At 58.0% G+C, this 57671-nt stretch carries 44 protein-coding genes and 1 pseudogene (2 of these 45 cut by a window edge); 23 read left to right on the forward strand and 22 right to left on the reverse strand.

Features of this window, described 5'->3' with window-relative positions; genetic code table 11:
• The 5 genes from LVY71_RS02745 to LVY71_RS23015 form a co-directional block, all read left to right on the forward strand.
• Nucleotides 1-509 carry the 3' portion of an iron reductase gene (locus tag LVY71_RS02745; RefSeq protein ID WP_235097962.1) on the forward strand. 193 nt of this gene lie to the left of the window's left edge, so 509 of the gene's 702 nt are visible here — the last part of the coding sequence; its start codon lies off the left edge, out of view; the stop codon is at nt 507-509.
• The gene (locus tag LVY71_RS02750; protein WP_235097964.1) at nt 506-1282 is read left to right on the forward strand and encodes a cytochrome c3 family protein; all 777 of its coding nucleotides are present in this window, start codon (nt 506-508) and stop codon (nt 1280-1282) included. Before LVY71_RS02745 ends, LVY71_RS02750 begins: the two co-directional genes overlap by 4 nt.
• Nucleotides 1283-1833: 551 nt before the next feature.
• The gene (locus tag LVY71_RS02755) at nt 1834-3834 is read left to right on the forward strand and encodes a copper resistance system multicopper oxidase (RefSeq protein WP_235097967.1); all 2001 of its coding nucleotides are present in this window, start codon (nt 1834-1836) and stop codon (nt 3832-3834) included.
• A gap of 9 nt (nt 3835-3843) precedes the next feature.
• Nucleotides 3844-4623: a copper resistance protein B gene (locus LVY71_RS02760; RefSeq protein ID WP_235097968.1), complete on the forward strand. Its 780-nt coding sequence runs from the start codon at nt 3844-3846 to the stop codon at nt 4621-4623.
• 255 nt (nt 4624-4878) lie between these two features.
• On the forward strand, nt 4879-5211 hold the full coding sequence (locus LVY71_RS23015) for a four-helix bundle copper-binding protein (RefSeq protein ID WP_492235681.1): 333 nt from the start codon (nt 4879-4881) through the stop codon (nt 5209-5211).
• An 83-nt stretch (nt 5212-5294) separates the two neighbouring features.
• Here LVY71_RS23015 and LVY71_RS02765 read toward each other — a convergent pair whose 3' ends face one another.
• Both LVY71_RS02765 and LVY71_RS02770 read right to left on the reverse strand, forming a co-directional pair.
• Entirely contained in the window at nt 5295-6626 is a 1332-nt protein-coding gene (locus LVY71_RS02765; protein WP_235097970.1) for a type II restriction enzyme NmeDI-related protein, read from the reverse strand.
• A 250-nt stretch (nt 6627-6876) separates the two neighbouring features.
• Nucleotides 6877-8436 (reverse strand): oleate hydratase, encoded by a 1560-nt coding sequence (locus tag LVY71_RS02770; RefSeq protein ID WP_235099995.1) that lies wholly within the window; start codon nt 8434-8436, stop codon nt 6877-6879.
• An 843-nt stretch (nt 8437-9279) separates the two neighbouring features.
• Here LVY71_RS02770 and LVY71_RS02775 point away from each other — a divergent pair.
• Both LVY71_RS02775 and LVY71_RS02780 read left to right on the forward strand, forming a co-directional pair.
• Complete coding sequence (locus tag LVY71_RS02775) at nt 9280-10467, forward strand: MFS transporter (RefSeq protein WP_235097972.1); 1188 nt, start codon at nt 9280-9282, stop codon at nt 10465-10467.
• A gap of 250 nt (nt 10468-10717) precedes the next feature.
• Nucleotides 10718-10909, forward strand: coding sequence for a DUF411 domain-containing protein (locus LVY71_RS02780; RefSeq protein WP_283842498.1), 192 nt, complete (start codon nt 10718-10720; stop codon nt 10907-10909).
• Nucleotides 10910-11036: 127 nt separating this feature from the next.
• Here the strand turns inward: LVY71_RS02780 and LVY71_RS02785 are convergent, their stop codons facing one another.
• Nucleotides 11037-11339, reverse strand: coding sequence for a hypothetical protein (locus LVY71_RS02785; protein ID WP_235097974.1), 303 nt, complete (start codon nt 11337-11339; stop codon nt 11037-11039).
• A 172-nt stretch (nt 11340-11511) separates the two neighbouring features.
• Here LVY71_RS02785 and LVY71_RS02790 point away from each other — a divergent pair, with 172 nt between their 5' ends.
• From LVY71_RS02790 to LVY71_RS02805, 4 genes are all read left to right on the forward strand, one after another.
• Nucleotides 11512-11922, forward strand: coding sequence for a FixH family protein (locus LVY71_RS02790; RefSeq protein WP_235097976.1), 411 nt, complete (start codon nt 11512-11514; stop codon nt 11920-11922).
• Nucleotides 11919-13319 (forward strand): efflux RND transporter periplasmic adaptor subunit, encoded by a 1401-nt coding sequence (locus LVY71_RS02795; protein ID WP_235097978.1) that lies wholly within the window; start codon nt 11919-11921, stop codon nt 13317-13319. Before LVY71_RS02790 ends, LVY71_RS02795 begins: the two co-directional genes overlap by 4 nt.
• Nucleotides 13316-16507, forward strand: a complete 3192-nt coding sequence (locus tag LVY71_RS02800; RefSeq protein WP_235097980.1) for an efflux RND transporter permease subunit — start codon at nt 13316-13318, stop codon at nt 16505-16507. Before LVY71_RS02795 ends, LVY71_RS02800 begins: the two co-directional genes overlap by 4 nt.
• A gap of 428 nt (nt 16508-16935) precedes the next feature.
• On the forward strand, nt 16936-17475 hold the full coding sequence (locus LVY71_RS02805; RefSeq protein ID WP_235097982.1) for a cytochrome b: 540 nt from the start codon (nt 16936-16938) through the stop codon (nt 17473-17475).
• Nucleotides 17476-17488: 13 nt separating this feature from the next.
• Here the strand turns inward: LVY71_RS02805 and LVY71_RS02810 are convergent.
• Nucleotides 17489-18184, reverse strand: a pseudogene (locus tag LVY71_RS02810) (VIT1/CCC1 transporter family protein).
• 201 nt (nt 18185-18385) lie between these two features.
• Here LVY71_RS02810 and LVY71_RS02815 point away from each other — a divergent pair.
• Nucleotides 18386-19576 (forward strand): MFS transporter, encoded by a 1191-nt coding sequence (locus LVY71_RS02815; protein WP_235097984.1) that lies wholly within the window; start codon nt 18386-18388, stop codon nt 19574-19576.
• Nucleotides 19577-19768: 192 nt separating this feature from the next.
• Here the strand turns inward: LVY71_RS02815 and LVY71_RS02820 are convergent, their stop codons facing one another.
• Both LVY71_RS02820 and LVY71_RS02825 read right to left on the reverse strand, forming a co-directional pair.
• Nucleotides 19769-21115 carry a sensor histidine kinase gene (locus LVY71_RS02820; RefSeq protein ID WP_235097985.1) on the reverse strand — a complete coding sequence of 449 codons (1347 nt, stop codon included), beginning with the start codon at nt 21113-21115 and terminating at the stop codon, nt 19769-19771.
• A complete protein-coding gene (locus LVY71_RS02825) occupies nt 21115-21768 on the reverse strand; it encodes a response regulator transcription factor (RefSeq protein WP_235099996.1) in 654 nt (217 codons plus the stop codon). The genes LVY71_RS02820 and LVY71_RS02825 overlap by 1 nt, the downstream gene beginning before the upstream one ends.
• 120 nt (nt 21769-21888) lie before the next feature.
• Between LVY71_RS02825 and LVY71_RS02830 the strand changes: the two genes are divergently transcribed.
• The 7 genes from LVY71_RS02830 to LVY71_RS02860 all read left to right on the forward strand — a co-directional run bounded on the left by LVY71_RS02830 (nt 21889) and on the right by LVY71_RS02860 (nt 32525).
• Entirely contained in the window at nt 21889-23187 is a 1299-nt protein-coding gene (locus tag LVY71_RS02830; RefSeq protein WP_235097988.1) for a TolC family protein, read from the forward strand.
• Entirely contained in the window at nt 23184-26360 is a 3177-nt protein-coding gene (locus LVY71_RS02835) for an efflux RND transporter permease subunit (protein WP_235097990.1), read from the forward strand. Before LVY71_RS02830 ends, LVY71_RS02835 begins: the two co-directional genes overlap by 4 nt.
• 873 nt (nt 26361-27233) lie before the next feature.
• A complete protein-coding gene (locus tag LVY71_RS02840; RefSeq protein WP_235097992.1) occupies nt 27234-27914 on the forward strand; it encodes an RNA polymerase sigma factor in 681 nt (226 codons plus the stop codon).
• A gap of 157 nt (nt 27915-28071) precedes the next feature.
• Entirely contained in the window at nt 28072-29259 is a 1188-nt protein-coding gene (locus tag LVY71_RS02845) for a thiolase family protein (RefSeq protein ID WP_235097994.1), read from the forward strand.
• 85 nt (nt 29260-29344) lie between these two features.
• Nucleotides 29345-29782 (forward strand): hypothetical protein, encoded by a 438-nt coding sequence (locus tag LVY71_RS02850; RefSeq protein ID WP_235097995.1) that lies wholly within the window; start codon nt 29345-29347, stop codon nt 29780-29782.
• Nucleotides 29783-30066: 284 nt separating this feature from the next.
• Nucleotides 30067-31758: a DUF3141 domain-containing protein gene (locus LVY71_RS02855; RefSeq protein WP_235099997.1), complete on the forward strand. Its 1692-nt coding sequence runs from the start codon at nt 30067-30069 to the stop codon at nt 31756-31758.
• A gap of 344 nt (nt 31759-32102) precedes the next feature.
• The gene (locus tag LVY71_RS02860; RefSeq protein ID WP_235097997.1) at nt 32103-32525 is read left to right on the forward strand and encodes a hypothetical protein; all 423 of its coding nucleotides are present in this window, start codon (nt 32103-32105) and stop codon (nt 32523-32525) included.
• Between the two features lie 169 nt (nt 32526-32694).
• On the opposite strand, the gene LVY71_RS02865 is transcribed toward LVY71_RS02860, so the two are convergent.
• The 12 genes from LVY71_RS02865 to LVY71_RS02920 all read right to left on the reverse strand — a co-directional run bounded on the left by LVY71_RS02865 (nt 32695) and on the right by LVY71_RS02920 (nt 50063).
• Nucleotides 32695-33978: an MgtC/SapB family protein gene (locus LVY71_RS02865; RefSeq protein ID WP_235097999.1), complete on the reverse strand. Its 1284-nt coding sequence runs from the start codon at nt 33976-33978 to the stop codon at nt 32695-32697.
• A gap of 312 nt (nt 33979-34290) precedes the next feature.
• Complete coding sequence (locus tag LVY71_RS02870) at nt 34291-35820, reverse strand: thymidine phosphorylase family protein (RefSeq protein ID WP_235098000.1); 1530 nt, start codon at nt 35818-35820, stop codon at nt 34291-34293.
• Nucleotides 35817-37175: an MBL fold metallo-hydrolase RNA specificity domain-containing protein gene (locus tag LVY71_RS02875; RefSeq protein ID WP_235098002.1), complete on the reverse strand. Its 1359-nt coding sequence runs from the start codon at nt 37173-37175 to the stop codon at nt 35817-35819. The genes LVY71_RS02870 and LVY71_RS02875 overlap by 4 nt, the downstream gene beginning before the upstream one ends.
• An 8-nt stretch (nt 37176-37183) precedes the next feature.
• Nucleotides 37184-39733: a phosphoketolase family protein gene (locus LVY71_RS02880; protein WP_502797529.1), complete on the reverse strand. Its 2550-nt coding sequence runs from the start codon at nt 39731-39733 to the stop codon at nt 37184-37186.
• Entirely contained in the window at nt 39684-39989 is a 306-nt protein-coding gene (locus LVY71_RS02885; protein WP_235098004.1) for a hypothetical protein, read from the reverse strand. Before LVY71_RS02885 ends, LVY71_RS02880 begins: the two co-directional genes overlap by 50 nt.
• Before the next feature lie 27 nt (nt 39990-40016).
• Nucleotides 40017-41012, reverse strand: coding sequence for a ribose-phosphate pyrophosphokinase (locus tag LVY71_RS02890; protein WP_235098006.1), 996 nt, complete (start codon nt 41010-41012; stop codon nt 40017-40019).
• Nucleotides 41013-41043: 31 nt separating this feature from the next.
• A complete protein-coding gene (locus LVY71_RS02895) occupies nt 41044-43143 on the reverse strand; it encodes a heavy metal translocating P-type ATPase (RefSeq protein WP_235098008.1) in 2100 nt (699 codons plus the stop codon).
• Nucleotides 43144-43495: 352 nt separating this feature from the next.
• Entirely contained in the window at nt 43496-43741 is a 246-nt protein-coding gene (locus LVY71_RS22935; RefSeq protein WP_349629874.1) for a DUF3141 domain-containing protein, read from the reverse strand.
• 45 nt (nt 43742-43786) lie between these two features.
• Nucleotides 43787-44842, reverse strand: coding sequence for a 2-oxoacid:ferredoxin oxidoreductase subunit beta (locus LVY71_RS02905; RefSeq protein WP_235098010.1), 1056 nt, complete (start codon nt 44840-44842; stop codon nt 43787-43789).
• On the reverse strand, nt 44839-46686 hold the full coding sequence (locus LVY71_RS02910) for a 2-oxoacid:acceptor oxidoreductase subunit alpha (RefSeq protein WP_235098012.1): 1848 nt from the start codon (nt 46684-46686) through the stop codon (nt 44839-44841). Before LVY71_RS02910 ends, LVY71_RS02905 begins: the two co-directional genes overlap by 4 nt.
• Nucleotides 46656-48455 (reverse strand): FAD-dependent oxidoreductase, encoded by a 1800-nt coding sequence (locus tag LVY71_RS02915; protein WP_235098014.1) that lies wholly within the window; start codon nt 48453-48455, stop codon nt 46656-46658. The genes LVY71_RS02910 and LVY71_RS02915 overlap by 31 nt, the downstream gene beginning before the upstream one ends.
• Before the next feature lie 90 nt (nt 48456-48545).
• Nucleotides 48546-50063, reverse strand: coding sequence for an SLC13 family permease (locus LVY71_RS02920; protein WP_235098016.1), 1518 nt, complete (start codon nt 50061-50063; stop codon nt 48546-48548).
• A 377-nt stretch (nt 50064-50440) separates the two neighbouring features.
• On the opposite strand from LVY71_RS02920, the gene ppk2 reads away from it, so the two are divergent.
• Nucleotides 50441-51229: a polyphosphate kinase 2 gene (ppk2, locus tag LVY71_RS02925; protein WP_235098018.1), complete on the forward strand. Its 789-nt coding sequence runs from the start codon at nt 50441-50443 to the stop codon at nt 51227-51229.
• 128 nt (nt 51230-51357) lie between these two features.
• Here the strand turns inward: ppk2 and LVY71_RS02930 are convergent, their stop codons facing one another.
• The 3 genes from LVY71_RS02930 to LVY71_RS23020 form a co-directional block, all read right to left on the reverse strand.
• A complete protein-coding gene (locus LVY71_RS02930; protein WP_235098019.1) occupies nt 51358-51867 on the reverse strand; it encodes a hypothetical protein in 510 nt (169 codons plus the stop codon).
• Nucleotides 51868-51946: 79 nt separating this feature from the next.
• Nucleotides 51947-52600 (reverse strand): methyltransferase family protein, encoded by a 654-nt coding sequence (locus LVY71_RS02935; RefSeq protein ID WP_235098021.1) that lies wholly within the window; start codon nt 52598-52600, stop codon nt 51947-51949.
• Nucleotides 52597-52731: a DUF2933 domain-containing protein gene (locus LVY71_RS23020; RefSeq protein ID WP_492235683.1), complete on the reverse strand. Its 135-nt coding sequence runs from the start codon at nt 52729-52731 to the stop codon at nt 52597-52599. Before LVY71_RS23020 ends, LVY71_RS02935 begins: the two co-directional genes overlap by 4 nt.
• Before the next feature lie 654 nt (nt 52732-53385).
• Between LVY71_RS23020 and LVY71_RS02945 the strand changes: the two genes are divergently transcribed.
• On the forward strand, nt 53386-54075 hold the full coding sequence (locus LVY71_RS02945; RefSeq protein ID WP_235098025.1) for a DUF6629 family protein: 690 nt from the start codon (nt 53386-53388) through the stop codon (nt 54073-54075).
• Between the two features lie 194 nt (nt 54076-54269).
• Here LVY71_RS02945 and LVY71_RS02950 read toward each other — a convergent pair whose 3' ends face one another.
• Nucleotides 54270-54611 carry a NifB/NifX family molybdenum-iron cluster-binding protein gene (locus LVY71_RS02950; protein ID WP_235098027.1) on the reverse strand — a complete coding sequence of 114 codons (342 nt, stop codon included), beginning with the start codon at nt 54609-54611 and terminating at the stop codon, nt 54270-54272.
• A gap of 794 nt (nt 54612-55405) precedes the next feature.
• On the opposite strand from LVY71_RS02950, the gene LVY71_RS02955 reads away from it, so the two are divergent.
• Both LVY71_RS02955 and LVY71_RS02960 read left to right on the forward strand, forming a co-directional pair.
• Complete coding sequence (locus tag LVY71_RS02955) at nt 55406-56206, forward strand: Crp/Fnr family transcriptional regulator (RefSeq protein ID WP_235098030.1); 801 nt, start codon at nt 55406-55408, stop codon at nt 56204-56206.
• 804 nt (nt 56207-57010) lie between these two features.
• A protein-coding gene (locus LVY71_RS02960; RefSeq protein ID WP_235098031.1) for a Crp/Fnr family transcriptional regulator crosses the window boundary here: on the forward strand, nt 57011-57671 show its 5' portion. Its footprint extends 107 nt past the window's final position; 661 of the gene's 768 nt are visible here — the first part of the coding sequence; its start codon is at nt 57011-57013; its stop codon lies beyond the right edge, outside the window.

The raw sequence follows: 57671 nt of genomic DNA on the forward strand, positions 1-57671 counted from the left end.
CACTGATCACCCGGCTGATATCGATGCGCGCTCTTCTCGCATTTCACGTCTATGCGGGCGTGTTCGGAGCTTTTCTTGCTATCTTGCACACTGGCCACAAGTACCAGAGTGCGCTTGGTGTCGCACTGGTGATCAGTATGCTGGTGGTGGTGGTAACAGGGCTCGTGGGCAGATACCACCTGCCTGAGACCGCAGCGGAGCTGCGCGAGGAGCAAGCGCGGTTGGCAACGCTAAGGTCCGCATACGACCGCACGGCAGCCGCTTTGGCAAACCGTAGCGCGGCGGGAAACGGCCCGCTCCCTAGCGCATCGACCTTGCTTGAAGTGCCGATTCTGCAACTCGTCGATGGCATAGCCGATCTGGAATATGCTATCGGATCGCGCGAAGGGGTGAAGCGCATCTTTACGCCGTGGATCGTCGCGCATGTTGTGGCGGCGATCGTGATGTATTTCCTATTGTCGCTTCACGTGGCGGGCGAGATCTATTATGGATTGCGGTGGCTATCGTGAAGAAGCTTGGCGCATTCTATACAGCGCTGATCACGCTGGCGCTGGTAAGTAGCGTAGCGGCTATTGGAACTCTCTACAAAAAGGGATCGATATCGTTTCCAGGCTGGCAGGCCTCGTTCCAGCCTGGGCCGCTTTCCGCAAAGCACTCGTTTCTTGCTGAGAAATGCGAATCCTGTCACACGCCGACCCGCGGTGTTGAGGCAACTGCCTGTATCAACTGTCATACCACGGCTGCTACCGACCTGGCCAAGCAGTCGACCGCATTTCACGCAAACGCCCAGAACTGCACTGGTTGCCATGTAGAGCACACCGGTGCAGCGCGGCCGATAAAAATGGCTCACACCTCTCTCGTTCGGATCGGTTCACATGCTGCCTATGGCGACACAGGACATCCGAACGTTCCGCGCCAGATGGTGGACGATTTGAAAGAGCTCTTGGGGCTACCCGCCTCGGAGCCGGTTGAGAAGTCGCAACTCGACTGCGCAGGCTGCCACAGCAACCGTGATCCGCATCGGGAGCTGTTTGGGCGGGACTGCGCGAACTGTCATGCGACCGCGACTTGGCGGATTTCCCCATTCTTGCACCCATCGCCGACTTCGAAAGACTGCGCGCAGTGCCATCAAGCACCGCCGAGTCACTACATGATGCATTTCCAGATGATGGACCGGGGTATTACCGGTCGGGAGCATGCTCAAGTAAACCAGTGTTTCGAATGCCATCGTACAGACTCGTTCAACAATATCAAAGGCGTCGGCTGGTTTAAACACCACTGAGAAAACATGCCTTATGGCGAGCATGGTCAGATTTGGTCCGACACCATTTGATTTTGGCTTCGCCGATCTCGTCTAATGAACGAACGCCCTCCGATACGTGAAAGCCTGCATTCTAGGAAACAAAACGTGTGAGCGTAGCTCGATTCCTTAGTTGGGTTGGACCGGGACTAATGGTTCAATCTAGCCTACAGTCTCGAACCCAATGTATGCGGAATTGTTTCAACCGTGACGCCGAGGTGATCTGCGATATCCTGGGTGGCGGTCGGTCGATGTCGCCGGTGGCACTAAGCAGTTCTCATAACAGCTTGCCATCACAGCGCGGAGAACGGCACGCAGTGATCGAGAGCACCAAAAGAAATTCCTGCACAAGGGTACAACCGCGCTGCTTACTGTTGCGCGAAAACATCAAGCTTGCGAGATCGCAGCAATCTTTAACGTAGATCAGTTTTTTAAATCAACGGAAGCCTAACTTGCCAGTCGCTTGTACGCGACGCTGACTCTGGTCAGGCACCATGGTTGCCTCGATTAGATGCGTCCAAAATGGTGTTGGCATGCACAAGATATGGAGCGCTGCTTGGTGTGCAGTGATTGCCTGTATCCCCGCAAGCAGCGGATCGGCGGTCGCCGAAACACATGACATCGTGATCGAGCGTCATGTTGTAAATGTAACGGGACGCGAGCGCGTTGGCATGCTCATCAATGGCCAACTTCCAGGACCAATTTTAAGGCTCAGGGAAGGGGAAGACGCTGAGATCAATGTCACCAACAAACTTGATGAGAATGCGTCGATCCATTGGCACGGTTTGATCGTGCCACCCGAAATGGACGGTGTGCCGGGAATTTCACCGGGATACGGGGATGGTATCAAGCCAGGTGAGATCTTTACTTATCGGTTTAAGGTTCGGCAGGCCGGTACCTATTGGTTTCATAGTCACTCCTCGGGCGAGCAAGAGCAACTCGGGATGTACGCCCCTCTCATTGTTGAGCCGCGCGAGCGTGAGCCATTTAGTTATGACCGCGACTATGTGATCATGCTCTCAGACTGGACGGATGAGGATCCGAAACGCATTATCAGGAATCTCAAACAGGATAGTAGCTGGTATAATTTTAACCGCCGTACCCTGGTCGGGTTGATACAGGAGCTCAGCCAAGCCCCCGATGAGGAAGCGCGCCGAGCGATCATTAATGATCGCGCGACGTGGGGACTTATGCGGATGGACCCGACTGATATCGCGGATGTGTCGGGCTACACGTTCTTGGTGAATGGTCAATCGCCGGAGCGGAATTACACTGCCTTGGCCCGTCCGGGCGAGCGGGTACGTTTGCGTTTTATCAATGCGGCGACGTCGACGTACTTCGATGTTCGCATTCCAGGGCTCAAGATGACGGTCGTGCAGGCCGACGGCAACAACGTGTCACCGGTGCAGGTCGATGAATTCCGTATCGCAGTCGCAGAGACTTTCGATGTCATTGTGCAACCAAAGGAAGATCGCGCCTATACAATTGTAGCGGAGTCGATGGACCGGACCGGCTTTGCTCGCGCGACCCTGGCGCCGCGACTGGGGATGATTGGACAATTACCGGTTCATCGCGCTCGACGGCTCGTGTCCATGTCCGAAATGGCGATGAATCCTGGGCCGACGGGAATTGATCGTGGCACGGTTCATCCGGAACAGGACATGCTGGGTCATGTAGCACCGCAGATTCCCATGGAAATGGAGAACGGCACTGGCGGCATGCCAAGGATGGGTGATGCGCCTATGACGGGAAAAAGCGTCATGCCCATGAAGCGCGGCAGCGTAGGGCAGGAGGAGAAGCGAAAGACGAAAAGGCCTTCTTCTAGTCCAAGCATGCCGGGAATGAAGCATGAGAGAATGCCGGGGATGAGTGGGGCACCGGCCGACGAAAGGGCGGCCTTTGCGCAGATGCAAAGCGGAGGTCACGGCAGCATGCCGAGCATGGCTGATCAATCGAAAGGCAAGCCCGGCAACTCCACTCCTTCAGCAGTTCCGATAACGCCGGCGCCTGAGCAAGGGGGAGAGGATATGCCAAGCGTTGGTGAGATGGGTCAGCAGGCGATGCCCGATCCGATCACTCACGACACCGGAGCGCCCCCCGGCACAAGAGTTCTTTCCTACCGCGACCTGAAGCCGCTCAAACCTTATCCCTACAGGCGCTTTGACCGGATCATCGAAATCCGGCTGACCGGGAACATGCAGCGATATTTCTGGTCGATCAACGGGCGCAAATTCAGCGAAGCTGAACCTATTACCTTGCGTTTCGGCGAGCGCGCTCGATTCCGTTTCATCAATGAGACCATGATGAATCATCCAATGCATATCCATGGTACGTGGATGCTTCCGGAAGTTGGAAACGGGGCACGCAATCCCATGAAACATACGGTCAACATCAAGCCCGGTACCACGCTGGATGTCGACATACCGGCAGATGCGGAAGGACCATGGGCCTTTCACTGCCATCTGCTCTACCACATGGAGACAGGCATGATGCGCCAGGTCAACGTGGTGCGCCGGACTGCGTCGACCCATTAGGAGGCGGCCATGAATCGGGTCCTGCTGTTCAGCCTCTGTCTCGCCGCCTCTTTCGCACGGGCGGGTCTCGCCACCGCTCAGACGGTTTCGAGCCCATCCCAGGACATTCCATATTCCGGGCTTCGCAGTTTGCCCGGGTCGAACTTTCCAGACCAGGCGCTGTTCAGCGGTGTCCGTTTCGACAAATTGGAATGGGCGGGTTTGGGCGCCGGTAACTCTGCCCGCTGGGATATGGAAGCCTTTGTCGGCAATGACTACGATAAGTTCTTCTTTAAATCAGAAGGTGCTTATGATGGCAGAAAGCAGAAGTTTGAGGAGGCTCGATTTCAGGCGCTCTACTCGCGCATGATCAGTTACTTCTTTGATCTACAGGTTGGCGTTCGTCATGATGTCTCGCCGAACCCGTCGCGTACTTATGCGGTAATTGGCATTGAGGGCTTGGCGCCGGGCGTGTTCGAAATCGATGCGGACGCGTATGTTAGCCAAAAGGGCGAGCTATCTGCATCATTCACTGGGTTTTATGATCTTTTGATAACGAACCGACTTATCCTACAGCCGCGTATCGACGTAAGATGGCAGCTACAGTCGGTTCCAGAGTTGGAGCTCGGCAGCGGTATTACCGATTTCGAACTCGGCGCTCGGCTCCGATACGACATTACACGCAATGTCTCGCCGTATATCGGCGTGAGTTGGGATCGTAAGCTAAGCGAGACGGCGGCTATTGCGGAGCGCAACCTGAAGGCAGTCTCAAGCGTGAATTTCGTAGGCGGAGTACGCCTTCTCTGGTGAGAAATTCCAAGTGGATTGAGTTTAAACGTTCTTCTAGAGGCACCTTGAACATTAAGCGTTCGCGGGATTTGCTGGCTGATTAGGTTCAAAATCTCGACGCCGTATCAAGCAGTTCGAACGAAGGTAGATAACATGATGGACCGTCGTCAGCTTCTCGGATCGTCTGCGGTTCTTGCCGCAGTCAGTCTCGCCGTGGGGCCCGTTTCGGCTCACGGACCAGATCATTCTGCGATGCCTGGAATGACTCCAGGTGCCATGACGCGGGAGAGCTGCATAGAAGAGTGCCTAAGATCCCATCGTATGTGCCTCGAGACTGCAAGGTACTGTACCGAAAAGGGAGAAGGTCATGTTGCCGCAGCACATATGGCTCTCCTGCTCGATTGTGCGGAGATGTGTCAAACCACAGCTAATTCCTTGCTTCGCTTTTCTCCGCAACACGGTGTCATATGCGGAGCATGTGCTCAGCTATGTGAGGCTTGCGCTAAGGATTGCGAATTGTTTGCTGGTGACGACCGGATGGCGCGCTGTGCTGCGACGTGTCGCGAGTGCGCCCAGCATTGTCGTGGAATGATCAACGTGAAGCTGTGAGTTGATAGTCTTTGCGAAAAGGCGTCGGGCTGCAGTGATCGCCTAACTGCCGATATTCATCGTGGCGAGCGGGGCTGTGGCCTTCAAGTCGGCACTTCGGACGACCCACATCCATGCATTCCGGCGCTTGGAATTTTGGTGGATGACGAAACGGAAGTGATCGGTCTGCTGATGGCAAGCAAGCCCTTTAGGCCTTCGCCGAAGCGGGCAATCGATTCCCGATGATTTCGAAGTTCGCTGTAAGGAAGATACCGTAAATTTAATTCAGACACGCGGGAGAACGCAGGTCGGCCAAATTGCGTCCGGACCTCGCCTTGCCGATTATCAGGGGCGACGAGAAAGAGGTGATGCGCGGCGCCGCCTTCTATGCCGAGCGCGAGGTCCAGCATTCTCAAGATGCCGGAGTAGATGCTGGTCGTATGCTCGACCTCAAAGGCCGCTGCGACATGTCCCTGGGTATCGATCCAAAGAACGTCGATCAGTTTGATGGTATCGCCTTGCATTGCATATGCAATATTGTCGGGCAACTGCACAAGGCAGCCGTCGCTAAGCCGGCCGTTACGGTAGGATCGGGAGGAATCATTCGAGGCGATCCATACGCTATAGCCCAGTGCCATTCCAAGATCCCGGAGCCATCCCTGGATTTCGGTGTGAGTGTGGTCGGCGTCGTGAGCGATAGTTGTCGTTGCCGCGGCGGATTCGGCGCGGACCTGCTCGAGAATTGCTTTCCATGCATCGAGCGAGCCGTTCATCGCCTGCGGCGGTAGCGGATAGCGTTCCGTACCTAAATCGAACAGGAACGCAGCGGCCGCTCCTAAATCATTTGACAGCAGGCTCCGATGTTGGGAGTTCAGCGTCAGGATCCCTTTTCGCATCCCCAGATATTGATCCCACCGGCCAAGTTTGACGCCGGCATTTGTCAGCGCGTTGTAGCCTCTAACGATAGCTGTGTTGAACGGGGGCATGATCGTCGGATGCAAAAAATACAGCAGGTTAGCAGCAGCCGGCCCGAGGCCTTTGATTGCCACCTGCTCTAAAGTCCGGATTGCGTCGAGTACGTGCTCCTCGGTATCGCAGCAAAGGCAGGTGTCGAGGAAACGACCGAAGGCAATCTGGTTTGGACGGCTCTCATAGATGTCTGGAATACGTAGTTTTGGCTTCCACATAAACGCGTGATTGGCACCTTTGAAGACTTGCCGCTGCTCGGCGATCGAGTCGAGCACCGTCTCCAGGGAGGATCCCCTATAGGCGTTACCGAAGGTGTCGGCCTTGATTTCCGTGATGACCTCCTGAAGCCCGCGCCGGATGGACCGGAAATTCTTGATCCTTTCTTCCCACAGGAACCAGTTCCGGTAGGTCCCACCCTCGTCGTCCCTCCAGTGCCGTATGAGGTCTCCGATCCAGATCTCATCCACCTACTAAAGCCCTTTCTGTTCACAACCCGCTGACCGATGCAGTTGTTCGCCGAATCCTTCAGCCAATTACACGAAATATAGCTGGAGGTTGTGATCCGCGAAACGGCCATATCTCGGAAGATCATCCAAGGACCACGAAATAAGCATCAAAAGCCAATTCTTTCCTCGGAGGCCTTATCCGATAGCGGTGGATCTAGACCACACCCGGCCGCCTACCCGAGTGATTCAATTCGTGCGTGATCAGCATTTCTCAGGCGAAGGCTTTTTCTAGCGTGTCAATGAGAACACTAATCGACTTATCGTGTCGGGTGATGGGAGGGACGGGGCGCCTAATTTTCAGAAGCTCGTAAACTGCGGTCTGTGCTGCCCGGACTGAGTATTCAACAGTAAACACAACGTCATCCGGAATCTCAACAAACTGGCTAATAAAGGCAAGATTCTTGGAGTTCGAGGGGACCGGGAGTGGCCGATCAGAGCTGCTCCGTGGCATAAACATGCTTGTGATATATGGCATCCGGCAGGGAATGCAGGTGGACTTTTCGAATACCGTCCTGCTGAAGTTTAGGTGGCCACACAACTCGTGAAGAATCTCGGCGCCACCGCATTCCGACATAGGCTTGGCAACGAAATCACCGACCCGGTCAGGATGCAGCGCATAGCCCCAAAACACCTGAACATCTTGTGGCTGTCCGATGAAGTGCGGCTGATGATAGAGAACTATCGACATCAGCCAGTTCGAATCCTTGAAGGTGACGAGTCCGCCCGTTCCTGCGGGGTTGCCAGAAAATGCTTCCATCTGGTCGAAGAATGTTCGATCACGACATGTGACCGTGAAAGATGCCCAATAGGACTCTGGAATTGAGGTGTTAAATGCGGCGGGATTGCCGAACTCCGGTCGCCTCGCAGCGATCTTCTCCCACAACTCCCATCCGCGGCTATCGGCCTTGGTCAGTTGTCCCGGAGGCCTTGTCATTGAACCGAGACTCGATGCATCTGTCATCGAACCATTCTGGAAGAATGCAAGGTCATCGTCATCGAGAAAAACGATTGTGTCGTTTCCATTCTGATCCAGAACGAGGTGCTTTACAGAGATTTTGTCGCCATCTTCTTCAAGTCTCATATCGGTCACCCGCGTGTTCCGAACGAACTGGACGTCCTGCTTTTCCAACCAAGTCATTAAGGGACGGACGATTGCATCGTATTGATTGTAAACAGTTCGCTTCACGCCGCCGAGCGTTTCGATACGTGGAAACTCGTTCATGAAGCGATGAAGATAGCGCTTCAGTTCGACGGCACTGTGCCAAGGCTGAAAAGCGAAGGTCGTTTGCCACATATACCAGAAGTTCGTTTGAAAGAATGATGGAGACAGCCAGTCTGTGATTCGGCTCTTGCCGAGTTTTTCCTCCGAAGCTTCAGACAGTCTAACTAATTCCATCCGGTCGCGCATTGTGAACCCCATCGTCGACACATCCACTTTGAAGCGGTTACGATCGACGAGGCGAGCCCGTGAATGTGATTTATGCTGGAGATTGAATGCCACGGTTTCATCGCGGACTGATTGGCTTGGATGCTCTAGGGAGAGAATGCTCGATAGAAGGTCCCACGTGCATTCATAGTGATCTGTTGTTAGCATGCGGCCACCGCGAAGCGAATATGAACCGTCGGCAAGTTGAGTGCCGTCCAAACTCCCGCCAAGCGTCGGCAACTCTTCGTAAATTATGATATTCCGCCCGTCGACCCCGCCGTCGCGGATTAAGAAGGCCGCTCCCGCGAGCGATCCGACGCCACTGCCGATGAAATATGCTTTCATAAAAGCCCCATCTTTGCCGAATTTTATATTGAAGTTTCGCTCTGATAAATCACGCGGACTCTCGGAAGATTGAGCTAGATCATAATTGTGACGGTTGATGCGCGAGCAATTGTTCGGCATCGATCTCGCGAGTAGAAATCTCTGACCGCCCACGCGCTCACTATGCGACAGTGTCAGGGTAGCATGGATTAAGTTCCGCCCCCAGCAGACGCTAGGCAGACGAAGCTTGCTCTCCGCTACACGGATCCGAACTATTTGATGTGTTTAGTGCTGAGCATGGCGATTTAGATCCTTTCGGAAAAGAAAACCGATAATTTGGGATTGGCGTATATCCGTCGATTGCCAACGCCAATGCTTTGTCGTTGATCGAGGCGAAGCGTCGTTACGAATAGATCGTTGGCGAATATGGAAATTGAACCCGCACCGACGGTCCCTCTCGATTTAACTCAACACCGCACTTGGTTCGAGAACTTATCCGCGAGAAATTCCTTGTTCACAAACCGCCGGCGAAGATGATCGTAAGGGCCGGCATTGCTACGGTGTTCAGTTGTAGCTCCAACCAGCCGCCGGTAGCATCCAAATAAAATTCGTTTCTTTTGGGCCGGGTCGGTTGGTGGTGGGACTTGGCGCAAATTATCAGGGGCAAAAATTTCTAGGATCACTAGTCTGTTTCTGCTGGCGATGCCCACAGCAATGCGCAGACATAAAGCGCTTAGAGGGTGCGCGGGAAGTCGTTTGGAATCACTGCGCTTAGAGGGCGGCACTGTCCAGTAAGGGGGCTATCGAGTGTTCGAAGAAACATGCTCTCGGCCGCTTCCAGTACGCGCGCGGTTTGCAATATTGATGGGCGTATTTGCCATCGCCGTCGGCTACGGCATTATTCTGCCGATGCTTCCGTTTTTGATTGAACGACTTGCCCGCACTACGGACGCTACGACGCTATCGGGGCATACCGGCCTTCTGAGTGGAATTTATGCTATCGCCCTCTTTTTGTTTGCGCCGCTCTGGGGGAAAATTTCCGACCAGCACGGGCGGAGACCTGTCATTCTCTTAGGATTGATTGGTTTTGCCGGATCGTTGGGGCTGTTCGTGTTGGTGCAAAACCTGCCGGCCCTTTATTTTGGCCGTTTTCTCGCGGGTCTATTCGCGGCAGCAGTCACGCCGGCGGCATACGCCCTGATTTGCGACCATGCTCCTTCAGAGGAATGGCGCGCTCACCGTTTTGCTCTAATAAATATCGCCGGCGGTGCCGGCTCTTTCGTTGGACCGATGATCGGCGGCATGGTTCTGGGTGCTACTACTGGCCTCCTCACCGAAAGGGCGGAGGAAACATTCGTTGCCGGTCTTCTTGCTGCTGTGGTTCTAACTCTCCTAGGAGCATCAGCGGTGTGGAGCCTCGTTCCCGATGCGATAGAGCAGAACGATGTTAGGGCCAAGAAAGCCGAAAGAGGAGGTGAATGGTCGCTTGTTCTACGTCTATGGTTCATCGTGTTCGTTACTGCGGCGGCGGTCGGGGCCTTCGAAGTAGGATTATCCCTACGAGGCAAACAAACTCTCGGCATGGATAAGTTCCAAGTCGGCATGATGTTCACTGAATGCGGCTTGGTGATGTTCGTTGTCCAAGGGATGGTGCTTCCGCCCCTCGTCAAGCCTCAAATCACGCGTTGGCTCTTGGCGCCGGCCCTCCTAATGTTGGCGGTAGGACTCGTCCTTGTTCCGTTGGCAAGCAGTCATATCGCCGTGATTATAGATATTGCCCTTGTCGCGGCTGGTGCCGGTGCCATTTTTCCGATCGTGACATATTGGGTGTCGTTTCATGCCGGTCAGACGCGGGGTGCTAACTTGGGTCGTGTAACCGGGGCAGCGAGTCTTGGGCAGGCGCTCGGCTCGACGACAAGCGGCCTGCTGTTCGATGTTTCGATCCTACCGAATGCCGCTTTTGCCGTCGCCATTGTAATCGTTATAGCGGGTATCGCAGCAACTCTGGGTCTTCCCCGCATGCTTGCAGGTCTAATGGGCCGCGCCAATTGAATAGATCAAGCGAGATAAGGTTCAGTAATCTTCGAGCCACATTTTTGAAGCTGCAGTGCACCTAAATGCAAGATAATGACATCTTGCTCCGCAAGGTTGGTCGGGTTGGGTTTGTCATCTCAAGAAAGCTCGCTTCGCTGTTAAAATTAATGAAACGATAAATCTTCACGACGTTCGGAGGCGTCTCGGCATCGCCCCGATTTGACCGCTTGTCATACTGCTGAGATAAGCGGATACATCCTTGAGGGTCATGTCCGCTGTAGCCGCTATACGAGAACTATTAGAAAGGCGGCCCAATGTTCTCGGGTTGTCGGTTCCTGGAATGCCCGCCGACTCATTCGGAATGGAGAGCAGTGCATCCGAAAGCTATCAGGCCATTCTCTCTGGGGGCCTCTGGTCGTCAAACATTTTCGCGTTTTATAGAAGGAATATGGCTGGTTGAGGCGGCTCTCTTAATTATATTGCAGGTAACCGTCACGTGATTGTTCCAGATCAATTGTGTTTGCGGATTTGTAATGTGATCTGTCTTCCCAAGTCCGCGATCTTATGTGAAATTGGGCCATGGATTTTTATCGATTCATCAGCCGTTTGCTCGTGATCTTTGCGATCGTTGGGCTCGTTGTTGTGCCACTGTCGCGCCCCGTGATGGCGCAGGCATCTTCCGATGCTTCGACGCACGCGATGATGGATGGCATGTCTGCCCCGGCCACGACGGACGAGATGGCGAACGACATGCCGTGCTGTCCGTCGAAGGCTCCGGCACCGATTACTTGCGACAAATGCATCTTCATGGCGGCCTGCAACGCCCAGTGCTTCACTGGCCTGTCGGCGGCTATTGTCCAGCCGTCTTTCACCGCCGCCGGAACCGTCATGTCCCTGCGGAATGAGTCCTGGCCCGATAGCCTGGGTCATCCACCTCCCGACCAGCCTCCTCGAATCCTGATCTGATCGGCGCTTCGCCGCCGTGCTGCCGCGCGACTCGGTCGTGCGGATCGACGCATGCCGCTTTGCGGCAATCACGATCATTCGAGGAGGATTTTTGAAATGAAGAAGCTCAATTCACTGCGCGTCCTTCGGACGGCGCTCATCGGCATGGCCATGACTGGGTCGCTCGCCACGATCGCGCGTGCTGAAATCAAGGACTATGAATTCCAGCTTGTGGATCAGACCGTCAAGGCGGGTCCGGACAAAACCGTCACGGTGAGGCTGGTCAACAAGACCACCGGCAAACCGGTGCCGGACGCCATCATCATCGCGACCCGTCTCGACATGGCGCCGGATGGCATGAAGGAGATGGCGACGAAAGTCGTGCCGGTGCCGGGCGGTGAGCCGGGGATGTACAGGTTCAAGGCGACTTTCGGGATGGAAGGCCGTTGGCAACTCTCGCTCGGAGCCAAGGTGCAGGGCGAGGCCGGGACCGTCGAAAACAAGCTCGTCATCACGGCACAGAAATGAGAACCGTCAGTGCGGTTATCGCCGCCGCCGCGTTAATCGCGTCGGCGGGTGGCGGATTCATCATGGTTCGTGGGCAACATCAGGGAGGCGAAGCTCCGCGCCTCGCTCTTGTGACGCCAGCGGCCGCGCAGGCAAATGACGCGCCGATCTATTATCAGGATCCGGACGGCAAATCGTTGTACTCGCCCACGCCGAAGAAAACACCGGACGGCCGCGATTACGTAGCCGTGCGTGCCGCTGCGGAGGAGGCATCGGCTCCCGACGCGATTCCTGCTGGAACGGCGGATCGGAAGATCAAGTACTACCGCAACCCGATGGGATTGCCGGACACGTCACCGACGCCGAAAAAAGATTCGATGGGGATGGACTACATCCCCGTCTACGAAGGCGAAGACAGCGACGATGGATCGGTCAGGCTGTCCCCCGGAAAAATCCAGCGCACCGGCGTCAAGTCGGAACCCGCCGCACGCCGTGTCATTCATACGATGATCCGCGCGCCGGGCACGGTTCAGCTCGACGAGCGCCGCATTTCCGTCATTTCGATGCGGGCGGAAAGCTGGGTCCAGAAGGTCGCGGACGTCACCACCGGCGCAAGGGTCGGCAAGGGCCAGCCGCTGATGGAAATCTACAGTCCATCCGTCGCTTCTGCCGCCGCTGAATACATCGCCACCATCACGTCGAAAGGGACGAGCGGCGTGGCCGCGTTTGGCCGCGGCTCGCGGCAGCGGCTGATGAACCTCGACGTTCCCGACGCGGCAATTGCCGCGATGGAGAAGAATGGAATAGTTCCGATCAGCATCGAGTGGTCGGCGCCGCGCAACGGCATCGTGCTCGAGCGCAATGCGATCGAGGGGATGCGCGCGCAGCCCGGCGATGTCTTGTTCCGGGTTGCGGACACCTCCGTGGTCTGGGCATTGATCGATGTCGCCGAGCGCGATCTTGGTGCGCTGGCAGTCGGCCAGCTGGTCGTTGTGCGTGCTCGCAGCTTTCCGGCACGGACGTTCACCGGAACGATCAGCGTCATCTATCCGCAGGTCAATCGCGAAACGCGAACCGCGCGGGTCCGGATCGAGCTGACAAATCCGGATCTCGCGCTGCTTCCCGACATGTATGTCGATGCGGACATCGATATCGGCAGTCCGCAGCCCGTGCTCGCCGTTCCCGAGAGTGCCGTGCTCGATACCGGCAGCCGCCAGGCGGTGTTTGTCGACAAGGGGCAGGGACGTTTCGAGCCGCGCGACGTGAAACTCGGTCATCGCGGCGATGGCCATGTTGAAATCCGCGAGGGCCTCGTGGAGGGCGATCCCGTCGTCGTGTCGGCAAACTTTCTGATCGACGCGGAAAGCAATCTGAAGGCTGCGCTCAAGGGCTTCTCGGAAGCGGGAGGTCAGCCATGATCGCCCGCATCATCGACTGGTCGGCGCGCAACCTGCTGCTGGTCCTGTTCGGCGCGGGCTTTGCCGCCGCCGCCGGCATCTATGCGCTGGTCCATCTGCCGCTCGACGCGATCCCCGATCTCTCCGACACGCAGGTCATCGTCTATACCGAGTATCCCGGGCAAGCGCCGCAGGTGATCGAGGATCAGGTCACCTATCCGCTGACTACCGCGATGCTGACCGTGCCGCGATCGAAAGTCGTGCGCGGCTTCTCGTTCTTCGGGGTCTCGTTCGTCTACGTCATTTTCGAAGATGGCACCGACATTTATTGGGCGCGCTCGCGCGTGCTCGAATTCCTCAACGGAGCGGCCTCGCGGCTGCCGGCCGGTGTAACGCCGACAATCGGTCCCGACGCCACCGGCGTGGGATGGGTCTATCAGTACGCGGTGATGTCGAAGGAGTTGAATCTCGCCGAGACACGCACCATCCAGGACTGGAACCTGAAGTTCGCGCTGGCGAAGGCTGAAGGCGTCGCGGAAGTGGCCAGCGTCGGCGGCTTCGTCAAGCAATACAATGTCATCCTCGACCCGCAGCGCATGCGCGACCGCGGCATCACCATGCAGAAAATGCGCGATGCGATCCGCGCCAGCAATGCCGATGTCGGCGGCCGGACGGTGGAGTTGTCCGAGTTCGAATACCTCATTCGCGGCAAGGGCTATCTGAAAAACATCAACGACCTCGGCAACATCGTATTGAAGACCGATAACGGCACGCCGGTGCTGCTGCGCGATGTCGCCCGCGTCGAACTCGGTCCCGATGAGCGGCGCGGCATCACCGAGCTTGATGGTGAGGGAGAGGTCGCCAGCGGCATCGTGCTGCAACGGTTTGGCGTCAATGCGCTCGACGTGATCGACAACGTCAAGAAACGCTTCAAGGAGATCGCGAGCAGCCTGCCGAAATCCGTCGAGATCGTTCCGGTTTACGACCGTTCCAACCTGATCAAAGCGGCCATTGCCACCCTCAAGCATACGTTGCTGGAGGAAAGTATCGTCGTCGCTCTGGTTTGTATCGTCTTCCTGCTGCATGTCCGAAGTGCGCTGGTGGCGATCCTGATGCTGCCGGTTGGAGTACTGATGGCGTTCGGTGCGATGAAGCTGCTGGGGCTCGGCTCCAACATCATGAGTCTCGGCGGCATCGCGATTGCGATCGGCGCCATGGTCGATGCAGCGATCGTCATGATCGAGAATGCGCACAAGCATCTGGAGCGGGCCGAACCCGGACGGTCAAGAGTCGATATCCTGATCGAGGCGGCGTCGGAGGTCGGTCCCGCGCTGTTTTTCAGCCTGCTGATTATCACCGTGTCGTTCATGCCGATCTTCACGCTGGAGTCGCAGGAAGGACGTTTGTTCAGTCCGCTCGCCTTCACCAAGACATTTTCAATGGCGGCCGCGGCCTTGCTGTCGGTGACGCTTGTCCCGGCATTGATGATTATCTTTGTGCGCGGCAGAATTGTCCCCGAGCACAGGAATCCGATCAACCGCTTCCTGATCTGGATCTACCGGCCGGTGATCAAGGCTGTGATGCGCGCCAAGGTGCTGGTGATCGCGCTGTCGCTCGTTGTTCTTGCAGTGACGATCTGGCCGGCTCGTCAGCTCGGCACCGAATTCATGCCGAACCTCAACGAGGGCACGCTGCTCTTTATGCCGACGACGCTGCCGGGTATTTCGGTCACCAAGGCAGGTGAACTATTGCAGATGCAGGATAGAATTATCCGGTCGTTTCCGGAGGTGGCGTCTGTTTACGGCAAGGCCGGCCGCGCGTTAACCGCGACCGATCCGGCGCCATCAGAAATGTTCGAGACCATCGTCAACCTGAAGCCGAAGGAGGAGTGGCGGACAGGCGTCACGGTCGACAGTCTGATCGCGGAGATGGACAAGGCGCTGCAATTCCCCGGCGTCTCGAATGCATGGACCATGCCGATCAAGGCCCGCATCGACATGCTGTCGACTGGCATCCGGACCCCGATCGGGGTCAAGGTGATCGGCACCGATCTGGTCGAGATCGACAAGCTCGCCAGGCAGATTGAGCAGGTGCTCAAGGCCGTGCCTGGAACGTCGTCGGCTTATGCGGAGCGCGGGATCGGCGGATATTATCTCGACGTCACGCCCGACCGCGCGGCTCTGGCGCGCTACGGCATCATGATTCAGGACGTCCAGGACGTGATCGGGACCGCGCTGGGCGGCCAGACCGTCACGACAACGGTGGAGGGCCGGCAGCGCTTCAGCGTCAATATGCGTTATCCGCGCGACATGAGGGACAGTCCGCAAGCCATTGCGAACGATGTCTTCGTTCCGATGCCGGCTGGCGGCGCGGTGCCGCTCGGCGAAATCGCCAAAATCGAACCGGCGCGTGGGCCGACATCGATCCGCACCGAGAATGGCCAGCTGGCAACCTATATCTATGTCGATATCCGCGACCGCGACCTTGGCGGTTACGTTGCCGACGCGCGGCAGGCCGTGCAGGCCAGCATCCAGTTTCCACCGGGTTACTATGTGGTCTGGAGCGGCCAGTACGAATATCTCGAACGCGCCACCGCGCGCCTGAAGATCGTGGTGCCGGTGACGCTGCTCATTATCTTCCTGCTGCTGTATCTCAACTTCCGCTCCATCACCGAGACCATGATCGTCATGCTGTCGCTGCCGTTTGCGCTTGTCGGCGGGCTCTGGTTGATGTGGTGGCTTGGATTCAATCTGTCGGTCGCGGTCGCGGTCGGCTTCATCGCCCTTGCCGGCGTCGCAGCCGAAACCGGTGTCGTGATGTTGATCTATCTCGATCATGCACTGGCGGAGATCAAGGCAACGCGTGATGCCGAAGGCCGGGCGCTGACCCGCGGCGATCTTTATGACGCAGTCATGGAAGGTGCGGTCGAACGTGTGCGCCCGAAAATGATGACCGTGGTAGCGATCATGGCGGGATTGCTACCGATCATGTGGAGCACAGGCGCTGGCTCGGAGATCATGCAGCGCATCGCAGTGCCGATGATCGGCGGCATGATCTCATCGACACTGCTGACGCTGATCGTGATCCCGGCGATCTTCACGCTGGTCAAGGAGGTCGGTTTGGCGTCGAGCGATTCCGGTGCCCCTCAACCACCGATCCGCAATGTTGGAATGGTGAAACCGGTGCATGTGCCAGAACCAGTCGAATGAGGAGAGCCTGATAAAGGACGCGACACCTTATCAGTCGTTCTCGAACTGAAGCAACGATTGGTGATGTTGTTAACTGAGGCGAGATATCATGATGGGGCACCTTGGTTGATCCTGATCAACGCTCTTTACGCATAGGCTATTCAATAATGGGGACTATTGCCTGAATTGATAGGAACAGAGCGTGATGTATGGGTAGTCGGATACGATGGAGTTTTCTGGACCAATTCACTGGCTCTTTGTTCTAGCGTTGATAGCGTTGGTGCTTTATCCAATCGGTCGCATTCTTAGTAGGATCGGCTTTTCCCCGCTCTGGTCGATATTGGTGTTCGTGCCCATCCTGAATCTCTTAGCGCTTTGGATATTGGCATGCAGCGTCTGGCCGAGCCAAAAAGACCACAGCTAAACATCTAAACAAGGAAATCATCGCAATGCTCAAATCCGCACGAAGTTATGGCGCTACAGCCAAAGCCTTGCACTGGCTGGTCGTGGTGTTGTTGATCGTGCAATATTTGATTGGCTGGCTGATGCAAGATGTCCATGGTGGACCACCCGGAACAGCGATGGTGCTTCATATCTCGTTCGGCATTTTGATTTTGGCACTGATCGCGTTCCGCCTTGCGTGGCGCCTGATGCATCCGGTTGCGCAAGACGCTTCCTTGCCAGCATGGCAGCGCAATCTCTCCGAACTGGTTCACTGGCTGCTCTATGCATTTGTCCTTGCAACGACGCTGAGTGGATGGCTTTTCGCTTCGGCGCGTGGATGGACGGTCTCGCTGTTCTTCGCCATCCCGTTGCCGATGCTGACCTCACAAAGCCCGGCGCTCATCTACAGGATCGATGGACTGCATCAGATCATGGAATGGACGCTGCTGGCCGTGATCGGTGTTCATGTGGGTGCGGCACTCTTGCACCTGCTGGTTTACAGGGACCGCGTGTTGCAGCAGATGCTGCCAGGCGAAATTTCATAGCGGCGAGAAAATGTCAGACGGCGGTGCCGAATAGGGTGCCGATGCCGGCGGTCACGGCCATCGCGAGAGCGCCCCAGAATGTCACGCGGATCGTCGGCGTGAGAATGCCGGCGCCGCCGGCCTTTGCGCCGATCACGCCGAGCAGAGCGAGGAACAGCAGAGAACCTATTGAAACAACCGGGAGCAGCCAATGTGCTGGAGAGAAGAGCACGAGTGCGAGCGGTGCGGCCGCTCCGACGGAAAAGCTCGCCGCCGATGCCAGAGCTGCCTGCACCGGACGTGCCGTGGTGCTCTCCGAGATGCCGAGTTCGTCCAGCGCATGCGCTCCCAGGGCGTCCTTGGCAATGAGTTGCTCGGCGATCTGGCGAGCAAGACTAGCCTCAACGCCCCGGGACACATAAATCTGGGCGAGTTCTGTCTTTTCAAACTCCGGGTCCTTTGCGAGTTCTTGTTTTTCACGGGCGAGGTCCGCATGCTCGGTGTCGGATTGCGAACTGACCGAAACATATTATCCCGCTGCCATGGACATCGCGCCGGCAACAAGGCCAGCTATCCCTGTCAACAACACATTGTTTTGGGAGGCTGCTGCAGAGGCTACTCCCAAGATCAGGCTCGCCGTCGAGATGATCCCATCATTTGCGCCGAGTACGGCGGCCCGAAGCCATCCAATTCGTTTGACAAGATGTTTCTCTTGATGCGTGCGACTCATGGATTAGCCTTGATATGTTGGATAGCAGCGAGTTCTACCGGTTATGCTTCAGCTAAATGGCATCACCGAATTTTGGACTTGATTTATCACGCGGCGATGAATCGGAGTATATGAAATCGTTATGATGCTTCTGGCGAGTAATTCCCAAAGCATGGAATCGATGAAGGCTCGCACAATGAGACGTCGTTGGAGCATCTGGTCATGGTAGACGCGCCGCCCGTTACCTCAAAATCGCGCGCCGCGTTGCCGCGCAGCATATGGGCGCTCGGTTTCGTCAGCATGTTCATGGATATCTCGTCAGAGATGATCCACGCATTGCTGCCGATCTACCTTGTCACTGTGCTTGGTGCATCGACACTGGCCGTCGGATTCATCGAAGGCATAGCGGAGGCGACCGCGAACATCGCCAAGATATTTTCCGGCGTGCTGTCTGACTGGCTCGGCAAGCGCAAGTTTTTGACCGCCCTTGGCTATGGTCTAGCGGCCTTTACCAAGCCGGTCTTCCCGCTGGCCGCGTCAATCGGCTGGGTGGTCGCGGCGCGCTTTATCGATCGCATCGGCAAGGGCATCCGCGACGCACCCCGGGATGCGCTCATTGCCGATATCGCATCGCCAGATCAGCGTGGTGCGAGTTTCGGTCTGCGGCAAGCGCTCGATACCGTCGGGGCTTTTGTCGGTCCGCTCGCCGCGATCGTTCTGATGTCGCTCAGTTCCGATAATTTCCGCCTCGTGTTCTGGGTCGCGGTCGTCCCGGCTTTCGCTGCACTGGCGGTGATGGTCTTCGCGGTCAAGGAGCCGGCGAGGCACGATGCCGCGGTCAGGCCGCGGTTGCGCCTTTCGGACGTCAAACGCCTGTCCCGCGGTTTCTGGACCGTGGTCGGTGTCGCCACGATCCTGACTCTTGCCAGGTTCTCCGAGGCGTTTCTGATCCTGCGTTCGCAGAATGTCGGGTTGCCCGCCGCGCTCGCACCGGCGATCATGGTGGTGATGAACATCGTCTACGCGATAACGGCCTATCCAGCCGGTGTGTTGTCCGACCGGATCGGCAGAACTGGACTACTCGCGCTAGGCATCGTCTGCCTGATCGTTGCGGACCTCGTCCTTGCACTAGGCACGACCGTTACGCTGGTCATGGTCGGCGTGGTGTTCTGGGGTCTTCACATGGCGCTTACGCAGGGATTGTTCGCCAGCCTCATCGCCGATACCGCGCCGGATGACCTGCGCGGGACTGCGTTTGGCGTATTCAATTTCGCCGGAGGCATTGCCATGCTGGTCGCGAGCGTCCTCGCTGGCGGGCTGTGGGAGGCTTACGGTCCGGCGGCTACTTTTCTGGCGGGTGCCGGGTTCAGCACAGTTGCGTTGATTTGCTTTGTGCTTGCGCAGAGGGGCTAATTGAAGAAGCAATCGTCAAGCGAAAGGAGTTTGCGCGCCGACAAAAATCGCGCATGGTCGGCAATTCTGGAATCACCGAGAAATTATGAAGTTTTGAATATCGATGTGAAGATCGCTGTCCATCTATTTGTTCGTATGAGTTGCAACTTCGATGAGTCCGTTAGAGTGTGATTGGGAAGGCAGCGGATTCTTTCAAGCTGCAGGGAGCCGCAATTCCGCATGCAGACCACCATTGCTATTAGTGGTGAGTTCGATGGAGCCGCCGTGCAGCGCGGCGAGATCGCGCACGATTGCGAGGCCCAAGCCACTGCCCGGGGTGGCTTCGTCGAGCCGCTCGCCAGGTGCAAAGGCGCGGCTCAGCGCTTCGGGCGGAATGCCGGGACCGTCATCGACGATGGTGATGCAAAGTTGTCCCGACGGTAGACAACGCGCAGCCGTGATCGAGACGCGGCTATGAGCCCATTTGCAGGCATTGTCGGTCAGATTGGCGACCATCTCGTCAAGATCGTTGGGATCGACGGCGGCGACCAGTCCCTCCTCGGTAACATTGACGATCGTGAGTGAACGTTCGGCGTAGAGTCGTCGCATGGCCACTGCAATGGCCGTCAGTGCAGGTTCAACCGGGGTGATGACGCCGGGCAGGCCGGCGTTGGCGGCGGCGCGGGCACGGGCCAATTGGAAATCGATCTGGCGCTGCATGCGCTCGCTCTGCTGGGTAAGGACCGCGGCACCTTCAGTATCGCCCCGTGCAAGCAGGCGACGTGCTTCGTCTGTCAGTATCGCCAGCGGTGTTTTCAACCCATGTGCCAGGTTGCCGGCCTGGGTACGGGCCCTTCGGATCATCTGCGTATTTCCATCGATCAGGGCGTTGAGATCGTCGACGAGCGGCCGAACTTCGGAGGGGAAATCATTGGGGAGACTTTCTGCCTTGCCTGCGCGGATGTCGCCGAGTGCAGATCGCAAGCGTCGCATGGGACTGAGCCCGAACCAGATCTGCAACGTGCCCGCTCCAATCAGGGCAACCGCCAACGTGCCGAGCGACAGGATCAGCGCATGATTGAAATGAGCAAGCACGTCGTCCACAATCCGCTGGTCGGCGCCGACCTGGATCACATAGCCGCTCTCCGGGTTTTCCCAGGGGCGGCCATACGCGATCATCCTGTCGCCGAAGGGGCCGACTTCGAGTGAGCGGACAAGCTGCCGGTCGCTGCCCGGCGCGGGCGGCGGCAATTTCTGTTGTGGCTCGAGCGGTGGCGACTGTAGGACGAAGCCGTCGCGGTCGCTCACCTGCCAGTAAAAGCCTGCTCGAGGCTGTGCAAAGCGCGGATCACTCAACCGCCGCGCTAAAGCGACATGCCCGTCGGTTGTGCGTATCAGCAGGCGTTCAAGCTCGTCGAGATGGCCGATCAGCTCGGCATTAACGAGTTCAGTCACATGCGTGCGGAACAGCGTGGAGATCGAGAAACCGGCAATGGCGACGCCGGCGACGGTCCATAGAACCGCTCCGAGAAGCAGGCGGGCGCGCAGGCTGCGAACCATCAGCCGAACCGATAGCCGAGGCCGCGCAAGGTGCGGATCGTATCGCGTCCGACCTTGCGCCGCAGCCGGCCGACATACACTTCAATTGTATTCGAGTTTCGCTCCTCATCCAGGCCGTAGAGATGGTCGAGCAGTTCGGCCTGAGTGACGACGCGGCCGACGCGATGCAGGAACAGGTTGAGTAGCCGGAATTCCTGGGCCGTCAGATCAATCGGCCGGCCGGAAACATGGACCGTGCCGGACACTGGATCAAGTGTGATATTGCCATGGCGAAGTTCGGACGTTGCCTGACCGGCGGCACGCCGCATTAGTGCACGCAATCGGGCCGCGAGTTCATCCATCTGAAACGGCTTGGTCACATAGTCGTCGGCGCCTGCATTCAGGCCCTCGACCTTTTCAGTCCAGCTATTACGCGCTGTCAGAATCAGAACCGGAGAGGCGCAGCCTGCACGACGCCACCCGCGCAATACCTCAATGCCGGGCAAGCCAGGCAGGCCGAGATCGAGCACAATCGCATCGAACTGTTCCTGCAACGCGAAGGAAAGACCCTGTTCGCCATCCTCCACCTGCTCAACGACAAAACCAAAGCCGCCCAACCCCTCTTTCAGGCGGGTGCTGATGTCGTGATCGTCCTCGACAAGCAGAATGCGGATGGTCGTTTCTCCAGTTTGCAATAATTCATTGTCAGCGCTGGCTGAATTTGCGCTGACAGGCTCCTTTCAGATTAGCGTGGCACGCAGGCGCTCAGAAGCCAGTTTTGAGTTCTCCTGCCCATGTCCAAGCAGCTTTTGATAATCGTTTGCAACATTGCGATCGTCTTGGCCACAACGGCGCAAGCGCAGCAAGCGGTGACCCTGTCGATCGACGCGCTTGCCAGCAATGTGGTCGCCAACAATCCCGAGCGGCGCTTCTATGTGGAGCAGATCGGCCTTGCGGGTATCGAGCGTGATGCATCGAATCGGCTGCCAGACCCTGAAATGTCGGTCGAATTCGGCGAACGACGAACGGCGGATGGCATCACGGGCATGCCGACGGGTAAAGGCCCGACTTATGGCGTGTCGATTATGCAGCCGCTGGATTTTGCTGGCCGGGGCGCGCTTCGCGAAGCCATCGCCGGGCATCAGATCGCACTGGCGCGGATCGGCTTGGCGCAATTTGACGCAACGCTGGCCAGCCGCGCGCGCTCGCTGGGCTATGCATGGTTTGTAGCCGGGCAGAAGGCGGCCGCGGCACGAGACGTTGCCGCGCGAATGCGAAGGCTCGCACAAGTGATGGAGCAGCGGGATCCGGCTGGTCCGGCGCCCATGCTGGACGTGGCCATTCTTGAAGCTGGCGCCATGACGTCAGAGCGCAATGCCACGGCCGCCGACGTGCAGGCCAATGTGATGATCTACGAGTTGAACCAACTCCGTAGCGCGCCCCTCGATGCGCGCATCCGCATCAATCCACCCGATGTCCCGCTGCCCGGCTTGCCGCCAGTCGTTCGCTTGGCGCAGGATGTGGACGCTCACAATTTCGAACTTCAGTCACTGCGCGCGCAATCGCAGCAACAAAGGTTGCGCGTCGATCTGGCGCAGAAATCTCGTCTGCCGAGCGTGGCTGTCGGTCCCTATTACAACCATGCAAAGTCCGACATTCGCGAGACCAATTTCGGCATCCGATTGTCCACGACGCTGCCGCTTTGGAACAGCCAGGCGGTGGGTGTCGCGCAGGAGCAAAGCCGCCAGTCCCAGTCCAATACGGCCTTGTTGGCCGCGAAGCGGCGGGTCGCGCGTCAGGTCTACGAGCAAGCCGCGTTGTACGAAGCTAAGCGCAGGACACTTGCGGGCTGGTCCGCGTCCGCCATCGACAAATTCGCGGCCGCCGCCACCGCCGCGGAAAACAATTTCCGTCAGGGGGCCATTCCGGTCGCGACCTATGTGGAAATGCAGCGCCAGTATCTGGATGCATTATCGGCGATGCTGGATACGAAGCGTGAGGCGCTGGACGCGTTGCTTGTGCTTCGCGCGCTTAATGGCGGCCGCAGCCTCCTGGGTGACACGACACACGGCCTGGGCGGCACAACACAATGACGCGCCGCCTGCTGCACTGGACAACCGGTCATTTCGTCGCTGTGGTGGCGATTGCGCTAATGGTCACCGGCCTCGGAATCTGGTCGTTCCTGCGATTGCAGGTCGACGCCATTCCCGACATTACCGGGGTCCAAGTCCAGATCAATACGACGGTCCCCGCTTTCGCGCCGGAGGAAATCGAGCGCCTCGTTACTCTGCCCATCGAGCGCACCATGGCTGGCCAACCCGGGCTCAGCGAAATGCGCTCGCTGACCAAAACCGGACTGTCGCAGGTCACGCTCATCTACGAGGACGGGACCGATCAGTTTCGCGCTCGTCAGTTCGTCACGGAAAGGCTGGCCACGGTGAGCAGCATGCTGCCGGCCGGATCGGTGCCGCAGCTCGCGCCGATCACCACCGGGCTCGGCGAGATCTGGTACTATACGCTCGAATGGGCGCAGCCTCCGGCCGGCATGGACGAGCAGCGGCAGTTGATGGAGCTGTATGAGGCGCAGGAGTACACTATCAAGCCGATGCTGCGTGCCATCCAGGGCGTGGCGGATGTGAACTCCAACGGCGGTCTCGAGCGGCAATTCGTTATCGAGCCCGATCTGCGCCGGTTGGTGGAGGCGGGCGTCACCGCCAGCGAACTGGCTCAGGCCATTGGCGCAAATGTCGAGAACGCCGGCGGCGGGACGATTACCGCGGGTGGCCAGCGTTTCACGCTCCGGACCGAGGCGCGCGTCACTGACGAGGAGATGATCCGCGCGTTACCTGTCAAGTTCGCGGGCGGCGCACGGCCGCTGACGGTGGCCGATCTCGCCACCGTCACGATCGGCTCCGCTCCGCGTGCGGGCGCCGCGACCGCCAACGGCAAGGAAACCGTGCTCGGCACGGTGATGATGCTGGTCGGCCAGAACAGCAGGGAAGTCGCAAGGCGGGTCGACGCGCAATTGCCCAACCTGCGCGCGGCCTTGCCCAAGGGCACGATTCTGCAAGTCCAGTATGATCGCTCCGAACTGGTGGATCGTACGATCGCCACCGTCGAGCGCAATCTCGGCGAAGGGGCGCTGCTGGTCGCTCTGGTGCTGCTGGTCGTGATGGGCAACTGGCGCGCCGCGCTGATCGTCGCAAGCGTCATTCCGCTGGCGTTTCTGATGATGATCACGGGCATGAACAGGTTCGGAATATCGGGCAATCTGATGAGTCTTGGCGCGCTCGATTTCGGCCTCGTCGTCGACGGCGCGATCGTGGTGGTGGAGAATTCCTTGCGTTTGATGAGCGAGGCCGGCGTTGCGAAGGGACGGCGACTGACGGCAGGCGAGCGCCGGGCCATCGTGATCGAAGCCACAAGCAGCGTGGCGCGGCCTGTCTTTTTCGGCATCGCGATCGTCGCGCTCGTCTATGTGCCGGTGCTCAGCCTGGGCGGGGTCGAGGGCAAGCTGTTTCAGCCCATGGCCGAGGCCGTGATGCTGGCGCTGGGTTCCGCCTTGATCGTCACCTTCACGCTGGTGCCGGTGCTTTGCGCCTGGCTGCTGCGCGGTGAAAAGATAAGACCACAGCGCCATTTTCCGGACGGCGACAACGGCGTGGAGTCCGGGGCCGGTCGCGGTTTTGCCGGTTTCGTCGCACGCGGCTATATCCCCTTGCTCGACGTTGCCCTGCGTCATCCGGCGGTCCTGCTGTGCCTGGCGGCCGGCTTGCTGGGCGGGACAGCTATCCTTTTCCAGACGCTCGGCGCTCAGTTCACGCCGCGCCTCGACGAGGGCTCGATCACGGCGATGGTCTACAAGCCTGTCGGCATGTCGCTCGATCGCAGCCTCTCGATCGAGCGGAACACCGAGCAGGAAATCCTGCGCCGCTTCCCGCAGGTGACACATACGTTCTCGCGCATCGGCACTAGCGCGGTCGCGACCGATCCGATGCCGCCGAACGAAAATGATTTGTACATCTTCTACAAGCCGCTCGATCAATGGCCGAAGGATCCCGGCACGCCGCGCGACAAGGCCGAACTGGTCATGGCGATCGAAAAGGCCGCCACCGCGCTGGCACCGGAACAGTCCTTTCTTTTCGCCCAGCCGATCGAGATGCGTTTCAATGAAATGCTGGAGGGCACGCGCGCGGATCTTTCGGTGAAGATTTTTGGAAACGACTATGACGTACTCGAGCAGCTCGCCGCGCAAGCGCGCGATGAGTTGCGAGACCTGCCCGGCACCGCCAATGTTCAATTCGAAACCGCGGACCGCACGCGCAGCCGGGTGGTCGAGATGGACCGCGGGGCCTTGGTCAGGCTCGGTCTCGGCACCGCCGAAGTGAACCGTGCCATCGCCTCGGCCATCGCGGGCGACGAGATCGGCTTCATCAGCGAGGGTGAGCATCGCCACGCCATCGTCGTGCGCCTGCCTGAATCGGCGCGCGCCGACAGCGCCTCGATCATGGCGCTACCGCTGCGCGTGGGCGCGACCGGGCTGGTGCCGCTCGAACGGGTTGCGCGCTTGCAGGAACTGCGCACGGTGGAGCCGATTCTGCACGACAACGCCAAGCGCCGCGCCGCGTTGATGGTCAATCTCAATACCAGCGACGTCGAAGGCTATGTTACGGCGGCGCGGGCTCGGCTGGACTCCAAGCTCAAACTGCCCGAGTCCTACCGCATCGAATTTGGCGGCCAGTTCCGCCAATTGGAAGCGGCACGCGCGCGCCTGATGATCGTCGTGCCCGCCACGCTAGTGATGATTTTCGCACTGGTCTATTCGGCGGTCGGCAGCGTGCGGCAGGCGGCCATCATCTATACCGGCATCCCGTTTGCGATCACCGGCGGCATACTGGCGCTTTGGCTGCACGGCATGCCGTTTTCGATCACCGCCGCGATCGGGTTCATCGCGCTATCGGGCATAGCGATGTTGAATGGCCTAGTGCTGGTTGATCACATCAATGCTCTGCGCAAGACGCTGCCGCTCGCCGATGCCGTGCGGCAGGCCGCGATCGACCGTCTGCGACCGGTTCTATCGACGGCATTGGTCGCGGGCATCGGCTTCATGCCGATGGCGCTCGCGACCGGCGCTGGCGCGGAGGTGCAGCGCCCGCTCGCGACCGTGGTTATCGGCGGCATCATCACCTCGACCGTGCTGACGCTGTTGTTGCTACCGGCGATCTATCGCTGGGCGGAGCGGCGTTCAATTGGCGCTCTTAATTGAGGAAAGCAGCCGTTGAAATGTGGGGTGTCCGTATGAGAACCTTGGATAGGCTGTTCGCCACGGCAATAACGGCCACCATAACGTCGTCTGTTATCGTGCTTCCGGCATTCTCGCTTGCAAGCTCTCCCGTCCATGACAATCAGCCGAAGCCAGCGTACATTCAAACCTTACCCCCGGAAGTCCGATCCAACCTTCAAAGATACAGAAAAGTATGCGGAGACGCACTGACCGCAACAAACGGTTTCTCCCGCTTTATTGCCGTCTCCGGGTTTCACCTTATTGCCCTTCATTTTCATGATCTAAGATGTGACGATCGCTCCGGGTTTTGCAAAGGCGATCGATGTCTCCACCAAGTTTATGTGTCGCATGGTGGGCGATATCGGTTGATATTGAGCGAACAGATAACTGAAGTCACGTTGTCAAGCATCGACGGTACTCCAGCAATCGAGATTGAGTACACCGCTGGAAGACAGCGCCTATTGCGATGGAACGGTAAGCATTTCGTCGGCGAGTGAGTTCGCTTAACTGGTCCAATAGTGAGATTTTCGGAGAATCGTTTTGTTAAGCGTCGCTCTCTCTTTCGAGGGGCCACCGCCCATCCGGATGAGCACGCCCGCGATCTTCGCTCTTGCCTATAACGGCGTGATCGGTACGGCACTCGGCTTATGGGCGATGACCGTCAAAGCTGCCAAAACATTCGCTTATCACCGTCAAATGGCTTCCCTCCAAGACGAGTTCATAACGGCGGCCCGAGGATTATGCTTGATCTGCGTTAAAGACCGTCAGCAGTCGGAATTGTACGTTTAATCATGGTGCTGTTAGCGGCAGTTCAGGACAGCGTCCGAATCTTGCTTGGAAAGATCTGGCTGGCCGATGAACAGAAATCGCGGGTCCGATGACCCGCAGCCTAAAGATGATGCGGAAGGACAGGAGGCCGCGAAACCAGCGGACGCCGCTGTACGACGCGCGCTTGTCGAGGCGCGTGAGGAGTTTCTTGCTTTTTTGCGACGCCGATTGGGCAGTCGGGACGAGGCCGAAGAACTCCTACATCGCTTCTCGCTCCGGGCGATTGAACGCGCATGGCAGCTGCGAGACGTGCGTACAGTCCGCGGATGGCTTGGGCGCATATTGGCGACCACCCTCGTCGATCATCAGCGCCGTGTCACAAGACGTCGCCGCCTGGAGATCGACATGGAGCGTATTGATGTCGAGAATTTGGCGATCGAGCCAGATCGAGAAGCCGACGAAGCCGTCTGCAACTGCCTTCATAAACTGCTACCGACGCTCAAGGCAGAATATGCCGATGTCATTTGGCGCTCGGACATTCTTGGCGAGCCCCGTGATCGAATTGCTGCCAGCCTTGGTACGACGCTCAACAACATCGCGGTCCGACTTTACAGAGGAAGACAATCGCTCCGGAAGAGGCTTGAGGAGATGTGCCTGACCTGTCCGGTTCACGGATTCCTCAACTGTCATTGCGACGAGGCCGAGCGCGTTCGCCAACTGTCACGACGCGTCGCTGATGATACCAAGACTCCGTCTGAAGACGGGTGAGTACAATGGCGAAGAGAGACTTTGGGCGATGGCGATGAGGTCGAAGGTACCGTCCAGTTAGCAGTAACGATAACGCAGCAGCAATCGGGGCTCAACCATTGTCGCCATTGGCCGATCAATATCTGGCTAAAGTGTTGCGAGACCGAAAGAAGCCAATATGACTCCAGCGAACATTGTGATTTGTTCCCCGGTGCGGACTGCCATAGGCACTTATGGTGGAACGCTAAAAGATATAGCGGCACCCGATCTTGGGGCCGTGGTTATCAGGGAAGTCTTGTCCCGCGCGAAGATCGCAGATGTTGCGATCGACGCCGTGGTGATGGGTCAGGTCGTCCAGGCTGGTGCCAAGATGAATCCGGCACGGCAGGCGGCGATTAAGGCCGGGGTTTCCGTCAATGTTCCGGCCATGACAATCAACCGCGTGTGTGGTTCGGGCGCGCAGGCAATCGCGACCGCCGCCCAGGAGATCATGCTTGGCCTTGCGCAAAGCGCTATCGCCGGTGGCATGGAGAATATGGACCAATCTCCTTATCTAATGGCCGGCGGTCGATGGGGCTACCATATGGGTGACGGCCAGATCTACGACAGCATGCTGCGCGATGGCCTCAATGACGCATTTTCCGACCACCACTCGGGCTTGGTGACCGAATATCTCGTCGACAAATTTCAAGTGACGCGCGAGGCGCAGGACCGCTGGGCGGAGCGGACGCAGCGGCGCTTTGGCGCGGCGCAGTTGGCTGGCAAGTTCAAAGCCGAGATTGCGCCGATCGAAATCCCCGGCCGCAAGGGATCGACCATCTTCGAGAAGGACGAGCACAACCGCCCGGACGCTACGCTGGAGTCGCTTGCCAAGTTGAAGCCAGCTTTTCGCAAGGTTGGGACAATCACCCCCGGCAATGCACCGGGCCTTAACGGCGGCGCTGCGGGCATGATCGTTGCGGATGTGCGCTGGGCCGAGAAGCACAGTCTGACGCCAATGGCTCGCCTCGTTGCATTTGGGGTCGGTGCGGTCGAACCTAGTCTCTTCGGCCTCGGACCTGTTCCAGCGGTTCGGCAGGCCTTGGATCGCGCCGGCTGGAAGCTCGGAGACGTCGAACGCGCCGAGATCAACGAGGCCTTCGCGGCTATTGTGTTGGCCGTCATTGGAGAACTCGGACTTCCAGAAGATATCGTGAATGTCGAGGGCGGCGCTATCGCACATGGCCATCCGATTGGCGCAACGGGAGCTGTCCTGACGACTCGGCTGCTTCACGCCACGCACAGGGACGGTATCCGCCGAGGTTTGGTCACGCTCTGCATCGGGGGTGGTCAAGGTGTTGCACTGGCACTTGAAGCCGTGAACTGACGAGAAAAAAGTGAAGCCACTTCGCTGAGAGAAACCCGCAAGTCAAATCTCGGCAGTTGCAACAGGAGTTATGAAGGGGATGACAATGGCAACCAGGAACGACACACCAATGGGCCTGGATCGCATAAATGCCGTGTTCGTGTGGTGGGGACTATCAGGCACGGACAGTGTCGGCAAACTCAATGGTCAGTTCAAACGTTTTCAGGCTTTCACGTCCGATCTTCAAAAGGCTTATGGTGAGACATACAGCGCTCAGATCAGTTCCCTCTTTGGTGCCAATGAGCGAATCGGGCGCTTGCTTCTTGAACTCGTTCAGTGCCGGCGACCGCAGGATGTGATCGCCGCAGAATCGAGCGTGATGGCGGCCATCTTGGACGAGGCGTCGCTGCAGACGAAGACTTGGCTCGAACTCTCGCAGAAGGTTCAAGAATATTACGCGACCGTGGCCCGCGAGACTGCAGACGAGATCCGGCAGCAGGTAAACAAAGCCACTGACGCCGAACGCAACACCAAGTCTTCGTAGCCACCTGCTGGACGACTAAACTTCCCGTGAGAGTCGGCTCGAGAGCATTACCACGGCTGATATGTCGTCCTGATCTTCGAGCCGCTGTTCAAATTCTTTGAATTGAAGATCTGATGATGGAGATGGTGATGCTTGAAGCAAAGTCGGGTTCCGCTCTGATTGAAGTGCCGAAGGCTTCACCAAGTCAGCAGTTGGCTGTTCAACAGCGTGTTGTGGCCGCCGCTACAGCGAGTGACAAGAAACCGACCGGCGAGGGGTATCCAGTCCCGGCGTCATCCGTCTCAATGGCAGAGATCATGCGTAATCCCTTTGCCTATCAACAGGATTTCTTCGAGCGGTCTATTTTATTCTGGGATACGCTGCGCCAGCGCGCCAACAACATGATCGCGCATCAGCGTGCTGGCATGCCGCCGCTTCTCGACTTCGACTATGAGACGCTGGTCGATGCCCGCCGTTTCGAACGACCCGTCAATTACGCCCTCCTGCGGATCACCCGGATCGGCGACGATTGCATTGAAGATTGCGTCGATCCAGCGAAGCCGCCTGTTGTCATCGTTGACCCTCGAGCAGGGCAGGGGCCGGGCATCGGCGGCTTCAAGCGCGATTCCGAGGTTGGGATGGCCATGCACGAGGGCTATCCGGTCTATTTCGTTTCCTTTTTCCCTGAACCCTGCGCAGGCCAGACCCTGGCCGACGTGCTGCATGCGCTCAGACGTTTCGTCAAAGACGTGGTCAAGCGCCATCCCGGCAAGCCTCCGGTGCTCTATGGCAACTGTCAGGCCGGCTGGGCGGTCACCTTGCTCTCAGCGGACTGCGAAGGTTTGGTCGGGCCAGCCGTGCTCAACGGCTCTCCACTCTCCTATTGGGCGGGTGAATCCGGGGTGAATCCCATGCGGATCGCTGGCGGGCTGCTCGGCGGTGTCTGGTCCACCCATCTTCTCGCCGATCTCAACGACGGCCGTTTGGACGGCGCGTGGCTCGCCTTCAATTTCGAGAATCTTCAGCCCGAAGCCGTCTGGGAGAAATACGCTAACCTGTTCATGCATGTCGACACGGAACAGGAGCGCTTCCTTGAGTTTGAGCGGTGGTGGAATGGCTTCTACTTCCTCAGCCGGGAAGAGATCGTCGCCATCGTCGAGAACCTATTCATCGGCAATCGCCTTGAGGAGGGCAAGATGCGGATCTGCGATGGCTGCGTCGCCGACCTTCGGCGCATTCGCAATCCGCTGGTGATCTTCACTTCCTATGGCGACAACATCAGCCCACCACACCAAGCGCTCGGCTGGATCCCGGTCGTGTACAAGGATACAGGCGATCTCAAGGCCGCCGGCCAGCGCATCGTCTATCTGACGAACCCGCATGTTGGCCATCTCGGCATTTTCGTGTCGGCCAAGGTCGCGCGCTTCGAACATCGCGCGATACTCGAAAGCCTCGGTGAGATCGAGACCCTCGATCCCGGTCTCTACGAGATGAAGATCAACAATCCGACCGGCAATCCCGATTGCCATAAGCCGGAATATTCGGTCCGTTTCGAGGAGCGGCGCGTTGAAGATCTGCGGTTCGAGACACCGCGGGCGGCATTCGAGCAGGTTCGCCATTTGTCGGAGGTGAACGAGCAATTCTATAAAACGATGATCAGTCCGTTCGTGCGCATGGCCTCCAATCCCTGGACGGCGACCGCGCTCGAGTGGTTGCACCCTATGCGCGCGAGCCGCTACCTGCTTTCGGAATCCTTCAGTCCTTGGATGCACGGCGTCGCCTCGCTCGCGCGTCTGATTGAGCCACGCCGCCAGCCGCTGCTGGAGGGCGATGCCGATCTTCGTCGCGAACGGGAAGCGATCGGGCGAGTTTCCGAATCGATCGAAGACGGGCGCAAGCAGCGCGATGCGGTGGAGGAGCAGATATTTCGAATGCTTTACGATGGTGCCAAGTCAGCACGGCCGGCAGTGCTACCAGCCGCTGGTGCATCGCAATGATCGGTGACAAGTGCTCTTGGCGTTAAATAGTTGCCGCAAGGCAATCGATTTGACGACCCAGCATGGCGCCGTCGGTCTGTTAACATTCTACATCAGGGTTTTCCGCTGATGGCGCAATACTGCACAAAGCGACGAGTGGGTTGTCGGGCATCTCCAGACACCATGTCGACACGATGTCACTCGCCATGCGTTAACTGCGTGAACCCGTCATTGGCCGTGGCCCGGCCAGCAGAGCCAGAAGCCAACCGGGCCGGCGACGAGAGTGATCAATAGTCGGCCTGGGGCCACGCACAGATAGCGCGCTGCTAAACCTCAGGGCTGTCCGCAATGGAAGGAAGCACTCTATGGACTTCGGCAAAGATCCCCTCAGCGGCATCCTGATATTTGTGCTCGGCGTCCTCACCTTGGGAACGGCGGTATATTTCCTGGCGCTGCGCCCGCCACTTCTGCCGGAAGATATCCGATATTCCGGAATCGACATTGCGACCTTGCCGCCGGCATTTCTCGACTGGCTCGGCGTTGTGTTCCGGAGCTGGGGCGGTTTCATTGCCGGCTTTGGGATCGTGCTGCTGGGTATCGGCACCTTCGTGCTGACAGGACACACGCGGTGGCTTTCCTGGGCAACTGCGGCTGGCGTTGTCGTTGCCTTCGGGCGTTTCGTTTACGGCAACATCATCCTGAGTTCGGACTTTCTTTGGTTCATCGCGATCCTATTCCTTCTGGCAGCAGGTGCCGCTCTGTCTCTGCTGGTGAGGTACAGGCGATAAGGGCGCGGGATGAGCGGACCGGACCTGTGAAAGTGCAAGCAGTCTGAACGAGCTTTTCGACAAGTCGGGATCGTGAATGCGATGCTCTCAAGAGACAATTGTCTTCTGAAGGCTCGGCAATACGTGCAATTCAGGACCGGGCAAATGGAGCGTTCGAAATCTTTCGGGCTCAGTTTCCCGGAACAGCGGACATACTCAGCCATTCGAAGTGCGGTAACGTAACAAAGGCCACAAAACCGAGGACACCGGCCATAGCCGTGGCCCCGGCCAACGGCAGCCAGAAGCGAACCGGCCCGGCGACGATGGCAAGCGACAACCGGCCCAATGCGTTCGTCGTGAGCGAAAGAAGCACTGCATGCCCGACGGCCTCTACGGTCGCCGGTTGCCTGAGGAGTCGCAGCGCGCTGAGCACTGCAACGTCGACATCGAACATACCCGAGACGGCGGAAGTCGCTACCATTCCAAGGCTGCTTCCGACCGAGAAGGCGGCGCTCACCGTGGAGACAACTGCAAACAGCCCCGCGAAGAGGGCGAGCGGACCCAGTTCGAAGGGGTTACGCGGCAATTGCGTAGCTTCGCCCGACATCGCATGGCGCGACATGAAGAGAATGCCGCAGAGCGTAAAGCCACCAATCGCCGCCAGAATGGCCAAGCCCACAACGCCCAGTACGGGCGGCGCGACGATTGCAACAATCGCGGTCACCCGAATCAGGGATACGGTTGCAGCTAGGGCAGCCGCCCCCGCCAGCGGCCATTGATTTGCGGCGGTCTTGGCGCTTCGTGCCAAGGCCAACGTCACTGCGGTGGACGAGATGACCGCTCCCGCGAGACCGCTCACCAAGACTCCTCGAGTCGTACCGAACGCCCGAACGGCAATATATCCAAGGAAAGAAATGGCGGCCGTCAACATGGCGAAGAACCAGACCTGCTGAGGATTGAAGCCGCCCCAGGGATCGATGGCGCGGTTGGGCAGCAGCGGGAGGATGATTGCCGTCATCACGGCAAGCACCAGCGCAGAACGAAGCTCGATCCAGGAAATTCGTTTGAGAAGTCCGTGCAGAAGATCACGACTGGCGAGAACGGCAGTGAGTGCTGTCCCGGCGGCGGCGGCAGCGCGATGGTCCCCGACGACGGCGAGAGCACCCAGTGCGAACACGCCAAGCCCGGCGACAACGCCGGTTACGCTGTAGTTCTGATCATGAGCGGATTCACGCACATTGTACCACGCGAATACGGCGGTAAAGCCAAGGAAGCCTCCGATCAGCACGGAGGGCGCATTCAGACTGACGGCAAGCGCCGCGACGATACCACCGAGCAATCCCGCGATGCTGTACGTTCGGATGCCGGCAGTGCGGCCACCGTCGGGGGTTTCCCTCTCGCGCCAGCCGCGCTCGAGCCCAACAAGTAATCCAATCGCCAGAGCCAGGCCAAGTCGAGGGATCAGGGAATCCACGTCATGCACCGTGTCAGAAAAGTTCGGGTTTGGTTGCAATCCGCTGACGCAGGAGAGGTTGGTCCTCCGGCTGCATGGCGAGCGTCGTATATGCGCAAGGCTTAGTTTCCCTCTAGCGCGACAAGGCTTGTACGACCAGAAAGCGAGTATTTACTATCTACATCAGTCAGACACTAGGGAAGCACGACGGCGATCGAGGTTTTTTGTGTCTGTTTGGTCACCCGTGCAGCACATCGTTGCGCCGACAAAAATGATGCCGAGACACTGCCACGACGTCGGTGACAACGATGATTGAACCCGTCCACAATCACCTCATGGTTCGACCTTGATGATATCACCGGACCGGGCAGCGTATTCGAGAGCATAAGCGAGTTCGCCGTGCGTCTCGGCATGGACATGAAGCATTGGCTGGCCCTTATCAATTTCGTGGCCCAGCCGCACGTCCATGCGAACGCCGGCAGCCTTGGCCTCGGGGGCTCCGGCGAGTTTGGCAAGTCGGGCGAGCTTTCGGTTGTCGATATGGACAATACGTCCTGCATGCGGCGCCACAAGCGGGTGAACGTTGGAGGCGGTCGGGGGTGTGCGCATGCCACCCTGCGCCTCGCAGATGGCCTTAAATTTCGTCCAGGCTAAACCTTCGGCAAGCGTTTTGAGCGCGAGCCGAGTCCCTTCGCCCTTTTCGGCTTTTCTGCCGATTTCGAGCGCTGCGCCCGCAAGCGCCGCGGCGCGCCTCCTAAGGTCGTCCGGTGCATCGTGTGCATTTTGAAGGACAGCCAGGATGTCGAGAGCCTCAAGGGCCGGCCCGATACCCCGGCCGACGGGCTGCGACCCGTCGGTCTGGAGACATGTCGCGGTGAGGCCGAAGCGTGCTGCGACTATGCCAATACGCTTAGCAAGGTGATCGGCGCTCTCTTCGCTGCGGACCTTTGCGGTCGCACCGACAGGAATGTCGATCACCACATGGGTCGAGCCAGCGGAAATTTTCTTCGACAGCACGGAGGCGATAAGTTGGCCTTCGGTATCGATATCGAGTTCACGCTCGACGCGCAGAAAGATGTCGTCGGCAGGACTGAGATGCACCGCGCCGCCCCAGGCGATGCAGCCACCCTCGGTCTCCACGACACGCCTGAGCGTCGCAATATCGAGGTCGACTGGCGCAAGCGTCTCCATCGTGTCGGCCGTGCCCGCCGGCGAGGTTATCGCGCGCGAGGAGGTCTTGGGCATGATAAGGCCGTGCGCTGCAACGATGGCGACGATTATCGGCGTGGTGCGATTGCCCGGCAGGCCGCCGATACAGTGCTTGTCGATGACAATCGGAGCATCCCAGTGCATGCGATCGCCGACCTCGACCATCGCGCTAGTCAGGTCGGCGGTTTCCTCCTCATCCAAAGGCAGGGCAGCCCCCGCTGTCAGGAAAGCGGCAAGATGCACGTCGGTGTATCGGCCCGCTACGACGTCGTTGACGATCGCCCCAAACGCGGAGGCGTCGAGGCGGTTACCGTAGATGCGCCGGCGGACGCTTGCCAGCGATTCGATCGCAGGGGCGTGTGTTACTTTCACGGCCTCGCCGTTAACAATGCCGAGGATTATCCAGGCGGTCTCCGAAAGCGCAATCTCGTCATGCCCGACTAATCCGTCGCCCTCAACCTGGAAGAGGGTTGCCTGTACTTGTCGGTTGCCGGTCGAAACGAGGATCTGCGATCTTGCGGTAAGGCCCTCCGACCGGCAGACATGGCAGTCTGTGCGCATGATGACCACTGCCTGATGCTGGGTGTGGAGGCCGAGACGTTTGGCGCGGAGCATTGGCTGTGCGACTGCGTTGTTCGGTTCGAAGGCGGTCATAGATCGAACGCCTGATCCTGACGGGGAACGGTCGCGTTCCATCCGAGATCCTTGTCGATGCGAATGCGCAGCGCCTCAGCTGCTTCGGGCTCGCCATGCACGATGAAGACATGCGAGGGGCTGTGACGGAAGCCTGAGAGCCAGCGCATCAGTTCGTTGGCGTCCGCATGAGCCGAGAGCGTCGTTAAATCGTCGACCTCCGCACGAACGGGAATCCATTCGCCGTAAATCCTGATCTCCTGAGCACCCTGCAACATCGCTCGCCCTCGCGTCCCGGCGGCCTGGAAACCGGAGAACAGGATCGTGTTTCTCTGATCAGGTGCGAATGTCTTCAAATGATGGAGCACGCGTCCGCCGGTCGCCATACCGCTCGCGGAGATCACCACCTTGGGATAGCGGCTGGCGGTGATCGCTTTGGAAGCTTCGACATCTCTTGTGTAAGTTGCAATTCCGCAGATCGCGCCGCAGACGTCCGGTGTGAGGCGATGATCAGCACGGTGCGCGTGAAGCAAGTCGGTCGCGTTGATCGCCATGGGGCTGTCGAGATAGATCGGAATATTCGAAAGTCTGCCGGCGGTCTTCAACTTCCATAAATGATAGAGCAGCGATTGCGCGCGTCCGACGGCGAAGGCCGGGATCACGACGGTGCCGCCGCGCTGAACCGTCCGCTCGATGACGGCGCCGAGAAGCTCTGTGCTGTCGCCCGGCTCATGGACGCGGTTGCCATAGGTAGATTCGATGACAATGTAGTCAGCTTCCAGGATCGGCTCGGGATCGAGCATCACCGGATCGCTATAGCGTCCGAGATCGCCGGAGAAAGCAATGCGGCGGCCAGCCCATTCGATGTCGGCGGTTGCGGCGCCCAGGATGTGCCCGGCATGACGGAATGTCAGCGCCGCGCCACCCGGAAGCTGAATGGTCTTACCGAAGGGGACGGGCGAAAAGAACTCAACCGTACGTTCGGCGTCGTGAATGCCGTAGAGCGGCAAGGCGGGCTTGTGCTTCGAGAATCCCTTGCGGTTAGCGTATTCGGCATCCTTCTCCTGAAGATAGCCGCTGTCATTGAGGATCATCTCGGCCACATCGCGCGTGGCGTCGGTTGCGAAGATGCGGCCTCGAAAGCCATCGCGTATAAGCTTGGGCAGATAGCCGGAATGGTCGAGATGGGCGTGGGTCAGCACGATCGCGTCAATGCTGGACGGCTCGATCGGCAATGGCACCCAGTTCAGGTCACGCAAATTCTTCAGGCCCTGGAATAGGCCGCAGTCGATCAGAATGCGCTTTCCGCCGTGAGAAAGTAGATGTTTCGAGCCGGTGACGGTTCCCGCACCGCCAAGTGAAGTGAGTGTGAGCATGATGGCCTTCAGATCGAGGGTTGGAAAAGATCAGCCGGGTCATCCCGTCCGTCGATGGCGTCGCGTTCGGCTGGCGTGAGCAATTCGTTGCGTTGCCACCCGGCAAGCGCGGTCGATGCATCGATCAGGTGAGCCCAGGAGCAGCGATTGGCGAACAGCATGCCGGCGACGTCGAGCGTGCCGCCGCGGCTAATGTAGCCGCGTGCGGCCGTTCGTGTCGGGCCGCCGTCCAGCCGGCGCAACAGGCCGAGCATCGGCTCGGGCCGCGTATGAGTGACGATCAAGCGGGGAAGTAGCGGGGGAAACAACGCGGCAAGATCTTTGTCGCTCGCAGTGAAGGCGGCCTCAATCGAATCGCGCGGCGCACGGAAGCGACCCGGCTCCGCCATTGCCGTCACAAGGGCTTTGAGGCCGCGCGCCGAGAGGCGTCGCGACGCCTTAAGCGCCTCCTCAAGCTGGTAGGCCCCGATCGCCACTAGTTGCAGGTCGGCTTTGTCGGGATTGCCGTCGATATGGGCCGCGCCTTCAGTGACGAAGCGGCTCGCGGCTTCACCATCGAGCCGGTGCGGCATGTCGCGCTTCGACACGATGAGGCAAGCTACCTGGCCACGCCCCTCGTAGACCGAACGGAGCGTCGCCATGGCGCTGTTGGCATCGACGGGAAACATAACACGGGCGGTGTCCGACATTTCGCCGAGCAATGCCTCACCGATCGTCGGATCCTGGTGCGACTGCTCGTTCTTGGAGTTCTCCCAAGTATGAGAGGTTACGACGAGGGGGACCGAAATCCAGCCGGGTTCTTGGCCAATCTCACGCTGCCGCCGGGCGAAGACGATTTCCTGACGCAGACCTCCAAGCATCTTCATGGCGAAGGCTTCGTAGCTGACAATTAGGTTGATCCCGCCTTTGTTGGCAAGCGCCGCACCCGCCACTGCTTCCTCGTTCAGCGCGGTGACGATGGCCCCATTGATCGCCTCCGCCACGCCGGGCTCCGACGCGTTGACGCGATGCCGCAAGCGATCGAGGGTCGCGCCCATGTGGTTGGAGCGCAACTCGTCGGGGTTGCCGACCCGCGGCCGCAAGCCCGGATTGGCGTCGACGACACGCACGAACCAGCGATCGAGCGCGTGCATGGCGCAGTCGGGCGGCTCGCCCGCGCGAGTCCATTTGGGCTCGGGAAACCGCGGTAGCGGCGGTCGGCGGATTGCCAGCGGATGCCTGCTTTCGAGGGGTCGATTTTGCTGGCCGTTGATGGCTAGTGTGCTCACCGCGCGACCGATCTCTTCGGGTGACACAAAGAGCGTGGCGCAAGCCTCGTTGAAGGCGAGTCGCGCCGCTTCGTCCCGAAACGGATTTCCATCGATCGGAAGATTGTGCGCGGCATTTGTGCCCGCGCCCGGAAAGCCGAACCCCTTGACTGTCTCGGCGATCACATAGGGGATGGGTGCGGGATAGGTGTGGTCGGCATCGGCGGCGAAACGTTCAAGACGCTCCTCGGCCGTGAGGATCGCCCAGGCGAAGGCGGCTGGGTCCCGTCCGTCTATGGCGAACGGATCGAAGCCATTATGGCGAAGATGGGCTGCGAGCCAATCGGAACCGCCCTGCTGGGCGATCTGCGCGCGCTCCTCGATGCGGCGTCCGTTGAGGATCATGACGGGGATCGCAAGGCCCGAATCCTCGGCGCGCCACCAACGGGGTGTCCAGTCGGAGCCGCGCTGCTCCTCGAAAGCACCGTCGCTCAGGAAGGCGATAAGGCTCTCCCCCGGAAGCGGCATGTGGACGTATTGGACTTCCGCGAAGCCAAGATAGCCGCCTTCGGAGATCGCGCCAGCGGTGTTGGGACCGGCATGGCTCCCGAGCGGGACCGCGGCGCTACCCTCCGCATCGATGGCATAGGAATAGAAATCTGCGGCGAGTTGAGAGAGGCCCTTCTCGGTCCGGTCGTATCGGCCTTTCTGTGCCGGCGAAACATCGCCGGTCAGCGCATTGACAGCTTCGATCGCGGCGACGCAGTGACCTTGCCCCATTATCCAGGAGCGGGTCGTTGCGGTGATCGAGTTGGCGGCGAGATAGCCGACGAAGGCCGGAACCATATTGAGTGAGCCGCCAGTATGGCCTTCGGGGGTTGGCTTGAAGGCGTCCGCCGGCAATGGGGCGCCGGACAGATCGACCCGGCGCGCATAGGTCATATGGACGACGGTCCACATCGCCGCGCAGGTCAGCCGGTCGGCGGCAGCGAGTAGGTTGTAGAGCGTGTCGGCATCAAGCGGTGTGGATGCCGCTAAGCTGGCAATGCGATCGGCTGTTTCAGCGCTGTGTTGAATCGGTCCGTAACCCTTCCGCCATTGCTCGAATGCGGCCGATTTCAATTCGCTCATACTTCCTGCCCACGCTTGTGTGATTGTGTTCCGTGTCCGGGCATTCCGCTTAGGCGACGTCGCAGTTGACACCACTCGGCCGGGTCGAATGATTGTTGGCAGAATTGCTCCGTAGCTCGTATCGGGTTGTCTAGAAGAGGACCCTGAAAACGAGCAAGGTCGCCAGCCCAGCCAGGACAAGCCAACACGACCAGTAAAGCGCTTTCATCCAGACGACTTCCGGTCGCCCAAGATCGCGTTCGGTCGCGTGCTTGTCGTACATGCCCCAGCCATGCATCAGAGCTCCTGTGACTAGCACGAATAGAGCTAAATCGGCGATGTAGGGCGACGCCATCGCTCCCAGCCCAAGGCCGAGAAGGCCGGCGCCAAAGGATGACGCCAGTTCTGCCCGCTTCAAACGAGAATTGGATGCCGCAACGGGGTCGCTCTGCTTCACTTGCCGTTCTCCGGAGGGGCTTCGGCATCATCGTCCGGCCGTCCATGGCGGAGGATCGCTGGCCGGAAAGGAGTCCATGCCCGCTCGCTCAACCTCATCCAGCGGTTCCGGTGGCCGACGGTGACGGATCAAGTCCTCCTCGGCTTTATCCGCGAACGCGATGGCGGACGCAATCAGCGGCGCGAGGGGAATGGCATTGCTCGGATGCGAAACACTGTCACTGGAGACGATCCGCTGTGCGACGGCCTGAAGACGCTCGTAGGCGTCGTCGGCGAGGACACCATGGACTACTGCACAGATCGGCCGTGGCAGCCCCTGAAGTGGCAATTGCCGGGCCGCCTCGATCATCGTGCGGCCGGAGGAAGCGATGTCATCCACGAGAACCGGTTGCCGCCCACGCCATTCCGAAAGATCAGGGAGTTCGACGTCGACGCTGCGGTCGCCATGCCTGATCTTGCGCAGAACGGCATAGGGTGCGCCGATGCGTGCTGCAATGGCCGAGACCCACTGGTTGCTTTCCTCATCTGGCCCGATGATGAAAGGCTTTTCCACTTCTGCCGCGATCCAGTTGGCGAGAAGTGGCGCGGCATGAAGCGTCTCGGTTGGGATCGTGTAGAGCGCGGAAAGAGCGGGATAGCGATGAAGGTGTGGATCGACAGTCACCAGTCGATCGAAGGTTGAGGACGCAAGACGGGCGAAGGTTTTTGACGTTACTGCCTCGCCGGTAAGAAAGCGACGATCTTGCCGCATATAGGCGAGATAAGGTGCAATGAGTGTGACCTCGCGCGCGCCGAGCGACCGGGCCGCATCGGCTGCGAAAACGAGACGCAGGAAGCCGTCGTCCGGCCGCGCCAATGTGCAGACGAGATCGACATGTCGGTCCGCGACATCCGATAGAATCCGCACATAGGTTTCTCCGTCGGGAAAATGGCGTGTCTCGATCTCGCCAAGCTCCCATCTTCCGGCTTCTGCCAAATGGCGGGCGAAGGTCTCGTTTCCGGGTAGGGGCAGAATCAGGCGCATGACCGTCTGCTCGTTTGATCTGGCGACGCCTTCATTTGTGCCGCCTGTAGAAACGCAGAAACTGCGCGTTGATGGCAACGATGACAGTACTGGCCGACATGAAGACGGCGGCGACGGCCGGGGTCATGAGGAAACCCGTTCCGAAGGTGATGCCGGCCGCCATCGGGATGGCAATTGCGTTATAACCGGTCGCCCAGATCAGGTTTTGCACCATCTTGCGGTACGTGGCGCGCGACAGGCCGAGGATTGCGGCCACATCGCGTGGGTCGCTCCTGACCAGGACGACGTCGGCGGATTCCACGGCGACATCGGTACCGGCACCGATGGCGATCCCGAGATCGGCTACGACCAGCGCCGGCGCGTCATTCACGCCGTCGCCAACCATGGCGACCTGCAGGCCGCGGGCCTGCAACTCCTCGATCTTCTCGGACTTCTGGTCCGGCAGCACCTCGGCGAAATACTCAGCTATGCCCAATTCCTCAGACACAGCCTGGGCCACACCCTTGGCATCTCCAGTAAGCATCACGGAGTTGATGCCGAGCGCCTTCAATTCGGCGATGGCCTCCTTCGATTCCGGCCGGACAATATCGGCAAGCGCGAACAGTGCGCGCGGCTCTTCAGCGCGGACAAGAACGACGACGGTCTTGCCTTGACTCTCTAATTGCTTGAGCCGCTCGTGGTCGATCGCCTTGCCCTGCCTGGAGAGATGGCCGGGGCTGACGATACGGATGTCCTGACCATCGACACTGGCAACGATGCCCTCTCCGGTAATGTTGCGAACGTCGCTGGCCTTCGGGACAGTCAGGCTGCGATTCTTTGCCTCGGCTACGATACCGTGGGCGATCGGATGTTCGGACTGGCTCTCGGCTGCGGCTGCGAACGCGAGTTCCTCGTCCTCGCTGCCGCCGGTGAGCAGTACAATGTCACTGACTCCAAAACGACCCTCTGTCAGCGTGCCAGTTTTGTCGAAGACGACTGCGTTGAGGTTACGCGCCCGCTCGAACGCCGCACGGTCGCGGATCAGAAGCCCGTTCCCGGCGGAAAGCGACGTACTGACGGCAACGACGAGCGGAACGGCAAGGCCGAGCGCATGCGGGCAGGCGACGACCATTACGGTTACCATCCGCTCGAGCGCAAACTGGAGCGACGCACCGAACACCAGCCACCAAACGAAGAACGTGCCGAAGCCAACAGCGAGAGCGATATAGGTCAGCCAGGCGGCAGCGCGGTTTGCGATATCTTGTGTCCGCGATCTTGTCGCCTGCGCCTTCTTTACGAGGTCGATGACTTGGGCGAGATAGGTCGCATCGCCGGTGGCCGTCACTTCGATGGTCACGGCATTGGCGCCGTTGATCGCGCCGCCGATGGCGGTGGCGCCAACCGTCTTCGAGACCGGGCGGGATTCTCCGGTCAGCATCGCCTCGTTGAAGCCGGATGATCCTTCGATAATCGTCCCGTCTACGGGCACCTTGGCGCCAGGGCGGACGAGAACCCGATCCCCCGGCTGCAATGCTGAGATGGAAACCTCGCGCGTCGAGCCGTCGGGGTCGATTTTTGTTGCGCTGTCAGGCAGCAAGCGGACCAGTTCCTCGAGTGCGCGCGATGCACCCATCACGGAGCGCATCTCGACCCAGTGGCCGAGAAGCATGATGGCGACCAAAGTCACGAGCTCCCAATAGAACGGCTCTCCCGGAAAGCCAAAAGTGGTGGCGGCCGAGAAGAAGTAAGCGGCCGAGATCGCCAGCGCGATCAAGGTCATCATTCCGGGCTGCCCTTTTCGCAGTTCGGACGTAAAGCCCACGAGGAACGGCCAGCCGCCATAGACATAGGCGATCGTCGAAAGAGCGAATAGGACCAGTCCGTCTCCAGCAAAGGCGAGCTTTTGGGCGACGCCTAGCCAGTGCTGGATCATTGGAGAAAGAAGCAGGACCGGCGGCGTGAGAATGAGCGTGACCCAGAACCGTTTGCGGAAGTCAGCGACCATTGCGGAGTGGTCGTGGCCGCCGTGCCCGGCATGCTCGGAATGGCTGGATCCGGCAGCGGCCACAATCTTGGCATCGGTATGGTCGTTTTGCCGGCGGCCGGCTGCATGACCAACGTGGTTGTGGGTATGAGGCCGATCGGATGTCATTCTACGCACCTGCTGTTTGTTACGGCCTTCGGGAGAATATGGCGCCCATGGAATGTTTAACGAAGCTTGGCCCGCGTGAGACGCGAGCGCTATTTCATGCGGGATCTGTTTGGTCGCTGCTTCCCCAAAGCATGTCTTTGATCAAGGTTAAGTTTGCCGATCGTTTCATCTCGTAGGCAAGGTCAACACTGACAGCCTCTTTGCTCATTCGCGGGGCCAGGCGATGCCGCACTCGGAGAGAAGGAGGCCGATCAAGTGTAAGGGAGATCGTTCAGGTCCTGATCATCTGCTGGATGGATCCGCCATGCAATAAGCCGCGACGATGAAAGCAGGTATAGACGTGGAGATAATCTCAGTTGCTCGGTGCGGAGAAGAAGCTGACAAAATAGACCGGCTGGCCTTCATGCAGCGCGATCCCAATCTCTGAGTCGCGCTTAAACCCACCGATGCCCGGGCCGTGGCCGGCAGGCGGGTCGATGACAATGACCGACGGCTTGGTGTCATCGATGCAATCGTCCGAGCACGCTCCTCGCCGACCGTCGTAATGCAGAGCATGGCATGTAATGCAATCTTTTGAAGCGGCTTCATTTGCCGGCACTTTTGTGAGCCCGTGAGCGTTCCGTGGTTCATCTCTAGGGAAAGCTCACCGAAAGCTTGCGTTGATCTCTTTCAAACTCGCCTTACCCGGGCACAGCTCCTTCTCGCCGAGCGAGTTGAGCGGCGCGTCCACCGTATTAAGATGATCGTGCAGATCCTCGGCCTTGGGAGCCAGATAAACGAGACCGGTCACGATCTCAGCCTTGTCTTGATGTTTGAGCAGAAAATCCATTGCCAAACGACGGTCATGCACGTCGTAGTCGCCGGCCAGCTTGCGCAGCTTTAGCCAAGTCCCGTCATGCTGCTGCACCAGTTCGACTGTACCGGGTTCGTAATCGACCGTGATCGGTGTGCGGCCAGTGATGAAATCGAGCCGATTGACCGCAATGTTATGTTCACGCACGTAGTCAAAGCTTTTCGTTGATCCCGGATGGTTGTTGAAGGCAATGCAAGGTGAAATCACATCGATGACGGCCGCGCCTTCGTGCTCGATCGCAGCCTTGATCAACGAAACGAGCTGGACCTTGTCGCCGGAGAATGACCGTGCGACGAAGCTCGCACCGAGCTGTAGCGCCATGCCGACGAGGTCTATCGCGTTGTCGGTATTAACGACGCCGCGTTTCGATTTTGAGCCATGGTCGGCAGTCGCGGAGAACTGGCCCTTGGTCAAACCGTACACCCCGTTATTCTCGACGATGTAGACCATGTTGACGCCGCGTCGCAGTGCATGGGCAAATTGGCCCAAGCCAATCGAGGCGCTGTCACCGTCCCCCGACACGCCGAGATAGATCAGGTCACGATTGGCCAGGCTGGCGCCAGTCAGGATCGAAGGCATGCGGCCGTGCACGGTATTGAAACCGTGCGAATTACCTAAAAAATAGGTTGGTGTCTTGGACGAACAGCCGATACCGGAAATCTTCGCCACGCGGTGCGGCTGGATCGATAATTCGAAACATGCCTCGATAATGGCCGCTGTGATCGAGTCATGCCCGCAGCCGGCGCAGAGCGTAGTGACCGAGCCTTCGTAATCGCGGTGAGTGTAGCCAAGTGTGTTTTTCGGCAGTTCGGGGTGATGGAATTTCGGCTTGGCAAGATAAGTCATGACATCACCTTTTGCAGCGGAATTGCCGTAAGTGCGTTAAGTCGATCGGCTATACCGTGCGCAATAAAATGCGCAGTGATAGGCGTTCCGTCATAGTGCAGGATCGGCACCAGCCGGATTGGATCGATTCCGCACTCATTGATGATCAACGAGCGCAGTTGCGCATCGCGGTTCTGCTCGACCACGAACACGAAGTCGTGGTCGGCAATGAAACTCGTCACGCTTGAGTGGAACGGGAAGGCACGCACGCGCATCTGGTCGAGGACGTTGCCGCCGGCCTCCAGCATCTGGATAGCCTCGTCCATGGCGGGCGAGGTTGAGCCGTAATAGATGACGCCGAATTTGGCTGGCTTCGCCGCGGTCGCCTGTAGCGGCCGCGGCACCAAATCCTTCGCTGTCTCGAATTTGCGCAGTAGACGCTCCATGTTATCGACGTAAGCGCTGCCTTCTTCGCTATAACGCGCGTAGCGGTCGCGCGAGGTGCCGCGGGTAAAGAATGAGCCCTTGGTCGGATGGGTGCCGGGATAGGTGCGGTAGGGAATTCCGTCGCCGTCAACATCGAGATAGCGGCCGAAGTCCTTGCCGGCGTCAAGATCGGCGGCGGTCATCACCTTGCCGCGGTCGTATTTGCGATTTTCGTCCCATGTCAGCGGTCGGCAAAGACGATGGTTCATGCCGATATCGAGATCCATCATGATCAGAATGGGTGTCTGTAGGCGATCGGCGAGGTCGAAGGAGAGCGCGCTGAACTCGAACGCCTCGGCCGGATCCTCAGGGAAGAGCAGCACGTGCTTTGTGTCGCCATGCGAGGCATAGGCTGCGATCAAGACGTCAGATTGCTGGGTGCGGGTGGGCATGCCGGTCGAGGGTCCGCCACGTTGGACATCAATGATCACGGCCGGGATTTCTGCGAAATAGGCGAGTCCAAGAAATTCCTGCATCAGCGAGATGCCAGGTCCCGAGGTCGGGGCGAAGGCGCGCGCGCCATTCCATGCCGCACCGATTACTATGCCACTGGAGGCCAGTTCGTCTTCGGTCTGAATGATGGCGTAGCTATTTTTTCCCGTTTTGGCGTCAACCCGATAGCGCTCACAATAAGACGAAAAGGCGTCAGCAATCGAGGTGGAGGGCGTAATAGGATACCATGCGCAAACCGTGGCGCCGCCAAAGACAGCGCCAAGAGCAGCCGCCGAATTGCCCTCGATGAGGATACGATCGCCCACAGCATCGGCGCGCTTCACACGTAGGCCGATCGGGCACTTGATATTTTGCAGCGTCCAATCACGACCGATATGGAAGGCGCGTATGTTGGGCTCGATTAGCTCATCCTTACCTTTGTATTGCTCGCCGATCAGCTTATCGACTTCGTTAACATCCATGTCGAGGAGCGCGGCAAGGGCGCCAATATACATAATGTTCTTGAACAACTGGCGTTGGCGCGGGTCGGTGTATTCGCGGTTGCAAATCTCACCCAGCGGGACACCCAAAATCCCGATATCGTCGCGGAAATGCGACTTCGGAACTGGTCTGGTCGAATCGTAAAGCAGATATCCGCCAGGCTCGATCGCCGCCATGTCCTTGTCGAAGGTCTGCGGGTTCATTGCGACCATTAGATCGGTGCCGCCGCGAGCGCCGAGATAGCCCGACTCGGAGATCCGCACCTCATACCAAGTCGGCAAGCCCTGGATGTTTGACGGAAATATGTTGCGTGGGGAGACCGGCACGCCCATACGCAGTACCGCCCGCGCGAACAATTCATTGGCGCTTGCAGAGCCTGATCCATTGATATTGGAAAATCGCACGACAAAGTCGTTCACGCGGCTGATTGGAATCTTGCTCGGCATGGCGTACCTGCATAAGTCATTTCAATGAGATATTTCTGCATGTCCCAAGCACCGGTCGGGCAGCGCTCGGCGCAAAGTCCACAATGCAGGCAGACATCCTCGTTCTTCACCATGACCCGTCCAGTCTTCAGATCGTCGGCGACATAAAGATCCTGGAAATGGTTCTTCGCCGGCGCTCGCAGCTGCGTCCGCAATTCATCTTCTTCCCCATTCGCGGTGAAGGTGATGCAATCCATCGGGCAGATATCGACGCAGGCATCGCATTCGATGCAGAACTGGCTGGTGAACACCGTTTGCACGTCGCAATTCAGGCAGCGGTATGCTTCGCCCAGTGCGAGATTGAGGTCGTAACCGAGTTCGACCTCCGTCCGGATGTCCTTCAGCGCCACCTCCTGGTCGCGCAACGGTACGCGGTAGCGGTGATCGGTCGTGATCTCGTTATGATAGGACCATTCATGAATACCCAGTTTCTGACTCTCGATCTGCACGTCAGGCAGCGGACGTTCCTTGATGTCCTCGCCGAACAGCAGACGGTGGATCGAGAGCGCTGCATCATGGCCGTGTGCCACTGCTGAGATGATGTTCTTAGGGCCGAAAGCGGCGTCGCCGCCAAAAAATACTTTTGGATTGCTTGAGACGAAGGTCGTCTCCGCGACAACCGGCATGTTCCATTTGTCGAAATCGATGCCGATGTCGCGCTCGATCCAGGGAAACGCGTTTTCCTGCCCGACCGCGATCACGACGTCGTCGCATGGAAAATGTTGCAATGGAGCGCCGGTCGGAGTTACGACCCAGCGGCCGTTTTCGTTGACAGTCTTCACCGGTTCGAACAGCACGCCTGTCAGTTGGCTGCCCTCGTAAGTGAACGCCTTGGGCGCCAGATTGACGGAGATTGTGATACCCTCGCTGAGAAGAGCATCCTTCTCCCAGTTCGAGGCTGTCATGTTCTCGAAATCCTCGCGAACGAGAATCTTCACGTCCTCGCCGCCGAGACGGCGTGCCGAACGTCCGCAGTCCATGGCGGTATTGCCGCCGCCGATGACGATGACGCGCTTGCCGATTTTATCGGCATGGCCGAACGACACCGAGGACAGCCACGCGATGCCGATGTGAATGTTCTTGGTTGCTTCCTTGCGGCCGGGAATATCGAGATCGCGGCCGCGCGGCGCGCCAGAGCCAACGAACACCGCGTCATAGCCTTCCGCGAGAAGGGCCTTCAGGCTGTCGATACGTTCGCCGCTATGAAATGTTATGCCAAGGTTGAGGATGTAGTCACATTCCTCGTCAATGACGGAATCGGGTAATCGGAATTTCGGGATTTGGCTGCGCATCATGCCGCCGGCTCTTTGATTGCCGTCGAACATGATGCAGTCATAGCCGAGTGGAGCGAGATCGCGGGCGACCGTGAGTGAAGCAGGTCCGGCGCCCACGAGCGCAATGCGCTTGCCATTTTTTCGCGCAACGGGTTTCGGCAGCCGATCGCGAATATCGTCCTTGAAATCGGCAGCCACGCGCTTTAGGCGGCAGATCGCGACCGGCTCCTTCTCCACACGCCCGCGTCGGCAGGCCGGTTCGCACGGGCGGTCGCAGGTGCGTCCGAGGATTCCTGGAAACACATTCGACCTCCAGTTGATCATATAGGCGTCTGAATACCGACCCTGCGCAATCAACCGGATGTATTCAGGAACAGGAGTGTGCGCCGGACATGCCCACTGGCAGTCCACCACCTTGTGGAAATAGTCCGGCGCGGAAATGTCAGTTGGCCTCACCCGATCATCTCCTTCGGGTCCATGTCTCCACAGCTTGCGATTTTGAGACCGATCGTCGGAACGAGAGGTGGCACATTCGCTCCGTCCAACTCAAACATAGCCAAGCCAGCGCCAATAGGTCGCTCCTAGCCCCATCACCAAGGCAAACGCGATCAGTGTGAGCACCAGGCCAGTGCGAACGAAATCACGCGCTTCGAAGGTTTCGGTACCATAGGCCACCATATTCTGCGGTGCGTTCACCACCAGGATAAAGCCAAAGCTGACCACGAACTGTAGCAGCATCGTCATACCGACAACGTTGATGCCGGGTGTTGCCACGCCCTGTAGTACCGCAATGATAATCGGGATCATCGCGGAGGCGAGCGCAGTAGCGCTGGCAAAACCGAGATGAATGACGATGAGGAACAGGCTCATCGTGCCGAGGATAAATAATGCGCTGGCCTGCTTGAGTCCGAGTTCGACGACAGCGATGTCGGCGAGCCAGATTGCTCCCTTGGTTTGAAGCAGCGCGGTCCCAAGGCTGATGCCAACGCCGAACAGTATGATTGTGCCCCATGGAATCCTTGGCTGCGCTTCTTTCCATGTCATGATGCCGATACCTGGCATGAACATGAGCGCAACGGCCGTAAGCGTGGTCGTGCTGGTATCGAGCTTATGGAAAACCCCCTCGGTTGCCCAGAACGCAAGTAACGTGAGCGAAATTGCGAGGAGTTTCATTTCCGATGCCTTGATCGGGCCGAGATCGGACAGCGCCTTGCGGATACCGTCCCGCCCGCCCGGCACTTCCTTCACCTCCGGCGGCATCATCCGCGTCATCACGAAATAGAGCGCGATCGACATGATGATACTGAACGGCGCGGCTGCGATTAGCCACTCAAGCCAAGTGATGGTCTTGCCCAGTGTCTTCTCGATAAAACCGATCGCGACCATGTTCTGGGCCGCCGCCGTCTTGATCCCCACGTTCCAGATGCTGGCCGTCTGCACCGTTGTGATCATGAGCATGCTCGCAAAGGCACCCTTCTTGTTGACGCCAAAGGCCGCGATGATCCCGAGCGTTATCGGCACCAGGCAGGCCACGCGCGCGGTAGTCGACGGCACCAGGAACGCGATGACGAATCCGACCAGAATGGTGCCAAGCACGACGCGGTGCGTCTCCACGCCGACCCGCGAAAGAATCGCGAGAGCGATCCGCTTGTCGAGACCAGTGGCTGTCATCGCTGCGGCGAGAAATAGAGCCGCGGCAACGAGGACGAGAGCCGTGTTAGCGAAACCGCTAAACGCGAGGCTTAAGCCAGCGCCCGTGCCGATAAGAACAGAAGGATTTGTGACGTTGGGGGAAAACCCCAGCAGAAGGGCCATAAGCACCGCGATAACGATAGCGGACACCGCATAGTCGATCGACTCGGTCATCCATGCGATGACCGCGAACGCGAGAATTGCGAGCATGCGGTGACCCGCCACAGGGAGCGCGGCCGGTGTTGGTAGCAACAAGACAACGAGCAGAGCTGCAATGGCAAGCAATAGCCCCAAGTTTTTAACAACCCAACTTGGTCGTTTAGCGGGCGCGTGTGCAAGATTCTTTGCGGGTGTGTCGTTTGCAATGGACATGTTATTCCTTCGCTCGCCGCGATGTTGAAATACATAAAGCCAATGCGTTGGTCCGACGTTGATGTAGGTTAAGTTCTTGCGTTCGCGGTTCGCAGTAATCAGTTTAATAGCTCGGATGTGCCGCAATCGATCTGTGCTACGTCCAGACTCTCTGTCCGTGAAAGCAGTTGTTCGAACCCATCAACTGAGGTTCAGAAACATGAGTTGAGGAGATGGGCTAATAACCGACCATCACGCGTTCCACGTACCAGCGCTTGCGGGCACGAAGCCCTTCGCAGCAAGAAACGACATCGGCCTGCGTCAATTCCTGTTTGTCGTGAATAGCTACACGGGCCACAACTGAGATTACTCAGCAGTCCCCAAATTCGAGTAAGCCAATGGCAAAGAAAGCAAAGAGCCGATCTTCAGAGGACCATGCAAAGTATAAGGCGTTATTGCACGAGCTCCAGGTTGAGCTCGTGAAGGTCCAAAGGCATATTATCAAGCATGGACACAAAGTCTTGATCTTATTCGAAGGTCGCGATGCGAGCGGCAAGGACGGCACGATCAAACGTATCGTCCAACACCTTAGTCCGCGCGAGACTCGCGTCGTAGCGCTAGGCAAGCCGTCTGACAGAGACCGTGCCTCCTGGTACTTTCAGCGTTATGTGCCGCATTTGCCCTCGGCCCAGGAGTCAGTGCTCTTCAATCGCAGTTGGTACAATCGAGCGGGTGTCGAGCGTGTAATGGAATTCTGCACGGATCGTGAGTATGAGAGCTTCTTGGAGGAAGTCGTTCCGTTCGAGCAAATGCTCATCGGTTCAGGAATTCAGATTCTAAAATATTATCTGGACATTGGTAAAAAAGAACAGAAGAATCGTCTTCGATCTCGCCGTGACGATCCGCTAAAGCAATGGAAGACGAGCCCCATCGACAAGGTGGCGCTGAAACACTTCGAGGGTTATAGCGAGGCTCGGGACCGGATGTTGGCGAGAACGTCGAGTCCTATCTCTCCATGGATTGTAGTTCGCGCCGACGATAAACGTGTCGCGCGTCTTAACGTGATCCGCGATCTGCTTGCGCGTCTGGCTTGCCCCGAGACGAATGAGCATCTGGCGGTGCCGGATGCCAATGTAATTTTTACCTACGACGAAGCGCACGCTAAAGCAGGATTGCTCGCAACGTGAACGTGAAACAGCACGAGCAGGGATGATTGGAAACATGAACCGTGTAGTCCAATCGACGACGATATGACGACCCATTTATTGCAATTGTCTCGCCAAAAGTTGGTTTCACGCTTGCGATCGGTCCGCGATCAGGGCTGGCGGTGATCGTATTTGAAGTCCAGCACCACAGCTTGTGAACCTGGACGCTGAACCGTTACGCTGATCGTGTAGAGATCGGCAGACACGTTGTAGTAAGCACCATAGGTAATCGTATTGGCGATTGTCATGGGCTCAAGTATTTTCTGAGGATCCGAGAGTCCGATCCCGGAGATCTTTGCGGTCACGGTCGCATCCGTGATTCGTATATTACTAGCGGAATCATAGACCGCGACAACGACGTGGTGTTCGTGCTGGCCCTTCGGCGCTCCGCCATGCATCGGTCGCTCGGCCAAGTGAGGTCCAGGGCCTTCAATGATTTCGGCCGGTACCACACCGAGATAGACAGTCAACCCACCCGCCGACTTGGTGTCACCGCTTTCCGCGGCTTTCGCAGGACTCCATGTCAGGATGACCACGGCAAGCAGCACGACGACAAAGCCGAAATGCTTCTTGGATGTGATCCAATAGCGCGATGCGAGTCGTCGTGATTGTTCTCTCATGTCACCCGCCTTCACATGTCAACGCGATTCCCTGGCAACCAGCTTATGCGCTACGCTCAGCACTCTGCCTCGACCGAGCCTAGGCGGCGGACTGACGGATACGACTTAGACGCGGAATAAAGGCCGGCACGCGCGCAGCATAGTCAGTATAGGACTTGCCAAAGGTAGACGATGTATCTCGTTCTTCTTGCCGTGCGAGGCGGGCGTACATCCAGACCAGGAAAGGAAACATCGCAAGCGTCAGAATGGTCGGCCATTGCAGAAGAAATCCGAACATCACCAAGACGAAGCCAACATATTGCGGGTGACGAACGTAGCTATAGGGTCCGGTGGTAGCCAGGCTTTGACTTTTCTGGGCTTCGTAGAGCACCTTCCAGGCCGCTGAAATCAGGATGAACCCGCCGCCGATGAAAACAAAGCTTAGAATATGAAATGGACCGAAGTGCGGGTTTCCCTGCCAGCCGAACAACTCTTCGAGAAGGTGCCCGGCGTCATGGGAGAACCAATCGATGCCGGGATACCGGCTCTGGAGCCAGCCTGATAAGAAATAGATCGTGAGCGGGAACCCGTACATTTCGGTGAACAACGCGACGATAAATGCGCTGAATGCTCCGAACGATCGCCAGTCGCGGCCCGTTTGCGGTTTGAAGAAGCTATAAGCGAAGAAGATGAAGATCACTGAATTGACGATGACCAAGCTCCAGAGACCGTAGGCGGGCGCGGCGTCGCTCATGTGCCATCCCTCTTGGTCCCGGCATCCGATTGAGATCCGGTATCATGCCGCGAGTGACCTCCATGTCCGCCATGCATGAACAAATGCAAGAGCGGACAAGCGAGCACCAAGAGGAAAAGCCCCCAATTCAGGACGTGGGCACGATGCTCCGTGAAGAGCAGAAATCCAGCGATCGCGAGCAGGACCAGAAGGGCAATACCGGTTCGCGACGTCAGAAATCGGCCTTCTGGCCCAGAAGGTCGGTCTGCGTGATCATGATGTGACATGCGGTTCTTTCATAAAACAACCAGCGTATGCAACGCGCAGCCAAAGCTCATTGCGTCACTCTGCAATTCTTGAGTCCGTCGTCGATTATCTTCGATGTCGAAACTCTCGTGAAAAAGTATCGCGACCGGGCACCGGCGTATTTAATCTCGGTTAAACAAACTTTGCTTAGTGTGAAGCCGCTGCCAAATCCCGGACGCCGATGGCTCCTTCAGGATGGCAATACACATAGGTCGTCCCTTTCGATACGCTCCGATGGGCGCCAGCACGGCGGCCAGTGAGTGCAGATACGCGGGGGCCGGGCTCCCCGTCAGCAGGCTATCTTCTGATTTGACCATGACGGGCTAAACGACGGGCCAGAATAGAAGTTCCGATCATGCGAGGCACATCCGAACTGAACTGGTAAGTGAGATCGGAAAGTGTTTGACCTCCACCGGCAATTTGGAGAAATCTCCATTGCTCGTTCAAAATATCGCCAGATTAGGTGCAATCGTTCGCGGGTGGCGATGTAGGATATCCTCATGTGCTTTTCGGCCGAAGCCAGTTTCACTGCCGCCGCAGTTCTAGTGTCGGCTGGTGCTGTTAGCGTGGTTCGTGCCTACAAGACTGATCGCAGGTATCTCCCCATTGCCGCTCTTCCTCTTCTATTCGGTTTGCAGCAGGGGTTTGAAGGTGCGGTCTGGATGGCAAACGGGAATGCTGCCTTGGTCGCGCAATTTTCGTTGGCCTACATGTTTTTCTCTTGGCTTGCGTGGCCGGTTTGGGTTCCATTCTCCGTGTACTTCCTGGAATCCGAGCGACGCAAACCCCTTTACTTGGTGCTCGCTATTGTGGGCGGCATGCTCGGCGCCATGCAATACTTCCCTTATTTTGCACATAATGGCTGGCTCACGACGCAGTTCCTACCGCGCGTCATTGTCTATGAGGGCAAGGAGCTTTTTGACTATATCATCGGTCGCCACACGACCTATGCAATCTACGTTGCCGTCGTGGTGGGATCATTGCTTTTATCACGCGAGGCGAACATCAGGATTTTCGGACTGTTAGTTGCCACGGTTTTGATCGTCACTTATCTCTTTTTTTCATACGCCTACATCTCTGTGTTCTGTTTCGGCGGAGCGCTGATGTCCCTCTATCTGGTGTGGATAATATTCGGGGGTGGCTGGCGTCCGCGAACACCGAGGGCTCACGCCACCGGACAAATCGCCTGATTGTCAAAGCTGCCAGCAGCAATCTGGGCGCATACCCGGCAGCAACATAAGAAGGACGGATAGCGTATCGAACCAGGGTCAGCTGGGATTCGACAATGCGCTCCGGACAACATCATGCTGTAGCTGCGGCGCGGGTTCGCCACATATCAATTTCGCTATATATGCATGAAGGATTCGCGACGAGAGCCAGTCCATCAAGCCCTTGGTAAACTGGAAAACGAGGTCACAAGCTCATCGACGGTACAACTACAAGCGCCGAGACGAACGTCGATACCAGCGGCGTGTAGCCGCTGTTTTTCGGGTTTATCGATGAATCCGCAAATCACTCGCCTGGGCTTCAATTCCAGAATGAGGTCACACATCGATTCGGCGTCCGATCGCTTCCGTGGACGAAATTCTTTGGAGCCGTTGGCCGCATTGATGAGCAAGATACCGTCACACTTGCCGAAAAATGGACATAGCAGAGATGTGGACCCAGAATTCATCACCAGTACAGCAGTCGGCACTGCCGACTGGCCGGATGCATTCTCGGTCACGAGTTTCCTATATGTACCCAACATTTTTAAAAGATAGCCAAAACCCAAGCTTCTGGCCTTAATCTCGATCAGACATCAAGCACATCATTACATAAGATTTGCACGACCGGCGCGAATTGATACAGATCAAGCCGCTGGGCGGCGGACACGATTATTGAAATTGCAGTGTGTCCTGTGTCCTCGGAAATTGAACGAGCGCGGCATGTTAGCCTTGCCATCGCCAAATCGGCCCAATAGTGCAATCTCGCTTTTAGAGCGTGGTGGAACGGTGCTGAAGTGGGCATCGCTTGTCGCGGCGATCCTACTCTTGTTTACGTTTGTGACCGTCATGCCCTCGTATGCATGCCAAGATGGCGATAAGTCGGCACCACATGTTACGCAAGCCGCGACTAAGTTGATTGCAAAACAGCCGGCTATAGTCGCCTCTGTTGCCAAGCCTGCAATTATAACTGTCGCTCGTTTTGATGAGGAATCAGGCTATCGTCATGGTCTTGAGGTCGGCTCGTGCTGTGCTGGTTGTACGGCAGGTATGATTGCTACGGGCTGGTCCGCTGCTCAAAGCCTCATTTTGAAATTGGATTTTCCACTCCCCCAAACGTACCTGTCTTCGATTCAATCGGATAGCCAGTTTCGACCCCCCAGAATCACTCTCTGATCAAGCTCTCGATCGAACACGCCATCGCTGGTTTCGCGGGTGAGCAGCGTTCGACCGGAAGGCAATAGATGCTGCGGGTCTCGGTTCTCGAACCCGTCCTTGATGAGACATGTGTGCTCAGTTCTTTGGGAGTCGAAAGATGTTAAGCTTGATGAGTGTGGCAAGAAAGATTTCCTCAAATCGTCAAACCAGTCCGGTGCGCGGGGATGACTTTGATGCCGACCGCGCAACGCGCGGGTTGGATATAGATGACCGCTATAGGTCAACAGATCGCCAGATTAAGGCGGGATGTGATCTATTCCGCGCCGGTGAGAAAGGCGATGCAATCTACAGCCTCATCAGCGGGTGGGTTGCCCTGTATAGTTTGATGGAAGATGGTCGTCGGCAAATTCTCCAGTTCGCCCTGCCAGGAGCCGTGCTGGCCTTTATGCCTACACAGGGTTCAGTGATGAATTATAGCGCGCAGGCCCTTACCGATGCGACCGTCGGCATCATTCCGCATTCGAATCTTGGGCGTCTTGCTATGAGCAATCCTGAGATCGGAATCCAGCTTGCAGGTCTCATCTCACAAGATCGTAGCTTCGCTTATGACCATTTGTCCAGTATGGGTCGACGTTCCGCACGAGAGCGGGTGGCATACTTGCTTCTCGAACTGTTCATTCGATGTCGGCTGCGTTGGCCAGGACATCGCAGCGAGGAAATGTATCTGCCGTTGACTCAGGAGCACATTGGTGACGCAACGGGTCTCACCCACATTCATGTCAATCGGGTGTTGCGAAATTTACGAAAGGAAGGGGTGGCTGAATTTCACTATCGACGCCTTCGTATCCTAAATCCGGACAGACTCGTTGATGTTGCTGGAATCGATCCGCGTGTTGCTATGGCATGGATCGATAGTGATTTGTTGAATGAGGAAAATGCCCAGCGTTTCCTCTACTAGTCTCACCCATTCACATCCATCGACGCTGCGATGTTGTTAGCGTCGCATCGTCGGCAGCATTTAGATATTCTGCTCCGATTGTGCGAGCCTTGAGCTGCTGATTTGCAGCGGCCATCATGTTTGCCTAAGAAGGGACCATCTTGAATCATAATTAGAGACTGGATCGTTCAAATCGGGACGGTGACAGCAGATTGCTCTCTCGGATTGCCCCGTCATGGAAGCGCTTTAGCTTTTCTCAAGACGACGAGCATTTTGAGAAGGTTGCTCGGTGAACACGATCTTACCGAAGCACTTCGGAAACTGTCGCCTGAGGTGATCCATGTCTGGTGGAGGTCACGTCATATTCCTCCATTATCTTCTGCGTGTCTCAGAAATGACTGCGGTGCAGAGGGTTATGTAGGCGTTCTACATGGGGATCGTGATGCAGGCTTCTCGGTTTCGGAAGCAGGAAAGCGCTCGTATGTAGCTTCGGTGGGCCAACCGAACGCTTGAGAAATTATCGTCGGGCGATGACACTGCGGGATGCGACGAGGGGTGCACGAAAGTCGCTATGCCACCCCCGTGAGTGTTCGGGCGCCATCACGAGGCGATGGTGATCCCAACAAATCTCACCAGATGTAAACATCGGAGTTATGTAAAGTGTAATATAACACAGACCAAAGCGTCTTAATAAAAGGAGAGGTGCTACCTCAAATTTAGGTCTCGGATTGCTGAAGTGGAAACCATTGAAATTCCAAGATTCGGCCTTCCACCCACTCCCCCTAGGCGAGGGAGTTCGTCTGCGACGACGTGGGTGGTCAAGCGATGGCGAGTTTTCCAAGAAGATCAAGAGCACTACCGGTTGATTGTGTCGCCTGTCGGGTAAGTATTGAAGGGTTGTGCGGAGACTGTGCCTCGGAAGTGCGGAAGGTTCTTGCAGGCTACAAGTCGAGCGATCGTACAATTAACGCTGGTGAAGATCTGTTTCGGCCGGCTGAACCGTGTGCGGGGCTCTATCATCTCGTTGACGGATGGGTATTCTTATATAGCCTGATCAAAAATGGGCGTCGTCAAATCCTCCATTTTGTGCTCCCTGGGGCGTTGCTTGGGCTCTATCCTGGACCTGTCGCAGTCTACGGTGCTGAGGCCTTAACGGAAGCCACAGTCTGCGTCATCCCGCATGAAAACCTCGGGCCACTCATCGAGGAACATCCCGGAATTGGATTGCGCCTCGCCTGGACCGTCTGGCGTGAGCGGAATCTTGCATATGATCACCTTTCAAGTGTCGGGCAGCGCTCGGCACGCGAACGGGTCGCACGTTCCCTACTTGAGCTCTATGTTCGGTATCGCATGACGTGGCCAGCCTATCGTTCGGAGGAAATGCATCTTCCTTTAACCCAGGAGCATATTGGCGACGCGACAGGTTTGACTGGGATCCACGTCAATCGGATCCTGCGTGGCCTTTCCAACGAAAAGATTGTCGAGT

The organism is Bradyrhizobium sp. G127 (assembly GCF_021502575.1).
Lineage (GTDB): Bacteria > Pseudomonadota > Alphaproteobacteria > Rhizobiales > Xanthobacteraceae > Afipia.

Bases quoted from the DNA above. Each gene is read 5' to 3' on its own strand.
- LVY71_RS02860 (WP_235097997.1), top strand. From the start codon at position 32,103: ATGGACTTCGGCAAAGATCCCCTCAGCGGCATCCTGATATTTGTGCTC.
- LVY71_RS02830 (WP_235097988.1), top strand. From the start codon at position 21,889: ATGTCCAAGCAGCTTTTGATAATCGTTTGCAACATTGCGATCGTCTTG.
- LVY71_RS23015 (WP_492235681.1), top strand. From the start codon at position 4,879: ATGACGCGGGAGAGCTGCATAGAAGAGTGCCTAAGATCCCATCGTATG.
- LVY71_RS02870 (WP_235098000.1), bottom strand. From the start codon at position 35,820: ATGACCGCCTTCGAACCGAACAACGCAGTCGCACAGCCAATGCTCCGC.
- LVY71_RS02835 (WP_235097990.1), top strand. From the start codon at position 23,184: ATGACGCGCCGCCTGCTGCACTGGACAACCGGTCATTTCGTCGCTGTG.
- LVY71_RS02775 (WP_235097972.1), top strand. From the start codon at position 9,280: ATGGGCGTATTTGCCATCGCCGTCGGCTACGGCATTATTCTGCCGATG.
- LVY71_RS02770 (WP_235099995.1), bottom strand. From the start codon at position 8,436: ATGAAAGCATATTTCATCGGCAGTGGCGTCGGATCGCTCGCGGGAGCG.
- LVY71_RS02930 (WP_235098019.1), bottom strand. From the start codon at position 51,867: ATGAGAGAACAATCACGACGACTCGCATCGCGCTATTGGATCACATCC.
- LVY71_RS02840 (WP_235097992.1), top strand. From the start codon at position 27,234: ATGAACAGAAATCGCGGGTCCGATGACCCGCAGCCTAAAGATGATGCG.
- LVY71_RS02800 (WP_235097980.1), top strand. From the start codon at position 13,316: ATGATCGCCCGCATCATCGACTGGTCGGCGCGCAACCTGCTGCTGGTC.
- LVY71_RS02780 (WP_283842498.1), top strand. From the start codon at position 10,718: ATGTCCGCTGTAGCCGCTATACGAGAACTATTAGAAAGGCGGCCCAAT.
- LVY71_RS02935 (WP_235098021.1), bottom strand. From the start codon at position 52,600: ATGAGCGACGCCGCGCCCGCCTACGGTCTCTGGAGCTTGGTCATCGTC.
- LVY71_RS02785 (WP_235097974.1), bottom strand. From the start codon at position 11,339: ATGACGGTTCCGGCGGCGGTGAAAGACGGCTGGACAATAGCCGCCGAC.
- LVY71_RS02890 (WP_235098006.1), bottom strand. From the start codon at position 41,012: ATGCGCCTGATTCTGCCCCTACCCGGAAACGAGACCTTCGCCCGCCAT.
- LVY71_RS02910 (WP_235098012.1), bottom strand. From the start codon at position 46,686: ATGCCGAGCAAGATTCCAATCAGCCGCGTGAACGACTTTGTCGTGCGA.
- LVY71_RS02790 (WP_235097976.1), top strand. From the start codon at position 11,512: ATGAAGAAGCTCAATTCACTGCGCGTCCTTCGGACGGCGCTCATCGGC.
- LVY71_RS02905 (WP_235098010.1), bottom strand. From the start codon at position 44,842: ATGACTTATCTTGCCAAGCCGAAATTCCATCACCCCGAACTGCCGAAA.
- ppk2 (WP_235098018.1), top strand. From the start codon at position 50,441: ATGGCAAAGAAAGCAAAGAGCCGATCTTCAGAGGACCATGCAAAGTAT.
- LVY71_RS02820 (WP_235097985.1), bottom strand. From the start codon at position 21,115: ATGGTTCGCAGCCTGCGCGCCCGCCTGCTTCTCGGAGCGGTTCTATGG.
- LVY71_RS02920 (WP_235098016.1), bottom strand. From the start codon at position 50,063: ATGTCCATTGCAAACGACACACCCGCAAAGAATCTTGCACACGCGCCC.
- LVY71_RS02855 (WP_235099997.1), top strand. From the start codon at position 30,067: ATGGCAGAGATCATGCGTAATCCCTTTGCCTATCAACAGGATTTCTTC.
- LVY71_RS02875 (WP_235098002.1), bottom strand. From the start codon at position 37,175: ATGCTCACACTCACTTCACTTGGCGGTGCGGGAACCGTCACCGGCTCG.
- LVY71_RS02945 (WP_235098025.1), top strand. From the start codon at position 53,386: ATGTGCTTTTCGGCCGAAGCCAGTTTCACTGCCGCCGCAGTTCTAGTG.
- LVY71_RS02760 (WP_235097968.1), top strand. From the start codon at position 3,844: ATGAATCGGGTCCTGCTGTTCAGCCTCTGTCTCGCCGCCTCTTTCGCA.
- LVY71_RS02755 (WP_235097967.1), top strand. From the start codon at position 1,834: ATGCACAAGATATGGAGCGCTGCTTGGTGTGCAGTGATTGCCTGTATC.
- LVY71_RS02805 (WP_235097982.1), top strand. From the start codon at position 16,936: ATGCTCAAATCCGCACGAAGTTATGGCGCTACAGCCAAAGCCTTGCAC.
- LVY71_RS02795 (WP_235097978.1), top strand. From the start codon at position 11,919: ATGAGAACCGTCAGTGCGGTTATCGCCGCCGCCGCGTTAATCGCGTCG.
- LVY71_RS02895 (WP_235098008.1), bottom strand. From the start codon at position 43,143: ATGACATCCGATCGGCCTCATACCCACAACCACGTTGGTCATGCAGCC.
- LVY71_RS02850 (WP_235097995.1), top strand. From the start codon at position 29,345: ATGGCAACCAGGAACGACACACCAATGGGCCTGGATCGCATAAATGCC.
- LVY71_RS02845 (WP_235097994.1), top strand. From the start codon at position 28,072: ATGACTCCAGCGAACATTGTGATTTGTTCCCCGGTGCGGACTGCCATA.
- LVY71_RS02955 (WP_235098030.1), top strand. From the start codon at position 55,406: ATGTTAAGCTTGATGAGTGTGGCAAGAAAGATTTCCTCAAATCGTCAA.
- LVY71_RS02815 (WP_235097984.1), top strand. From the start codon at position 18,386: ATGGTAGACGCGCCGCCCGTTACCTCAAAATCGCGCGCCGCGTTGCCG.